This window comes from Rubripirellula lacrimiformis (assembly GCF_007741535.1).
In the GTDB taxonomy this organism is placed as follows: domain Bacteria; phylum Planctomycetota; class Planctomycetia; order Pirellulales; family Pirellulaceae; genus Rubripirellula; species Rubripirellula lacrimiformis.
Genome location: NZ_CP036525.1, coordinates 6689879 through 6747549 on the forward strand (window position 1 = coordinate 6689879; position 57671 = coordinate 6747549).

The 57671-nt window shown below is 57.9% G+C and carries 44 protein-coding genes (2 of these 44 running past the window's edge); 19 read left to right on the plus strand and 25 right to left on the minus strand.

Translation table 11 applies throughout. The annotated features are described in order from the left end of the window. On the minus strand, window positions 1–983 hold the 5' portion of the coding sequence (locus K227x_RS23435) for a TolC family protein (protein WP_145173590.1). 895 nt of this gene lie to the left of the window's left edge; 983 of the gene's 1878 nt are visible here — the first part of the coding sequence; the start codon lies at window positions 981–983; its stop codon lies off the left edge, out of view. 259 nt (window positions 984–1242) lie between these two features. Between K227x_RS23435 and K227x_RS23440 the strand changes: the two genes are divergently transcribed. Then, window positions 1243–2592, plus strand: a complete 1350-nt coding sequence (locus K227x_RS23440; RefSeq protein ID WP_145173592.1) for an efflux RND transporter periplasmic adaptor subunit — start codon at window positions 1243–1245, stop codon at window positions 2590–2592. Next, window positions 2592–5723: an efflux RND transporter permease subunit gene (locus K227x_RS23445; RefSeq protein WP_145173595.1), complete on the plus strand. Its 3132-nt coding sequence runs from the start codon at window positions 2592–2594 to the stop codon at window positions 5721–5723. The genes K227x_RS23440 and K227x_RS23445 overlap by 1 nt, the downstream gene beginning before the upstream one ends. Window positions 5724–5863: 140 nt before the next feature. On the opposite strand, the gene K227x_RS23450 is transcribed toward K227x_RS23445, so the two are convergent. Continuing rightward, window positions 5864–6922, minus strand: a complete 1059-nt coding sequence (locus K227x_RS23450; protein WP_145173598.1) for a transaldolase family protein — start codon at window positions 6920–6922, stop codon at window positions 5864–5866. A gap of 333 nt (window positions 6923–7255) precedes the next feature. Between K227x_RS23450 and K227x_RS23455 the strand changes: the two genes are divergently transcribed. Then, the gene (locus tag K227x_RS23455) at window positions 7256–7450 is read left to right on the plus strand and encodes a hypothetical protein (protein WP_145173602.1); all 195 of its coding nucleotides are present in this window, start codon (window positions 7256–7258) and stop codon (window positions 7448–7450) included. Here K227x_RS23455 and K227x_RS23460 read toward each other — a convergent pair. Beyond that, a complete protein-coding gene (locus K227x_RS23460) occupies window positions 7447–8268 on the minus strand; it encodes a BPL-N domain-containing protein (protein ID WP_246146140.1) in 822 nt (273 codons plus the stop codon). The genes K227x_RS23455 and K227x_RS23460 overlap by 4 nt on opposite strands. 351 nt (window positions 8269–8619) lie before the next feature. Here K227x_RS23460 and K227x_RS23465 point away from each other — a divergent pair, with 351 nt between their 5' ends. From K227x_RS23465 to K227x_RS23490, 6 genes are all read left to right on the plus strand, one after another. Continuing rightward, entirely contained in the window at window positions 8620–9075 is a 456-nt protein-coding gene (locus tag K227x_RS23465; protein WP_145173605.1) for a TadE family protein, read from the plus strand. A 28-nt stretch (window positions 9076–9103) separates the two neighbouring features. Next, window positions 9104–9547: a TadE/TadG family type IV pilus assembly protein gene (locus K227x_RS23470; protein ID WP_145173608.1), complete on the plus strand. Its 444-nt coding sequence runs from the start codon at window positions 9104–9106 to the stop codon at window positions 9545–9547. Between the two features lie 87 nt (window positions 9548–9634). Next, complete coding sequence (locus K227x_RS23475) at window positions 9635–10981, plus strand: vWA domain-containing protein (RefSeq protein WP_246146141.1); 1347 nt, start codon at window positions 9635–9637, stop codon at window positions 10979–10981. A gap of 5 nt (window positions 10982–10986) precedes the next feature. After that, the gene (locus K227x_RS23480) at window positions 10987–11496 is read left to right on the plus strand and encodes a hypothetical protein (protein WP_145173611.1); all 510 of its coding nucleotides are present in this window, start codon (window positions 10987–10989) and stop codon (window positions 11494–11496) included. A gap of 219 nt (window positions 11497–11715) precedes the next feature. Further along, window positions 11716–13788 (plus strand): HEAT repeat domain-containing protein, encoded by a 2073-nt coding sequence (locus K227x_RS23485; protein ID WP_145173614.1) that lies wholly within the window; start codon window positions 11716–11718, stop codon window positions 13786–13788. Window positions 13789–14129: 341 nt separating this feature from the next. After that, window positions 14130–15122, plus strand: a complete 993-nt coding sequence (locus K227x_RS23490; RefSeq protein WP_246146879.1) for a sigma-54 interaction domain-containing protein — start codon at window positions 14130–14132, stop codon at window positions 15120–15122. 5 nt (window positions 15123–15127) lie between these two features. Here the strand turns inward: K227x_RS23490 and K227x_RS23495 are convergent, their stop codons facing one another. Together K227x_RS23495 and K227x_RS23500 are read right to left on the minus strand one after the other, a co-directional pair. Next, complete coding sequence (locus K227x_RS23495) at window positions 15128–16510, minus strand: O-antigen ligase family protein (RefSeq protein ID WP_145173620.1); 1383 nt, start codon at window positions 16508–16510, stop codon at window positions 15128–15130. Window positions 16511–16520: 10 nt separating this feature from the next. Then, entirely contained in the window at window positions 16521–18119 is a 1599-nt protein-coding gene (locus K227x_RS23500; protein ID WP_218933484.1) for a GumC family protein, read from the minus strand. A 410-nt stretch (window positions 18120–18529) separates the two neighbouring features. On the opposite strand from K227x_RS23500, the gene K227x_RS23505 reads away from it, so the two are divergent. Further along, window positions 18530–19924 carry a sensor histidine kinase gene (locus K227x_RS23505; protein WP_145173625.1) on the plus strand — a complete coding sequence of 465 codons (1395 nt, stop codon included), beginning with the start codon at window positions 18530–18532 and terminating at the stop codon, window positions 19922–19924. Beyond that, window positions 19921–21525 carry a sigma-54-dependent transcriptional regulator gene (locus K227x_RS23510; protein ID WP_246146142.1) on the plus strand — a complete coding sequence of 535 codons (1605 nt, stop codon included), beginning with the start codon at window positions 19921–19923 and terminating at the stop codon, window positions 21523–21525. Before K227x_RS23505 ends, K227x_RS23510 begins: the two co-directional genes overlap by 4 nt. A 145-nt stretch (window positions 21526–21670) precedes the next feature. On the opposite strand, the gene K227x_RS23515 is transcribed toward K227x_RS23510, so the two are convergent. Both K227x_RS23515 and K227x_RS23520 read right to left on the minus strand, forming a co-directional pair. Beyond that, window positions 21671–22624, minus strand: coding sequence for a hypothetical protein (locus K227x_RS23515; RefSeq protein WP_145173628.1), 954 nt, complete (start codon window positions 22622–22624; stop codon window positions 21671–21673). Between the two features lie 336 nt (window positions 22625–22960). Next, entirely contained in the window at window positions 22961–23521 is a 561-nt protein-coding gene (locus tag K227x_RS23520) for an adenine phosphoribosyltransferase (protein WP_145173631.1), read from the minus strand. Between the two features lie 274 nt (window positions 23522–23795). Here K227x_RS23520 and xseA point away from each other — a divergent pair, with 274 nt between their 5' ends. After that, on the plus strand, window positions 23796–25007 hold the full coding sequence (gene xseA, locus K227x_RS23525) for an exodeoxyribonuclease VII large subunit (RefSeq protein WP_145173634.1): 1212 nt from the start codon (window positions 23796–23798) through the stop codon (window positions 25005–25007). 90 nt (window positions 25008–25097) lie between these two features. Here the strand turns inward: xseA and K227x_RS23530 are convergent, their stop codons facing one another. From K227x_RS23530 to K227x_RS23605, 16 genes are all read right to left on the minus strand, one after another. Continuing rightward, window positions 25098–25712, minus strand: a complete 615-nt coding sequence (locus tag K227x_RS23530) for a hypothetical protein (protein WP_145173637.1) — start codon at window positions 25710–25712, stop codon at window positions 25098–25100. Between the two features lie 154 nt (window positions 25713–25866). Further along, window positions 25867–28779: an SHD1 domain-containing protein gene (locus tag K227x_RS23535; protein ID WP_145173640.1), complete on the minus strand. Its 2913-nt coding sequence runs from the start codon at window positions 28777–28779 to the stop codon at window positions 25867–25869. Between the two features lie 119 nt (window positions 28780–28898). Beyond that, a complete protein-coding gene (gene fliG / locus K227x_RS23540; RefSeq protein ID WP_145173643.1) occupies window positions 28899–29921 on the minus strand; it encodes a flagellar motor switch protein FliG in 1023 nt (340 codons plus the stop codon). A gap of 215 nt (window positions 29922–30136) precedes the next feature. Next, window positions 30137–30619 carry a hypothetical protein gene (locus K227x_RS23545; RefSeq protein WP_145173646.1) on the minus strand — a complete coding sequence of 161 codons (483 nt, stop codon included), beginning with the start codon at window positions 30617–30619 and terminating at the stop codon, window positions 30137–30139. Then, complete coding sequence (locus tag K227x_RS23550) at window positions 30616–31329, minus strand: hypothetical protein (protein ID WP_145173649.1); 714 nt, start codon at window positions 31327–31329, stop codon at window positions 30616–30618. Before K227x_RS23550 ends, K227x_RS23545 begins: the two co-directional genes overlap by 4 nt. After that, the gene (locus tag K227x_RS23555) at window positions 31326–32105 is read right to left on the minus strand and encodes a hypothetical protein (RefSeq protein WP_145173653.1); all 780 of its coding nucleotides are present in this window, start codon (window positions 32103–32105) and stop codon (window positions 31326–31328) included. The genes K227x_RS23550 and K227x_RS23555 overlap by 4 nt, the downstream gene beginning before the upstream one ends. Continuing rightward, entirely contained in the window at window positions 32105–32959 is an 855-nt protein-coding gene (locus K227x_RS23560; RefSeq protein ID WP_145173656.1) for a hypothetical protein, read from the minus strand. Before K227x_RS23560 ends, K227x_RS23555 begins: the two co-directional genes overlap by 1 nt. Before the next feature lie 564 nt (window positions 32960–33523). Continuing rightward, entirely contained in the window at window positions 33524–35890 is a 2367-nt protein-coding gene (locus tag K227x_RS23565) for an FdhF/YdeP family oxidoreductase (protein WP_145173659.1), read from the minus strand. Between the two features lie 80 nt (window positions 35891–35970). Beyond that, window positions 35971–36816, minus strand: coding sequence for a formate dehydrogenase accessory sulfurtransferase FdhD (fdhD, locus tag K227x_RS23570; RefSeq protein ID WP_145173662.1), 846 nt, complete (start codon window positions 36814–36816; stop codon window positions 35971–35973). Window positions 36817–37071: 255 nt separating this feature from the next. Next, complete coding sequence (locus K227x_RS23575) at window positions 37072–38802, minus strand: hypothetical protein (RefSeq protein ID WP_145173665.1); 1731 nt, start codon at window positions 38800–38802, stop codon at window positions 37072–37074. A 114-nt stretch (window positions 38803–38916) separates the two neighbouring features. Beyond that, a complete protein-coding gene (locus K227x_RS23580; protein WP_145173668.1) occupies window positions 38917–40212 on the minus strand; it encodes a type II secretion system F family protein in 1296 nt (431 codons plus the stop codon). A 75-nt stretch (window positions 40213–40287) separates the two neighbouring features. Continuing rightward, window positions 40288–42114, minus strand: coding sequence for a GspE/PulE family protein (locus K227x_RS23585; protein ID WP_145173671.1), 1827 nt, complete (start codon window positions 42112–42114; stop codon window positions 40288–40290). Further along, on the minus strand, window positions 42114–42446 hold the full coding sequence (locus tag K227x_RS23590; protein WP_145173675.1) for an STAS domain-containing protein: 333 nt from the start codon (window positions 42444–42446) through the stop codon (window positions 42114–42116). The genes K227x_RS23585 and K227x_RS23590 overlap by 1 nt, the downstream gene beginning before the upstream one ends. A 187-nt stretch (window positions 42447–42633) precedes the next feature. Continuing rightward, window positions 42634–44226, minus strand: coding sequence for a sensor histidine kinase (locus tag K227x_RS23595; RefSeq protein WP_145173678.1), 1593 nt, complete (start codon window positions 44224–44226; stop codon window positions 42634–42636). Continuing rightward, complete coding sequence (locus tag K227x_RS23600) at window positions 44219–44683, minus strand: response regulator (RefSeq protein ID WP_145173682.1); 465 nt, start codon at window positions 44681–44683, stop codon at window positions 44219–44221. Before K227x_RS23600 ends, K227x_RS23595 begins: the two co-directional genes overlap by 8 nt. A gap of 83 nt (window positions 44684–44766) precedes the next feature. After that, window positions 44767–45183 carry a type II secretion system protein gene (locus K227x_RS23605; RefSeq protein WP_218933485.1) on the minus strand — a complete coding sequence of 139 codons (417 nt, stop codon included), beginning with the start codon at window positions 45181–45183 and terminating at the stop codon, window positions 44767–44769. Window positions 45184–45488: 305 nt separating this feature from the next. Here K227x_RS23605 and K227x_RS23610 point away from each other — a divergent pair, with 305 nt between their 5' ends. The 7 genes from K227x_RS23610 to K227x_RS23640 all read left to right on the plus strand — a co-directional run bounded on the left by K227x_RS23610 (window position 45489) and on the right by K227x_RS23640 (window position 54751). Continuing rightward, window positions 45489–45812, plus strand: coding sequence for a hypothetical protein (locus K227x_RS23610; RefSeq protein WP_145173687.1), 324 nt, complete (start codon window positions 45489–45491; stop codon window positions 45810–45812). Between the two features lie 86 nt (window positions 45813–45898). Next, window positions 45899–46816: a hypothetical protein gene (locus tag K227x_RS23615; protein ID WP_145173690.1), complete on the plus strand. Its 918-nt coding sequence runs from the start codon at window positions 45899–45901 to the stop codon at window positions 46814–46816. Between the two features lie 111 nt (window positions 46817–46927). Beyond that, window positions 46928–48448 (plus strand): transcription termination factor NusA, encoded by a 1521-nt coding sequence (gene nusA / locus K227x_RS23620; protein ID WP_145173694.1) that lies wholly within the window; start codon window positions 46928–46930, stop codon window positions 48446–48448. Window positions 48449–48837: 389 nt separating this feature from the next. Then, the gene (gene infB / locus K227x_RS23625; RefSeq protein ID WP_145173696.1) at window positions 48838–51879 is read left to right on the plus strand and encodes a translation initiation factor IF-2; all 3042 of its coding nucleotides are present in this window, start codon (window positions 48838–48840) and stop codon (window positions 51877–51879) included. Window positions 51880–52124: 245 nt separating this feature from the next. Then, complete coding sequence (rbfA, locus tag K227x_RS23630) at window positions 52125–52568, plus strand: 30S ribosome-binding factor RbfA (protein ID WP_145173699.1); 444 nt, start codon at window positions 52125–52127, stop codon at window positions 52566–52568. A 173-nt stretch (window positions 52569–52741) separates the two neighbouring features. Further along, complete coding sequence (locus K227x_RS23635) at window positions 52742–53857, plus strand: hypothetical protein (protein ID WP_145173702.1); 1116 nt, start codon at window positions 52742–52744, stop codon at window positions 53855–53857. A gap of 147 nt (window positions 53858–54004) precedes the next feature. Then, window positions 54005–54751: a YebC/PmpR family DNA-binding transcriptional regulator gene (locus K227x_RS23640; protein WP_145173706.1), complete on the plus strand. Its 747-nt coding sequence runs from the start codon at window positions 54005–54007 to the stop codon at window positions 54749–54751. Window positions 54752–54830: 79 nt separating this feature from the next. On the opposite strand, the gene K227x_RS23645 is transcribed toward K227x_RS23640, so the two are convergent. Both K227x_RS23645 and K227x_RS23650 read right to left on the minus strand, forming a co-directional pair. Continuing rightward, on the minus strand, window positions 54831–55679 hold the full coding sequence (locus K227x_RS23645; RefSeq protein ID WP_246146143.1) for a PIG-L family deacetylase: 849 nt from the start codon (window positions 55677–55679) through the stop codon (window positions 54831–54833). Between the two features lie 249 nt (window positions 55680–55928). Beyond that, window positions 55929–57671: the 3' portion of a multiheme c-type cytochrome gene (locus K227x_RS23650; protein WP_246146144.1), read on the minus strand. 342 nt of this gene lie beyond the right edge of the window; 1743 of the gene's 2085 nt are visible here — the last part of the coding sequence; its start codon lies beyond the right edge, outside the window — the gene reads right to left on this strand; it ends in the stop codon at window positions 55929–55931.

The window sequence follows — 57671 nt, forward strand, 5'->3', positions numbered from 1 at the left end:
TAGGCGAGCGATGCGGTCAACATTTGTTGGTTTAGGACAGCGGTGGCGGCATGCCCACGAGCCCAAGCCGTCTTCTCTGCGATTTCCGGTTGGAAGATTGCGTCGGCCAGATGGAACTGAGCGACCAGACCCGGACGCGGTGTGGTCCCCGCCCCCACAGCCCCGTTGCCCAATCCGTACTGGAACGAATTGCGGTTTACATCGACGATCGTCCCATCGCTGGCCTGGTAGTTGCCGTCGTGGCGATGAAAATTCAACCCGCCTTGGATCGATGGCAGCCACAGGACTTCGGCTTGGGCCAATTCGGCGTAGGCCTGCTGGACTCGCCACTGTGCGAAACCAACCGCGGGGTGCTGTCCACCGACGTGCGCCAGCGCCGATGGCAAATTCAATTCGATCACGCCATTCGGCATCGCTGACGACCCATCGACGATGGTGGATTCCATCGCGATCCCGTTGGCATCTTCGAAGGGGATCACCACGGGCGTGATGGACGGCGTCTGATCGTGTCCCATCGCAGGGTGGATGACCGGAACGTCATCGGCGTCGACGACGCTTTCAAACGCGGCCTGGGAAAACGTGCTGGCGGGCGAACTGGGTGTCGTTGTGACCAGGTGTGCCGGTTCAGCCGATACGACCGGTTCCAGCCGGTACTTGCGTCCGTCGATCGTCAACGTTCCGCGTGCACCACTGGTCTCTGGCACCGCGTCGTTGTGCACAACCGCCTGTACAGCCGCCTGCACAGCGGACTCTTCGACGGGTTTCGCAGTGGAATGGAGGTCGGCGGCCAGGAGATCCCGGTTTGTCTTGGGCGAACGCTGCGAGATGGCCGGCAGAGGGGGCTGGGTTTGCGAGGGTGGCGTTGCCGCCACCTGGGCCGCGGCAGGCACGTCTGCGGGCTGAAATGCCAGCCGCTGATTGCTGGCACAACCTGTTAAGCCGGCTAATCCCGTCAAACCCAAGGTGACTAATAGGCGGGGCATCCCGTCCTCCGTTTTTTCCGTGGCGTTCATTTCCATTGCACGCGTTACTCCGAACGCGATGATCACACGGAAAACTCTTCGGCAAACGAAGGCGACGATGGTAACGACTGTTCCCACCAGATTCGTGACTTCTGGACTCTGGAATCTCGAATGATCTCGTTACGCCAATTACACTGTTTGATCCTACCGGCCAGAGATTTTCGCCGCTGATGATTGTGCCGGCTGTAGGGATTAGACCGCCGCCGCAAGTATTCCATTCATGACAACGGTAGACATGCAAATTCACCGATCCGCCCGATATCACGCCTTGATCATCGGAAACATGATCATCCTAGCCGGGTGTTCGCCCAAGCAAACGGCGTTGAAGCCACAGCAGGATGTCCGGGACATCCCCGTCAAAACGGTTGCCCTAGCGACCACCGAAGTCCAGCGAACCACGCTCCAACCGGCATCGATTCACGCGTTCTATCGAGCCGAGATTCGTGCCAGGGCGACGGGCTTTGTCAGTGAATTGAAAGTCGATATCGGCGATTACGTCGAAACCGGGGCCGAACTAGCGGTCATCCATGTTCCGGAGATTCGAAAACAGCGAGAGATCACCGAAGCCAGAATTCAACGATACGAGGCCGAGGAACAACGAGCCCAAGCAGGCATCCAACTTGCCGACGCCCGCGTCCGGTCATCCCAAGCCATGCTGGCCGAAGCCCGATCCCAGATGGCTGGCGTCGAAGCGTCGCTGGCAGGATCAGAATCCGAATTCAATCGCACCCAGGATTTGGTCGATCGCGGATCGCTACAGAATCGCATGTTGGACGAAGTCCGCATGAAACGTGATTCGGAAGCCGCTCGCAAAGACGCCATGGCATCTTCGATCCAGTCGGCCCAAGCCGAGGTCGCGGTCGCCGAGGCCCAAGCCGCTGCCGCTAAGGCGGACCTGGTAGCCGCCAAAGCCGAGACCCAGGTCGCTCGCCGTCAACTGGACGAAATCGATGTGATGATCCAGTTCGCTACCCTGCGGGCTCCGTTCACCGGAATCGTTACCGAACGAAACATCGAACCGGGCGACCTGGTTCGCCAATCCAACGAAGTTGGAAACGGTCGACCGTTGTTCGTCGTTAGTCAAGTCGACAAAGTCCGCGTCCGCATCCCGGTCCCCGAGTCCGATGCACCATTGGTTCGACCGGGTGACGAAGTTCGATTGACGTTCCCATCGTTTGCATCGGAGGCACCGATCGTCGGCAATGTCACCCGTCGCAGCGGCGACCTCGACCCCAGCACACGAACGATGATGGTCGAGGTCGAACTGGACAACGCCGACGGCAAACTTTTGCCCGGCATGTTCGGCCAAGCTTCGATCAATCTATCGACCAAGATCGCTGCCAACATGCTGCCATCCCAAGCGATCCGTATCGGCGAAAACGGAAACGCCTATGTCTACGTCGTCGGTGACGACGAGACCGTTTCAATCGCGGAGGTCACGATGGGCATGGACGATGGAAATTCGATCGAAGTCTTAGCGGGAATCCAACCGGGCCAACGGGTGATCGGTTCGCACCTGAAGCGATTTGTTGACGGCCAAAAGGTCGTTGTGTTGGGGGACCGGAATTAATGTCCTTGATCAACTTCTCTCTTAAAAATCGCTTCGCCGTATTGGCCGGCGCGATCGCACTTTGCGTGCTTGGTGCCTCCGTCATTCCTGGCATCACGATTGACATCCTGCCGGATTTCAAAAAGCCGGTCGTCGTCAGCTTTTTTTCCTATCCGGGACTTCCCACCCTGGACATGGAAAAGTCGGTTTCGTCACGTGTGGAACGCGCGTTGACTCTAGCCGGAAAGATCGAACACCAAGAATCCAGAACGGTTCCTGGCGCCGCGGTCATCAAAGTATTCTTCCAACCCGGTGCGGACCCCAGCTCGGCGATGAACGACATCGTCAATCTGGAGGCCAGCGATATGTTTCACCTGCCACCGGGGATCGAGTGGCCTTTCACGCTGCGGAGCGAGCCGTCGAATCTGCCGGTCGTGCTAGCAGCGATCTCGGGCGAAGGACTGAGCGAATCCGAACTCTATTCCATTGGCTACTACGCCGTGCGAAACAAGATGGGCGGCTTGAAGGGCGTCCAGATTCCGCACCCATTTGGCGGAAAGTTCCGACAGATGATGGTTTACGTCAATCCCGACAAACTGCGTGCCTATCACGTTAGCGCCACCGATGTTGTCGACGCGATGCAGAAAGCCAACCTGGTTTTGGCAGGCGGAACCGCCACGATGGGCGGAACCGATTACCAGGTGCACCCACGCAACACGCTGCCCAACATCGAAGACATCGAAGCGATTCCGGTCGCGGTCCGTGACGATCGCCCGATCTTCATTCGCGATGTCGCGCGCGTCGTCGATGACGCCGCACTGCAATACAACATCGTCCGCGTCAACGGAACTCGCAGTGTCTATTGTCCATTGCTACGCGAACCGGGCGAAAACACCATCGCGGTGGTCGATCGCATCTATGAAGGGATCGCACGTGAAATCCCCAAGATGAAGGAACGCGGGGATATCCCCGAAGCCACGCAGGTCACACTGGTATCGGACCAATCCAGTTACATTCGCAATGCGATGTCCAACCTGCTGACCCAAGTCGGACTCGGCGCGTTGCTGGTCGCGATCGTTGTCTTTGTCTTCCTTCGCCGCGTGCTGCCAACGATCATCATCGTGTCCACGATCGTATTGGCGATCTTGATCGGAGCGATCGGGTTTGCGTTTTCGGGACAAACGATCAACGTGATGACCCTGGGCGGGATCGCGTTGGCGATCGGGACAGTCGTCGACGCGGGCATCGTTGTGGTGGAAAACATCATTCGTCACTTGCGGATGGGCAAATCCCCGTTGGAAGCCGCTCGCCAGGGAACTCAGGAAGTCTCGGGCGCCATCCTGGCGGGTACCGCGACGACCTTGGCTGTGTTCTTGCCAGCGTTGTTTTTGACCGGCATGATCAAGTACCTGTTCACCCCATTATCGCTGGCTGCGACGTTGACGATCGGTGCGTCCTATCTGTTGGCCCTGACCGTCGTCCCCGCCTACTGTGCGACATTCGTCCGCGAGCGGGTGCAATCCAAGAATGCCGATTCATCGGATCGCGAATCGGATCCGCGAGGCCTGTACGGTCGACTGTTAAGCACAGCGATGAAGACCCCGGCGATCAGCGCATTGGTGATCATCGTCGGTGTCGGTGCATCCTTTGCTCTCTTGCCACGGATTGGTACCGAGTTGTTTCCGGAGGTGGATTCGGGATCATTCGAACTGCGACTCAAAACGCTGCCCGGAACGTCGCTGTTGGAAACCGAAAAGTTGGTCGCTCGGATCGAAGACTCGATCAAGGGCATCATCCCGGAAGAACAAATCGAAACGATCATTTCCAACATCGGGTTGCCCGTCGGTAAGGGAGCCGGTTTTTCGACCGTCCTAAGCTCGAACTCTGGGCCCGACACGGCTTATGTGATTGTCAACCTGAGACAACAGGGCCGATCCACTAGCACGCGTTCGTATATCGAGACGCTGCGGAGCACGTTGGCCGACCAGTACCCGCTAGAAGAGTTTCTGTTCGTATCCGGTGGCATCGTGAACATGGCACTGAACGAGGGTGTGCCGACGCCAATCAGTGTGCAGGTTTCGGCCGGAACGTTGCAGCAATGCCGGGATGCCGCTGAACGCATCGTCAAAGCGGTGCGTCCGATCTTGGGAACCCGCGATGTTCAGATCGCCCAATCCCTGGACTATCCGCAATTCGATGTTCAGGTGGACCGGACACGTGCCAAGTATTTGGGTGTCGACCAGGAACAAGTCGCCAAGACGGTCTTAACCGCATTGGGGTCCAGCGTTGGATACGATCCAACGATCTGGATCGATCCCAAATCGGGGACCGACTTTTTCATGGGGGTTCAATACGAATCGAACCAGTTCGAATCGCTGGACGAGGTCCGCAACATTCCTCTGTCGTTGGATACCGCGGACGGCCCGATCACGATTCCCCTATCCAACGTGGCGACTGTTAGCCGCGTGACGATCCCTGCGGAAATCGCTCACTACAACATCTCCCGCGTCAACGATGTGCACGTCAACATTTCGGGACGTGACTTGGGAAGTGTGGCGGCCGATATCGATACCACCTTATCGGAAATGGAATTCGACAACGGTGTCACGGTGACGCTGCGAGGCCCGGTGGAAAAGATGCGTTCGGGCATGAGCATGCTGGGCGTGGGGTTGGCCGTAGCGACGCTATTGGTCTATCTGGTCCTGATGGCTCAGTTCCGATCCTTTGTCGATCCGCTGATCATCATGTTGGCGGTTCCGCTGGGGATTGGCGGCGTACTGATCGTTCTGTACTTCACCGACACCTACATCAACATCCAATCGTTGATGGGGACATTGATGATGATCGGCGTGGTGGTGAACAATTCGATTTTGTTGGTCGAATTTGCGAACCAGCGTCGCAGCGAAGGTTTGTCGGCCAGCGAAGCGGCGCTATCGGCCGCTCAAATCCGACTGCGTCCGATCCTGATGACATCGCTGACCCTGGTCGCGTCGATGTTGCCATTGTCGTTCCAGTTGGCTCCGGGCAACGAGGCGATGATCCCGCTTGCCCGCGCCTTGCTGGGCGGCATGGTCGTTTCGACGGTGCTGACCCTGGTGCTGGTTCCGTGCGTCTATTCGCTGGTGCACCGCAAGTCGTCGCTCGCCGCATGATCGCGGCGAGGTAGGTCCGGCCGAAGTCTTGACGGATTTCGCGACCGGATTTGGACCGCCCATCGGCCGAAAGTCTTGGCGACTTGCGCTACGTTTTCGGCCGATTGGATTCCCCCCATTGTTCGCTCGGGGGGCGTGCGTTACGAGGATGGCGACAGTTCTTTTCGCTTCTCGGCGATCAAAGCCAGCAGAGCACGCTGTGGCTTGACGAACTTGTCGACGCCTTCGGTCATCAAGGCCTTGTGCATGTCGTCCAGGTCCAACTTCGAATCGATTTCGTCTTGAACACTTTGCGGCGGCATCTGGTCGACCGTACGGGTGAACTCGATCCCGCTGTCGGCAACCGCTTGGTTGGTTTCCGGCGGATTGGTTTGGATATCGCTGCCGGCCAGTGCCTGCACGTACTTGTACGGCGGGTCGTTCGGGTTCTTGGTACCGGTGCTGGCGAAGATCAGTTCCTGGGATAGCGGCAGATTCTTGTCAGCCCAGAAATTTTGGTTGTCCTGCCAAACTCGTTTTGCATTCAAGATGCCGACCATTCCCTGGGCATCGTCGGACAGATCGGGAAGTTGCTGTTGGGTGTAAACATCGATCCGCGAGATGAAGATGCTGTAGACCGATTTGAATTGGTCGCGATTGGCAAGTTGCTTGGCCCCGGCCCAAACGGCGTCGCGTGCTGCGCGGTACTGATCCAAAGTAAAGATCAGGGTCACGTTCAAGGTCACGCCGGCGGCGGCCAATGGCGTCAGTGCTTGCAGCCCGGCTGACGTGGCTGGCACTTTGATCATTCGGTTGGTGTGCCCGGCGGCCCACTTCTTTCCAAGTTCAACGTACTTCGCGACCACATCGCTTTCGTCGAGGCCCAAGCTAGGATCTTCCAGCAACGGGTCCAATTCGAAACTGACCCAGCCAGCGTCCCCATTGGATTGCTCGCGAATCGCAGCAAACTTGGACTGGGCATCTTGGACCAACGAATCGGTGATCGCCCAAGCAATCGCGTCGTCGTCATGGCCTTCGCCCAACAGGGATTCGATCTGAGCGTCAAATCCGCCTGCCTTCACGATTCCAGAGATGATCGCCGGGTTGCTGGTGGCCCCAACGGCGCCCCAGGCAAGATTCTGGTCCACTTCGGCTGGTTCGACGGAATCGAGATACAGCTTGGTTCCGGTATCGATCAATGATTGGATGGAGTTGGCCAACGTTTTAGTTCCGTAGTGACGAGGGTGTTGGGGGACTTTCAGCTGACAGTCTATCGGCTCTCGCAAGGCTCACCCACCAGTGCAGAGGGGGACAAAGGCCACGCTGGGGCATCTGGTCGCACCGAGTCATCTCGTCGCACCAGCCCATCTGGACGATCTCGGCCTGGGCAATATCCGCTGCGGCGATCACAATAAGTCGAGCCCAGCAATGAAGTTGGGTACATTGATGGGGACCTGACCCTGGTTGCGGAAAACGGCGGACGATCCTCAACCGCGGTCATTTCCCCCCCGGTTAACCTCGCGACAATTCGTTTCCCCCCGAAGAGAAAACTGATGAAGCAACTGATTGGACTTGGACGCGACACATGGTGGCTGTGGCTGGGATTTTTTGTGTTGACGATCGCATTCTCGTTGGTCGTCGGCAAATTTTTCTTGCTGCTGTTACCTTGCCTGCCGATCCCATTCATCTATTTCGCGTTCAACCGATACGACGAAGACGGAAACGAAAAAGCCGATTTGGGCGATTAAGGTTCGAATCGCAGTGCCGCTCGCCCGTCGGTCGACCGGTTCGGAAACGACCGACCACCGACGGATTCGGCCAGCCACTGAACAGCCAACCCGATCATGGGGTGTCGACCATCGGTCAATTCGGGATGGACACTAAAACACAGCACGCGGCCGTCCCCGAATTGGCCGCGAACTGCCGCCGAAGTCCCCGCCATCACTCCCCGTGGCGATCCGTTCTTGGAAATTTCCGAGTCATAGATGGCTAGGCTCTCGTAGTCCGGGACCTCGGGATCGTCCCATTCCCGCCGCGCCAGCAGCGGCCCTTGCGCGTAATAGATCGACATGTCGCGGCGATCGTGCCCGAACAAGGCAGCCCCATCGGGTGATAGCCGGATCGACACCGTGCCATTTCCGCGATTCCAATGCCGTCGATCAACGACCTTGGCATCGATCAAATTCAGCGACCAGGAATAGTCATTGGTTGCTAGATAGGCGCCGGCGCAAACGCCAAGGTACCCGCCCCCACCGCGGACGAATTCTCGCACTGCCTGTGATCCTTCGGGACCAAGCGTCTTGCCCTGCTTGCTACCGCTGCCGCCCGGGTGCACCAAGACATCGACCTGCATCAGTCCGCCGCTGCGAATCTGTTCAGCCGCAATCCGAGTGACCTGAAACCTGTCGTCCTTGGCGGACTGCAAAGCAGCGATCAACTTCTCGCTGCTCTTGCCCACCCCGGGTCCCTCGAAAACGGCAACCCGAACCGGCGGTTCTTCTGCCCATCCCTCCGGCCACCCCAAGACGGGGAAGAGCAACCACAAAACCAGGGCTCGCAAAATCATCAACATCTCGCTCACGTTGGATCGAATCGGCCGCTAGCAGAAGCCCCGCTAACAAAAGCCCGCGACTGAAACATCGTGTTTGCCAGCGCCACGTCGACGTCCCAGTTCATGATGCCCGACCATTCTAGTCCGCCACTCCCCACCCAGCACAACCGCGGGGGGGGCAGTCGCTGCCGGACGCCGAATCGCGAAACACGGGGAATTCGCCGCGAATTGTCGGGTCTGTAGCCCGCGTTTCGGCGTCGGGAGAGCAGGGCGGGCCCGGATCTTGGAAAATTTCCGCACCAAGGACTTTTGTGACCTAGGTTTCTAATAGACCAGAAAGTCCCCTCTGTCCCGAACCCAAAATCCATGACTCCTTCGCCAGCCTCGAACCGACGACGCTTCCGTCGCGACTCCAATCGCAGCGGCATTGCGACGGTTGAATTCGCCATCGTGTTGCCCGTTCTGTTCGTGCTGACCCTCGGCACCATCGACGTCTGTTCGGTGATGTTCTTGAAAGAGTCGGCCGTGCTAGCAGCCTACGAAGGTGCTCGCCAGGGCGTCGCCCGCGGCCGAACCAACGCCAACGTCACCACACGAGTTCGCGAGTTCTTGGATGAACGGAACATCCAATACCAATCGGGCAGTGTCTGCACCTTCAGTTCGCCGGGATTCGAGTCCGCCGAAACGTTGGAAAACGTCACGGTCACGGTCAACATCCCCGCGGCCGGGAACCTACTGATTCCCACCGAGCGATTCGCTGAACTGATTGTCACCGCAAGCGTCACGATGCGAAAAGAGTACGAGAACTTAACCAACAACTAGTCGTTGTCGTCACGCCCTTAAATTCACTATGAAAAGACACAACCAATCACGACCGATTCGCCGACGACGCCGATGTGGGCAGTCACGTCTAGGCGCATCAGCCGTTGAATTCGCAATCATCGCCAACATTCTGTTGTTGATCATCCTGACGTGCATGGAATTTGCGCGGATGAACATGGTCCGCAACTTGGCACAGGATGCGGCTTACTATGCCGCTCGCCATGCGATTGTTCCGGGAGCAACTTCGGCCGAAGCCGAAGGCGAAGCCAACCGCATCATGGGGTCGCTGTTAACGAACGGTTACAGCGTGGCGGTATCCGAGCTGGATTCCGAATCGACCAACGTGACGGTCACCGTCACGGTCGACTTGGGCGAAGTTGCAATGTTCGCACCGTTCTTCCTGCCAGAGTCGGACATTTCATCCACCGTACGGATGCGAACCGAACGTTACGACGGATTCTACGAACAGTGATCCCCGGTCAGACCGTGCAGCGTCCGCGCATTTGTGCGCAGCGGGCGTTTGGCATCGCCTGATTGCCCCCATCGATTGAAAAACACCATGTCCGGAAACAAGATCATGAACACCGACCGAAAGTCCGTCGCATCGACAGTGACCAACCGTTGTGCAGACCACGCGGCAACGAATCCATTGACAACGCGTTCCGCCATCGCTGGACGGAACCGCCGAGGCGCGGTCTTGGGCTTGTTGGCGGTACTGCTTCCGGTGCTGGCAATCCTATCGGCGTTCTGTATCAACACCGCGCAAATGCAATTGACGCGTACCGAGCTGATGGTAGCGACCGACGCTGCTGCCCGTGCCGGCGGACGCGCACTGAGCGAAACGCAAGAAGTGTCGGCGGCCAAAACCGCTGCTGCGACCACAGCCGCCATGAACTTGGTCAACGGCGAACCGCTGCAACTTCGGACCGATGATGCTGCGAACGAAATCGAATTCGGTATCACCACCCAACCCAACGGTTTGAATGGACGATACGTCTTCCAGAAGATCCCCACCGCGCAAGTGGCCAGCGGCAACGAAGTGGCTAGCGCGATGCGAGTCCTAGGCCGGCGTGACAGCGGGTCATTGTCGGGACGCGTCCCCTTGGTCATTCCGGGCGTGTTGAACGCCAGCGACTTTGAATCCACCCAGGACGCGGTCGCGATGCAAGTCGACCGTGACATCTCGATCGTGTTGGACCGATCCGGTTCCATGAGCTGGATCACCTTCGATTGGCCAAACGGAACATCGCCTTGGAACAATACCGTTCGCAACGCAGCGATTGACGCCGGAGTGATGTACTACCATTGGCGGTACGGCTACCAATACACCTACGGCAACGATAGCGACAGCTACCAGCAATGGGCTTGGGAAAACTACTTCAATCTGGGGCCGGCGCCCCAACGTCCTTGGGACGACTTGGTTGCCGCCGTGAACGCTTTTCTGAATGTGTTGGACAACACCAGCCAGGAAGAACAGGTATCCGTTGCTAGTTATTCGTCCAATTCGACCTTGGACACATGGCTAGAGAAAGACTTTCAGGTGGTTCGCGATACCGTCGACGACCTGTATGTCGGCGGTAACACGGCGATCGGAAAGGGAATGGAATCCGGCATCACCGCTCTGTTGGCAAGTGCCGCGCGACCTTACGCATCCAAAACGATGGTGGTCATGACCGACGGCATGCATAACAGCGGCATCGATCCCGAAACCGTTACCACCAATCTGGTCGGTCAGTACAACCTTACGATCCATACCGTCACGTTTGGCTCGGGTGCCGATCAAGCCAAGATGAAGCGTGTCGCCAATAAAGGCGGTGGCAAGCACTACCACGCTTCGTCAGGTGCCGAGCTAGTCGCAATCTTTGAAGAGATTGCCAACAACCTACCAACCATCATTACTGAATAATCGAAATGTCAACCGCCATCGACCTTGCCGATCAACAATCGGTTTCTGCACCGTCGCCACGGCAGCACGAAAAACACGCTCCACGCGATGTCCCTCGCGCAGCCCCGAAGAAGGCAAACGCGCTGAAGATCCTTTCCATCGTTTGCTCGATCGGAATGCTCGTTTGGACGTTCGCGTCTGTATTGTCCGGCGGCGTGACATCGAAACCTGTGGAAATCGAAACCGCTGCGCCGATCGATCCCGTGACGCAGGTGACCCATCAACAATCCAACTCGTCCGCTTTCTATAGCGCCGCAGTTGCTTTGGATGCTGAATTCATGCGAAACCTGCGAACCGGCCAGGAAGATTACGACTCCGCAGTGATGCCCGGGATTGAACAGTCTCGCCAACACTGGGAACAGTACCGCAATCATATCCAACGGGAAATCGATGCTCTTGCAGAGGCTCCCGTCGGATCGCTGGAATGGCAATATCGCGAGCAACTGATCGCCAACAGCAGCGATGGCCCGCTGTAGAATCAAACGACCAGCGGTTAAGCGGCTGCCGAAGAATCGGGGAAAGAACGTTGTAAAAAAACGTTGGCGACTAGGTTTTCTGGCAAAATCCTCGACACCACCCCCGGAAATTCGAACCGAGCCGGAGCACTCGGAAGAGGGTGCGCTTTCAAGACAGGTGCCGTCAATTATGATAGGTCCAACCTTGTCCTCCACCCCATTTCCATCAAGTGCGTGCGAATGTCGATCAAGATCCTGGATCGCCGAAATCTTCCTGTGCATCGCACCGCCCGCGTGAACAGTTTGTGGTCACGTCCCGGCTTGGCTCGCACGGTGTGCTTGCTGGCAATCGGGATCGGATGCGTCGGTGGAATCGGAGCCACCCCAGGCGTCGCCCAGCAGGATCCGTTTGGTTCACCGGCGATGGATGGTGGCGGGCTGTTTGCGGATCCTGGCAACGCGGCCAAGCCTAGCGACGACGACGACATCCTGGCCGAGGATCCCGTTAAGAAACAGCTGCTGGAACAGGCTCGGCGGGGGGACGAACAGCTTGCCGCGTCGATCGCCAGCCTTGCCAGAACCGGCCGCTGGGCCGAGGTCGACGAACTGCTGAAGAGCATTTCCAATCGCAAGTACTCGCAGGCCGCAGCAGCATCCATGGCCACCCAAATTGGACCGGCCGTCTTCTTCCAAATCAAACAGCAGGCGGATGTTAGCGACGAAGCCAAGGCCAGCCTGGATCGGTTGGGGGCGGCACTGATCGCCCAAAATACCGGGGCGGACCGGCTGGTGCAGGCAATCAAGCGTCTGGATAGCCCGTCGAAAGATCAGCGTCTGGCCGCTGCCCGCGTCTTGCTTCATGGTGGCGAAGCGGCCATCGGACAGTTAGCCGCCGCCGCGGTTGCCGAACGATCCGCTGAATCACGCAGCCGAATTTTGCAAACGATGTCGCGGTTGGGCGACGGCGGAATGGATGCGTTGCAGCAGTTGGCAGCCTACGGGACCGCGGACGTACGATCCCGAGCGATCGAATCGCTAAGCCAGTGGGATGCCGACGCAAACATTGTGTTCTTTGCCGTCGCGCTGCACGCGATCGATTCCACCGATCAGGAACGACAGGCTGCGACCGCGGCTTTCGCGAAACTGAATTCGGGAATCCCCAGCGTCGACCTGGCGATCCAGATCGCTTATCGCGACTTGCAGGACCAAGCAGCCTCCGCAACCGCCACCGACAATGACGATGCAACGACGACCATCTGGACGATCAAACCGGAACGCACCGGCGTAACCGCTCAAACCTCTCGCACCATGCTGGCGGCCTACCGCGACGCCGCCGACGCGGCTCTGCGACTGCGTCGAATGGACATTGCCAGTGCTGCAAACGCACCCTGGATCCAAGCTGACATACTATCTAGCAGTTTGGCCTATCGGGTTTTGATCGACCCGGATTGGGGTGACCCTGAACAGATCGAAGAGGTCCTGCAGTTGGTCGGCGGGGTCGACGAATCCATCATCCTGACCGCGATTCAGCGTGCCGCCGGTCAGGAATTGGCGGCGACCGGTGGCACCGATCCGCACGCCCCCAACGCTAGAAAGGGCATTGAAACCGCAGCCATGATCGGACTGATCCGGTTGGCCGGATCGCCGCATTCGCAACTGCAGCCCGACCGTCTGCTTCGATCCAACGGCGGGCGACCAAGCATTTTGGTCCAGCAGGCTTCGTCATCGACGCCTCTGATTCGTTACGAAGCGGCTCAATTGGTCTCTGAATTGGCCGACGGATCAGCCTATCCAGGCAGCAGCCGCGTCCAACGCACCTTGGTCGAAATGACTCGCTTGGGCGACCGCCCCTCGGCAATCATCGTCGAAACTCGGCCGAACTATATCGCTCACTTCGAGCGGCTAATCGACAGCATGGGTTGGACACCGGTCACGGTCGGCAGTGTCGGCGCCCTCCAGCGCGCGATCGATCAGGGCGGCGACCTGCGAATGATTTTGTCGAAAACGCTCTTGTCGGACATGTCGCCGATCGAAATGGTCGACGTCGTCCGCCGCGCCAGCAATGGCGGCGAAGTGCCTTTGCTGTTCTTTGACGATCAAGGGTCCTCGGTTCAAGACATGGGTGTGACGCTGGGCCAATCCCGATGGTCAGCCCCTATGGCGTTGATCGACGCACCAGTATCGGTTCAGGCGTTCGATGGCATCCTTACCGACGTCCAAATGAAGCGGCGATTGCCGGCTTTGTCCGTGCTGGACCGCCAACGATTTCGCGTGGTCGCACAGAAACGACTGGCCAGCGGCGAGAACGAATGAGCCCCTGATCGACCCTGCGATCGACGAATCGAGTTCCCTACCGCAGCGACGCTGATACCGCTATCGTTTAACGATAACTTGATGTTGAAAAAGCGTCGGCCGGGGGATGGAAACCAAGCGAAGCCAGGTGGTGATTCGTCTGACACCGTTTGCCTGCCCCGATCAACGCCTATCATCGATCCGAACGGATCACCCAAACCTCGGCGTGATCCAAGACAAGCTCCCCATCGATACCAATTCCCGCAATCTTCATGGCGATCCTTGGCATTTCCTCCGGCGGTTCGGGATCAGGCAAATCCCAGAGCCCTCCGATTTCTGGAATCATCGGCACATCGCCGGCGATGCAGGAGGTGTACCGAATCACTCGTCGGGTGGCGGCCAGCAATGCGTCGGTATTGATTCTGGGCGAAACCGGCGTGGGCAAGGAACTGATCGCCAGCGCGGTCCATCGACTTAGCCGCCGCAGCGGCGGCCCATTCGTCCGCGTGAATTGTGGTGCCCTGAGCGAAAGTTTGCTGGAAAGCGAACTGTTCGGGCACGTTCGCGGTGCGTTCACCGGCGCCGTTGCCAACCGAACCGGCCGATTCGAAGCCGCCCACGGCGGCACCGTGTTCCTGGACGAAATCAACAGCACGTCGCTGACCCTGCAAGTCAAACTGTTAAGGGTTCTGCAAGAAAAAGAATTCGAACGCGTAGGTGACACCAGCACCCTTAGCACCGATGCGAGGATCGTCGCGGCCAGCAACCGTAACCTGATGACCGAGGTTCGTGCGGAACGTTTTCGCGAAGACTTGTATTGGCGTCTGAACGTGGTGCCGATCGAGATCCCCTCGCTGCGTCAACGCCGCGAGGATATTCCCGCGCTGGTATCGTTTTTCTTAGAACACTACAACGAGGTCAACGACCGTTACGTCGTCCACATGGGGCCCGGCGTGATCGAAGCGATGCAAAGCTATCACTGGCCCGGCAACGTGCGCGAGTTACAAAACTACATCGAACGCGCCGTCGTGATGGCCGAGACCGACGAACTGACGTTGGATGTGTTGCCCGCCTGCGTCCGCGGCGAAACTGAATCCGAAGCGGGAGGCCCCGAAGTCGCCGAGGATTTTGATTCGCTGGCCAAAGCACTAGTCACTCGCGGCCTGACCGAAGTCGGGCCGGCTGCCGGTGAAGTTCACGTCACCATCGTCGAACACATCGAAAGAGAACTGATCGCGCAAGTGTTGACGCAGTGCGCCGGCGTGCAAACCAAAGCGGCAACCCGATTGGGGATCAACCGCAACACGTTGCATAAAAAGATCAAAGACTACGGACTTGGCGACGACGCTGGCTAGACCTGCTAGACCGCGATCGCGGCGCCCCGATCGGAACGATTCAGTAACCGCCGATTCAACTGGCCGATCCCGATCCCAGCCAATGTGAAAAACACGACCGATTCAGGCCGAATCGGCCCCATGAACGATACGCCCAACTGGGCCCAGCCCAGAAACCAGACGGCGACGACCGCCACGATCGCAAAGATGCGGCGCTGGAACGTGGATCCGGATCGCAGCGGCAGCATCGCGAAAAACAGATGGCAAAGGGCGAATAGGAAAATCATCAGCCCGATCGCACCGGTCGACACCAAGATCTGCAACAACAAATTGTGCGCCGTGTAGTTGTGGGTTTGATGCCAAACGTACAGCGAACCGGTTTCGCTGGTCACAAAGTACCCGTGACCAACCAACATCGCTTTTTCGTATTCTTGCCAAATCGCGGTCCACAGTTCGGCGCGTCCCGACATCCCTCGGATCTGATCGCCCGACTGGCCCCGCGATACATATTGGGTTCCCACATCGGCGGTTGCTGAAATCAGTTTGAACCCTGGATCCATCGCCAACATCAACACCGCGATCATCGCTGCGGCCAATAGCGTCATCGCTCGACCACGATTGCTGCTGTACCAAAACAACACTGCACCGATGGTCACAATCGCCATACCGATCGCAGTCCGGCTGTTGGAAAGCAGCAACACGCTGCCATGCACTACGAGGCTTGGCAGGATCAACCGGGAAGCCCAGGGAATACGTCCGATCCGTTGGCACAAGACCGGCAGCAGCAACCCCAACGATGCGGTCGCACCGGCCGCCGTCGGGTGAATCAGACCATCGCCCCCGGTATGAATCCGACCGCGGTCCAAACCGGACACCTCGGGGCTGATCGCATAAGCGACCAACACCACAGCGTTGGAAATCAACAGCACCCAGTTCAGGTGTTTCAAAATCGAAAGCGCGCGTTTGTTGTCTGCCGAAACGATAGCGACCAAGGTGGCATAGAACAGCATCGCGACCAGACTTCCCGATTGCGCAATCGTGACCGATCGAAGCGGCGACCAAATCACACTGACCAACGTCCAAACCAAAAAGGCGTAGAACGGCATCAACGGATCGATTGACCGACGCAGGGCAGTCCAGGAACCGGCAGAGATGATCAGCCAAGCACCGCCAAAACAAGCCCAGGCCAGAATCAGCAGTTTTGCGCTGTCCAACGGTTCCCAGTGCGTCGCCTGAGACGTGGTCGGCATGGTGAATGCCATGGCCGCCAGCAGCCACATCGAAATCTTGATGAAGCCAAAGATTCGCCGCTGCAACGTCGGGTCATCGATCCCGTTGTCGACAATCAAAGCGGATCGCATGTGCGGTGGCGTCGCCGCGGCGTTGCCGGAAAACCAACGAGAGGACATGAGTGGTCGCCTACGAATCCGACGACGTCATCGACGCGACGGTCGCGATGTCATCGGGTTCATAATGCGGCGATACCGGGGCACCCACGTCAGGGCCGTCGCTGCGTTTTTCGAACTTCCAGTCTCGATGGGTCCGTCGTGCAGACCGGGTATCCCGATGACCAGAGGAACGCACCTCTGCCAGCACAGGCAGGCTAATCGCTGCGGCACAGGCTGCGAACAGTCCAGCAATCGCACACAATGCCTTGTTCGGCGTGACCGGTCGGTGTTCCAGCGAAGCCGGTTGGACCACATTGACGCTGGTCAGTTTCTGATCCGATAGGACTTCGTCCAACCGAGCCTGTTCTAGTTTCTCGGCATGTCGGAGATAGCGTTCTTCTAGAATCTGGACATCGTTGGACACCGCTAAAATGGATTGTTCGTTGCGATTCAGTTCGATCGCTTCCTGCTGCAATGCGTCACGCTTTTGCTGCAGTGCTTTTTGTTTTTCCTGCAGACCACTCAGCGTCGCAATGTCCAGCATCTTGTATTCCACCAATTGCTGATGCGCGGGGTTCACCGACCGCGTGACTTCTTTGCGTTCGCCGGTCAATTCAGCCACGATTTTGGCGGCGTCGGCCAACTGCCCTTCGATGGCAACCAACTTGGGATGCCCCGGTCGATATTTGCTTCGCAGATCCTTTTCCAAGACTTCCAATTCGAACAACTGTGTCCGCATCTGATCACGGCCCTCGTTGGCGATCCCGGTGACCTCTTCGGTGATCGTTTCGTCAAAGTTGCGAAGCAGATCGTCGTAGGAACCCAAGCGAGACTTGGTCGATGCGATTTCACCCTCGGTATCAATCAGATTGTCGCGGACTTTGGAAAGTTGAGCCTCCAACAATTTCTGTTGCCCTTCGATCGTGACCAGGTTCGAATCGTTTTTCGCGTCCAACAATTCGACGCGAGCGAGATCCAACTGATCACGCAGCATTTCGCCCTGTTGTTCAAAGAAGGCATAGGTGCCGGCCGAGTGATTCACTTTGGCGTGGTGGGCGACATAGCTGTCGACCCATGCTGCGACGACCTGTTGTGCCACATCGGGCGAATCGGTTTCGTAGTGGACCGAAACCACACTGGATTCAGTGGCCGAACCGATTTCGACACCACGTTGCAGTTTGGTCAACGCAGCCTCGCGTGCCGGCACAGGATCGATCGATGCAATGCGTCCGCGAATTTGTTCGGCAGAACCACGGACCCATTGGGGCATCCAGGACGGTGGTGCCGCGTCGACTTCATCGCCGCTTTCACCGCTTAGGACAGTGTCCACGCCGACTTTGTCGATCACATGTTCCAGGACCTCGCGACTATGCATCACGCCGATCGCCGACTGAATTTCGTTCGCTCGCGTGTGGTGCAAACTGATCGTTTCACCAACGGCGCCGGCGGTAGGATCCAACGACACGCTTTCGCGCCCGATGCGTAGCATCAATTTGGATTCCGACCGGTAGGCTCGCGGAGCAAACAGAATCACCAACACGGTCAGTCCCATGACCGATGCGAATGCAGCTAGCGACAGAAACCAGTGGCGTTTGATCGCATAGGTCCACTGATCAAGAGAATTTGGCATCGAGGCAACTGGCTTATGGGGGGAAATCGTTGTGCCGACCGAATTTCGGTGGCGCCAATGCATCCCACTTTAACAAGCCTCCCAATAGATAAAACCTTTCAATTCGTCATTCTCCGCCGCGGAATCGTGACGGGCCACCCTTTCAACCCCCAAAATCGCTACCACCCGGATGATCGGAATGGGCTTCGTCCGGGCACCGGCGGCCCTACAAAACCCGCCATCCAGCGGTGCCAAAACCGGCAAGACGACGAATTTTCCGCCCCTGGCGTGACGAGCCATACCGGTTCAGTAGATGATGGTGGACAGTGCCTGGTCGGAGACTTATTTTCTGCTCAGTCATAAATCGTCGTTCCCGTTGATTGAGGTGTCGAAAAGCTGTGCCGGCTTGGTTCCAATCCCTCCGATTCCGATTGCTGTTGCCAATCGTCGTGGTCTCGCTGATTGCGTCCATCGCCGTGGCTGCCGCCTCGTACGCATTGGGGGATCGCTGGACCGCGGACCAATTGGATTCGCGTTACGAAGCGATCGAAGCCACGTTGTCCGAAGGCAGCTTCCCGGTGAATCGGCAAATCCTGCGTTCACTGGCTCAACTGACCGATACCGACTTGATCGCCGCGCGCAACGACGGCCAGGTGGTCCAGTCATCGCTGGATGATTCGGCATCGCTGAGTGCCAGCCATCTGGCCGACATCATGGACCAGGGACCTCAACCACCCACCCGGCGAGTGATCACGATCGGCGACCATCGATTTCGATACGGATGGTTCCGGCGAAAATCCAACGTCAGCCGTTACGGCGATGATGGCCCCGTGGTGGTCGTGCTGTTTAACGACGAAAAAGTTCGCTCGGCTAGCCTGCGTGCCGCTGGACTTCCCTTGGCGACCGGGCTGTCGACGGTCGTCCTATTGGGGTCGATCATGCTAGGACTGACCGGTCGGTTGGTGCGACGACTTTCGATGTTACGCCGACAGGTGGACCGCGTCGCCGAAGGGCACTTTGACGCCAAAGTCCCGTTGGGCGAACAGGACGAAATTGCGATGCTGGGGATCGCGGTTTCGCGAATGGCCCATCAGTTGTCACAGATGTGGCAATCCATCCATCGACAACAGGGACAAAAACTGCTGCACCAAGTCGCCGGAGGATTGGCCCACCAACTGCGCAACAGTTTGACGGGAGCGACGATGGCCATACAAATCCACCAACGCGAATGCCCGGCTGCTAAAAACGCAGCGCCCGACGAAAGTTTGAACGTGGCGTTGAATCAGTTGGCCCAGACCGAAGCTCACGTGCGACGACTGTTGCAAGTCGCCTCCGGAAAACAAGAAGCCGACCAACGGCAAAGCGTCGCAGACTGCTTGGACGATATCCGTCCCACGTTGGACGCCACGGCTAGCCACTGGCGAAAAAAACTAGACTGGCAAATCACCGGTGATGTTGCCGGGTCTTGGGTGGCGGACGGACCATCCCTAGCATCCGCGATCGCCAACCTAGTACTCAACGCCATCGAAGCCGCCGAGTCGGTCCAGGTTCGTGTGACCTGCGGGGACACCATCCAAGTGGATGTGATCGACGACGGACCGGGGCCAACCCCACAGGTCGCCGACAACGTATTCGAACCTTTCGTGACATCCAAACCAGAAGGCTTGGGACTCGGTCTGCCACTGGTCGCCCGGTCCGCTCGTCGATTGGGCGGCAGCGTAGAATGGACGCGAGAAAACGATCGCACTCGATTCACCCTGGTCGCCGAGATAACACCCCCATCCGAATCTGCCCCGCCCTCTTCTAGCTCGACCCCATCGCCGTGAATTCCAAACGTGATTCTGCCGTACCCGTGATTCTGGTCGTTGATGATGAACCATCGATTTGCTGGGGACTGGAAAAACTGCTGACCGGATCGGCAATGCCGACGAAGACCAAGTTTGATGTGGTTACAGCATCGTCGGCCGAAGAAGGTTTGGCCAAGGCGGCCGAGCGGAACGTGGCATTGGTCGTATTGGACGTTCGTTTGCCGGGCGAAGATGGAATTTCGGCGCTGCCGAAGTTTCGCGCCGCGACCGATGATGCCCCAATCATCGTGATGACCGCATTCGGTGATCTGCAAACAGCGGTGTCCGCGATCCAGGGCGGTGCGACGGACTATCTGACCAAACCGTTCTCGCTGGACGCCGCACTGGTAGCCTGCAAACAAGCACTGCGTCGACACTTTCGTGACGATGCCGATGATTCGTCCACGTCGGACGATGCCAGCGGTACAGAGTCGCAGGTGTCGGCGGAAGATGACCAAGCACTGCAAACCGCCGCCGCGATGCTGGTCGGCCGATCACCGGCGATGCAGCAGGTTTTTCGGCAAATCGCGTTGGTAGCCGACAGCGATCTTTCGGTGCTGATCACCGGCGAAACCGGCACAGGAAAGGAACTGGTGGCCGCCGCCATCCATCGCCACAGCCGACGTTGCGATCGCCCCTACCTAGCGGTGGCGCCCGCAACGTTCAGCGAAACCGTCGTGGAAAGCGAACTGTTCGGGCACGTCAAAGGGGCCTTCACCGGTGCCAATGAAGACCGCAAAGGATTGTTCGAATTGGCCGATGGTGGCACCGTGCTATTGGACGAAATCGGCGACCTGAATCGATCCACCCAAGTCAAACTGCTGCGAGTGATCGAACAGGGGGAATTCACGGCAGTGGGCGATGTCCGACCTCGCCGCTGCGATGTCCGGATCATCGCAGCAACCAACCGTGACCTGCAGACGGCGATCGACGATGGATCGTTTCGCGAAGATTTGATGTATCGGTTGGCTGCGGTTTCCATTCGCCTGCCCCCGCTGCGACAACGTCACGGCGACCTGCCACTGCTATGCGAATACTTCCTTCGGCGACTGGGGTATCCGGATGCCGGCAAAGCGATCGATGCAGGCCTGCAACGTCAACTCGAGCTCCGCCCCTGGGATGGCAACGTACGCGAACTTCGCAATGCGGTCGAACATGCTTCGGTGATCGCCCGCGGACGACCGTTGACGTTGGACGATTTTCCTCCGCCGCAAACAGCGCGAAACGCACCCTGGGCAGTGCAATCCGATCCCTATGGATCCGGCGGCCCGGGCTATGACGTAGCCGATGGGACGCATGAATCTTCTCCACTGGATTCGCCACTAGCGCAAGCGGCCGAAACCTGGACTCGCCAACAACTGGACAGTTCCGGACAGGACAACATCGACGATCTACACGAACGACTGTTGGCTGCCACCGAACCGGCCGTCCTGAAGGTCGTGCTAGAACACACCGACGGGAATCGTGCTGCGGCCGCCAAGATTCTGGGAATCCATCGCGGCACACTGCGGGATCGGATCAAACGCTATGGCGAAGACACCGCCGATGACGATGGGAACGAACCAGGTCGACAGGAATGATGGGGGATCGACCGATTAGCCGTTTAGCATTTCGTAGCGGAAGTCGTCAAGACTTTCGGCGTCCCCACCTGCTAGGCCGAAAGTCTTGACGACTTCCGCTACGAAAAACGGCCCCAAGCGGCGAACATGAAAATTTGCTACTGGGTTACAGCGAAGTGGTGGGGCGTGGCAGCGGCACTTCTTCGATCCCTGCTTCCTCGGTTTGGGTGTCTGCTTCATCCGTCGCCGCTTCAACAGCCACCGGTTCAACGGGCGGTGCGACCGCTGGATCGTCGGTCATCACCGCACTTTCGACCCATTGGCGAAGCAATGAATGGGTCTGGCGGAATCCGTCAGTCAACCACATCCCCGAAAGCTGGGCGTTGCCCGAGAGGCCTTCGTAGTTCATCAACAGCTTTTCCAGGTCTTGCGGATTTCCATCACGATCGATCGTTTCGATGATCACGTCGGGACCGAGAAAGTTCATCCAAATGTCGGCGTCGTCACTGCGCCGTGAAATCGCCAGAGACAACCGCTCGGCCGCCGACCGCAGCTGACGTGTCAAAACAGCTGGATCCATCGGCAAGTTTTCGTACTCCGGTACCGCTTGCCGTGCGCTCCAATAGTCTCGCGCGTCCGTCGCTGTTCCACCGTAGACCGGATCCGCCCCCACCCCGCGGTTTGCGTAGACACCGGGATCGCCATCGATGGGATCCGCATACGGTTCGACGTAAACGTAATCGGGCGCCGCCAGCACCGGACGACCGTAAATCGGCACCGGATAGAACGGGTCACCATAGACGGGTACCGGCACAGGAATGGGAACCGGGATCACCGCGGCAGGCCCGTAGACGTAGGGCGATGGACCGTAATATCCGCGATCTGCGTATCGATAGTTCCGCTGGATTCCGCGAGCCCCGACGGCGTAGGCTCGTGTGTCCACAGCGGTGAAGGGTGCGCGCACGCGAGTCCCGCCTCCAAAGGGCAACACATCAACGGCTACAAACGGCGCCCGAATGTTCACACCGCCCCAAGGGCCGATGCGAATTTGTGCTTCGGCCTGGCCCACGAATCCCAGCGCACCGGCCAATGCCGTTGCGGCCAGAAATAATCGATTCATCTTTTTGCTCGCGAAAATGAAGGAACGTCGCCCAACGCATCGTCCATTGTAACTGCGAGTCTCTCCCAATCACCAAAATCGTCTTGCCGGCGGCCGATTCCCGCGGAATGCCAATCTGGCCCGACAACCTGTCCCAGAATGGGGGGACGGATCCCCAGCAGCCTAGTATCCCATGTCAGCTGGACGCTGGGGGGCAAAAACATCGTAGCGGAAGTCGTCAAGACTTTCGTAAATCATGGCGAGGTCGAAACTCTTGACGAGTTCCGCTACCTGAAAACCAAGGTGCAGCGATGTACTAGGCAGCGATGTACTCGCCAGCGATTCGGACCGAGTCGCTTAGCTGCGGCCGGACGGGCTGAGTTCGTTTTCGAGGTCGTCCTGGTCATAGGTCAAAACCGAATGACACTTGTACGGATTCAACCGGTCCTCGCCACCGAGTTGGGCAAGATGGATCAAGAACGAACAACCCACGATTTCGGCATCGCATCTTTCCAGCAGCCGACAACAGGCTTCCATCGTGCCGCCGGTGGCCAACAGATCGTCGATCAACAACACCCGCTGGCCTGGCTTGACCCCATCGACGTGGATCTGCAGTTCGTCGGTCCCGTATTCCAATTCGTAGGCAAAGGAATGCAGGTCGAAGGGCAGTTTGCCAGGTTTGCGAATCGGAACAAACCCGGCGCCCAACTGGATCGCCAATGGCGCTGCGAAAATAAACCCGCGTGCTTCGGCAGCCGCCACGATGTCGATCTTTTCGCCCACGTACGGTTCCGCCATCGCCTTGGCGGCGGCGGCCAGCGCTTCGGGGTCCGCCAACATGGGCGTGATGTCACGAAACAAAATTCCGGGCTTGGGATAGTCAGGGATTTCGCGAATGAATTTGGAGAGATCAACCATATCGAATTTGTCGCTTACAAAGTGGTCAGAAAAAGCACAGCGGGCCGAGCCCGATTTTAGCCTACCGCAGACCACCCGAAGGCGGAATGCCGAGACCGTCCCCGCAATTGCATCCGCACACTCGATCGGCCGACCATGGCCGGGGCGGCACGCCTGAATCGGCGGGGCTTCGAATCAGCCGCCTTCGCCCCCCATCCCCGTACCGCTAGGATTGCACCGCGAAGCCACCATGCCCGCCGCGTTTCGTCGCTACCCGTTTGAAGGATTCCCACCGATGAATGCGACCGCAGAAAATGCTGTTTCGGTCAGTGAACTGACTCACCACATCAAAGCGATCTTAGAGGGAACCTTTCCTTCGATTTGGGTTTCCGGAGAAGTATCCGACCTGTCGCGTCCACGAAGTGGGCACCTCTACTTCACCCTGAAAGACGACAACGCACACATCCGCGGTGTGATTTGGCGTGGCACCGCCGCTCGGCTGGGCGTCGACATTGCCGACGGACAATCGGTGTTCTGCTTTGGCGATGTCGAAGTCTATGCGGCTCGCGGCACCTACCAATTGGTCATCCGCAAGGTCCAAAACCAGGGCGTCGGAGCACTGCAGCAGGCCTTTGAAAAGCTGCAAGCGAAACTGCATGCCGAAGGACTGTTTGCGGCCGAGCGGAAGCGACCGCTGCCGCGGCATCCGCGCCGAATCGGCGTGATCACCAGCCCCAGCGGCGCCGCGATCCGCGACTTCCTAGAAGCCGCCTCCGCTCGCTTCAAAGGCGTGGAACTGTTCATCATCCCAGCCATCGTGCAAGGGCCCACCGCTGCCAAGTCGATCGTCAGCGCGATCGCCAAAGCCCATCGATACCGCCCCACCCTGGACGCGTTGATCCTGACCCGCGGGGGCGGCAGTCTGGAAGACCTATGGTGCTTTAACGAGGAACCCGTGGTTCGATCGGTCGCCGCCGCAACCATCCCCACCGTGTCGGCGGTGGGTCACGAGATCGACATCACGCTGTGCGATCTCGCCGCCGATGTCCGCGCCCTGACACCGACCGACGCCGCGACGCGCATTCTGCCGGACGCCAAGATGTTTGACCGATCCGTCTTGGAACTGCAGCGACGGCTACAACGCAGTGCCCAGCACATGATCCAGTCGCGCCGCGAACGATTGGAATACTTGGCCGAACGTCCCGCCATCCGCAAACCGCATCAGATCGTCCACCTGCGTTCGCGATCCCTGGACGAATGGGACGCCCGAGCAAGACGGGTCATGTTTTCCAAAATCAAACTGGGGCAGGCAAAACTTGCCGCCCAAGCCGCAGCGCTGTCGGCACTGTCGCCGCTAAACGTGCTGACACGCGGTTACAGCGTCACCCTGGATGAGCAAGGCAACGCGGTCGAAAACGCCAACCAAGTCCAGCCCGGCGACGTTTTGCGAACCAGGGTCCATCAAGGCCAAATCGAATCGGTCGTTCGCACCGTCCACCCCGATTGATCGGCCCGATCAACGCGGCCCGATCAACGCGGCCCGATCAACGCGGCCCGATCAACGCGGGGTGCAACCTGTGGGCATCGATCGTCCGAACTAGCCGCCGACCACAGCGAAGCCCACCCCCAGAATGATCAACAGCAAAACCAACCCTAGCAAAACCCACACCACGATGGATGTCTTGTATTTGATGTGTGGGGTTTGCTGGATCACATCCTGGTAGTACGGCGAAAAAACCACTTTGCCTTTCTCGCTAAGCAACAAATACAGGATGTATGCCGAGATCAATGTTCCAATCGGAAATCCGATCAAACCAATCGCAGAAAAGATAATGGCGGCAATCCGTGTCCAGGGCCGAAGCTTGCGCAACCCCCAACCGATGAACCCATTCAGGACTCCGAATCCTAGGTAGATCGCTCCGATCCCGCCCTGCACGGCGGAATCTTGGGGTGGCTGATCACCCACGAACACTCCGAGCATCACAATCGCTCCGATCGGCACCATCACGCAGGCACCCAACATGTACAACAATCCGACAGATCGAACCGATGCTTCGTGGTTGAGATGCTTCTTGCGAAACCCTTCGACATCATCCGTCGCCAACATCTCGTCGGAGACGTGTGTCGTCGGTGCGTACGGGTTGTCAGCAACGGGTTGACCAGCAACCGGCGCCGGCGAATGGACTTCGAATGGATCGGGCGATGACGACATCAACGGAACCTTGGCAACGCGAAACAGGAAATAGGTGCCCGCTAAGATAACGCACTTCGATCACGGGGTGGAAAACGATGGTCGCAGATCGGCGAAGTGACGCCGGGTTGGGTCGGCCGAACGATCCACGCCAAACGGATGGAACCGCCGTCGCTTAGTCGTCCAAGCGGATGACTTCCAAATCGCTACCGATGGTGCCGACCGCTGCGATGTCCTGACCGTCGGGTGATACATCCAGCACTTGCACATACCCGCTGCCGATCGCGTACTGGAACAATCGAGACTGTCGCTGGAAATCCCACAGTTCCACTTTGGCACGGCCGCCGCTGAGCAGGTACTTTCCATCGGGCGAAAATTGCATCGTCCAGCTGATCTCTTTGCCGATCAGTGGAGGCAGTTCACGGAACGTTTCCAGGTCCCAAATTCGGATGTTGTACGTGTCGCCAACCGCCAACCATGATCCATCCTTCGAAAACGCGGCCGCCTGACCAGACGCCCAGGAACGAGTCAGCGGCCGCTGGCTGTTCACCTTGCCGCTGCGGATGTCGTATTCAATCAACACACCGCCGTCCGTCGCCAACAGCGTCCTGCCGTCGCGGGAAATGTGGACCGCTTTGACGGCGCCTTCAAAACCGGTCACCAATCCAATTTCCTGGCCGGTTCTGATTTCCCAGTAGCGACTCTTTTTCTCGCTACCGCCGGTCATCGCATGCCGTCCGTCGGACGAAATGGCCATGCATTTGATTTCTTTGGAATGCCCGGCGAACTGCCCGCTCGGTTCCAACCGCCCATCGCGAGCAACCGAAAAGATTGCAATGTGTCCGGTGTTCCCGCCAGCCAGCATCTGGGATCCGTCCGGCGAATAGGCGCAACAGGTAACCGACTGCAGCAGTTCCAACTTTTCAAACTCCTGGACCACGCTGCCATTGGCGAAATCAAACAGCGTGATCTTTCGATCGGGCCGACCGGCGACCACAAACGAGTGCCGCGGATCGAATGCCAAAGATTTGACGCCCCAGCTGAGATCCGAAAACCGAGCCGTTTGCCTCAGTTTGGGAACCGATTGCCGTCCTGGTGAACTGGTGCGACTGCGTGTCCGATTCAACGTCGCACGCCCGCGGTCGGCCGCAGGCATGCTGTCCGGGCGGAGACTGCGTCTTGCCGTCTCCGGTCGGTTCAGGTACTGCCGCGACGCAGTCAGGTTGTCATCATCGCTTAATCGCAGATCGATACAGGCCTCGGCAAACATGTCCTTGAAAACATCCCGTTTGATCGTGCCACCGGCGACCTGCAGCGGACTGAAGATGCGAGCCACGCGCGTCGCATTTTCCAACCGCTTCAAAAAATCATCCGGTTGCAGCCCAAACTCACAGGCCACTTGCTGTAGATCAATGTCCTGGACGAAGCGGACGGACATCGCCGAGATCGATTCGCCGCTACGGCTTAGACTGGTGATTCCCAACCGGTCCAAAACGGCTGAAAACCGGCGTCCGTCCCGCTGGATGATTCGGTCCAATTCATCCGATTCACGATACAACGCCAAGATGTCGTCCGCGTCCTGAAAGGCCGATCGATTGCCCCGCACGGCCGTTCCAATTTCATCCTTTTTCGGGATCACGCCGGCGTAGTGACAGGACATACAGGACACACCATTGGTGACCGTTCGATCGGCACGTTTCGGATCGCTGACGATCTGGGTGGGCCCCTGATCGATCCGGTTCCCATTCGCATCGGTCAACAGATACCCCTGCAGACCATTGGGCAGCGTAAAGATAATTTCGCCCCCATCGTGGCGAAAAGAATCCGCACCGTTGTCTGGTCCAAGCGGATACTGAAACAGATTCTGATGTCCTGTGTTGCCGCCGAAATCATAGCTTTTCCAGTACGACCCGTAGGGCGACTTATGCCATTCGATCAGCCGATTGTTCTGCGACACGCCGGACCGATTGAAGGCGGCACGTATCGCAGTCTCTTGCTCGATATTCGATTGCACGTTGACGCGCAGCATGTCTTCCAAATCGGCATCCGTCGTCGGCATGGCCAACACGCTGTGATACAGCGGCGGCTTGGATGCGGCATGGACGAACCAGTCGATGCGCACGTACGGCATCTCGGTTTCGGCGCGTTCAAAGCAGGACTTCGCGTTGGCTGACGAGAGTCGTAAAAAGTAGGGATTGGCTTGTTCAATCGTCTCCCAAATCGATTGATCCCAATGCACCTCTCGCATGTCTAGCCGAAAGATCGTTCGGGCGGGATCGATCGCCTTCGGCATGATCAGATCGGCATTCCATGACAAACTATTCAGAAGCTTTGCAAACGCGTTTCGATAGGTTTGCAGTTCGTCTTCGCTGACGCCCGCGTTGTACAGATGCGTCAGAGTAAAGTACCGGATGAATCGCTGTGAACGTTCATGCTGCTTTTGAATGTCAGCATCGATGAACGCCACCACCTGTTCGTTGGTCAGGAAAGCCCGTTCGGACTCGGTCACGACGGCAGGCGACCCGGCGGCGAACCATTTCTGAATCGTCGTCATCTCCGCAGCGGTCAAACGCGGATCCTCGCCCACCGGTGGCATCACGCTATCGTCATCGGCGGTGATGCGTTCGATCAACAGCGAGTCTTCGCCCGGCTTGGCGATCGTCTTGGCAAGTTTCCCAAGATTGACGACGAAGTTGAAACCGCCTTCGCTGGTTCCGTCTTCACCGTGGCAACGGTAGCAGGCTTTGCGAAGGATGCGTTCGGTATCGCTGGCCAACGCGATTTCGTCGTGTCCCACCGATAGCGCCGGGGAAGGTCCAAGGGCCGTGTTGCCACCGCCGGCGGTCGGCGCTGCAGTGCCGACCGCCTTCGGCCTGGTTTTCAGGAACGCTTGATCCGACTGGCTAAGCTTTGCGACGGGGATGCTGATAATCGAACCGTCGATTTTCTCCAGAACGACCTTGGCCCCGTGCAGGACCACCAACTTGGCTTCGATCCGAAACTGTCCCGTCGCATCAACCCATTCCCGTGCATTGGCCGCCGAACAGGGCCACATCGCTGCGAACAAAAGTAGCAGTACAGTTCGCATGACAGACGATGACCGGGTCAAAGGGCGACGAGAAGTAGCACCTTAGTGTATCGCATGCCGAGCCCCCCATCGAGCGAATCCTGAGAGCCGCGACTCGCGGAATCCGCCGCAGTGGAACACTAGGAAACGTATTCCTCTTCTTCTTCGCCGGTTGGACGTGAAATTTCCCCGGTGTCTTCCAGATGCCGGACGATGTCGACGATCTTTTGTTGGACCCCTTCGACTTCGCTGACACGGACACTGCCCAGGTATTCCATTTCCTCCTTCAGATTCTCCGCCGCCCGCGTGCTCATGTTGCGCATCACCTTCTCTTGCAACTGCTGGCTGGCTCCCTTCAGCGACATGGCCCACTGCGCCGTTTCGACGTTCTTCAGCAGCGCCTGGATGTCGCGATCGGCCAACTTGCTAATGTCTTCGAAGACGAACATCAAGCGGCGAATTTCGTCCGACAGTTCGGGATCTTCGCGCCCTAGCGATTCCATGATCGTGCGTTCGATCGACCGCTCACACACGTTCAAGATCTCGGCGACGCTTTCCACGCCACCGGTATTGCTTTGGCTTTGATTGACCATGCTGGACAATCGCATTTCCAAACCAAGTTCCAACTCGGCAACGGCTTCCGGACTGGTTCGACCAATCGATGCGATGCGGCGGATGACTTCCAATTGCTTGTCCGGTTCCAGACCAGCCAGAACTTCGGCGGCGTAGTTGCCCGGACAATGACTCAGCAGCAGCGCAATGGTTTGCGGATGTTCATCCCCGATAAATTGCAGCAGCGTTTGCGAATCGACCTTTTTGATAAAGCCGAACGGCATCGCCTCGATTGTCTGCTGCAAGTTGCCGATCATCTCGATCGAATCGCGACCGAGCGCTTCGCGGATCAGTTCCTTGGCACGTTCCAGGCCGCCTGGACTGGCATACAGCGAACTCGCTTTGCAGGTCAAAAACTCGGCAATCACGATTTCCTGATCGTCACCGCCGACCGATTCGGTCTGCGCGATCATGATGCTGATCGCTTCGATGTATCGTGGCGGCAATTGACCCAGGATCTTGGCGGCCGCTTTGACCGGCATGCTCATCAACAGGATCGCTGCTTTCCGCAGCCCTGTTTCGTCGAACACCCCGATGTTGTTTCCTGCCATCTCCATCGCACCTGTTGCTTTTTTCTGCACCACTAGCTTTACCCCATTACCAATATTGCATTCGTCGTATCAGGCGTTATCGGCATGACCGGGGCACGAATCCTCGTGTCGCTCGGAAAGTTCCGGTGGTAACGATCATGCCTGCGGATCAAATGTTTCACAGCCTGCGATTGTGAAACTGGCAGACCCACCGGAGGAAAAACGGCAGTGTGGTTTTACGGCTGTAACCCAGAGACGTGCACACCGCTTGGGCTGACGCCCATGACGGTACGACCATCGCGGATCGTCGCTCCACTTCGAATGATGCCTTGATCGACCAGCGCGGAATGACCAGCGGAGCTTCCGTAGACCGCTTGAACCGCTTGGGTGACGGCGACCGAGGATTGCTGGACCGTGGCTGGCGAAAACAATGGCTGCTGCTGGATCGTTTCGATGTCGATTCTTGGCAGCACCCGCGTCTCGCTAAATTGATTGACCAGCGAAGTCGCCGGTTCCACCTTGGTCTGGGCGACCACAGCCATCGGCTTGGGCGATGGGGCCACCACCGCGACGGGTGGTGCAACCGGAGGCGGCGTGCCGGGTTGAGTCACCAACGCGATCACCAAACCGATCGACAGCACGGCGACCAGTGCGATCTGTTTTTGTTGACGTTTTTTCGTCAGCTCGGCTTTCGTCAAATCATTGGATCCGGTGCTCATATCTGACTCCCACCGATAGCCGGCTGATTGGTCGACGCGGATTTTGTCTTCGTTGATCGGCCTAGCTTTTCTGCTGACGTTCCTGCCGCGGCATAAGGGACGCGGATTTTCAGGAGCGCCGTGCACTCGTGTCGTCCTTGATCGTCAACCGAATGAATATCGCGAGTGATGTCGATCTCGCTGGCACCGATCATCAGCGGGGGACCTGTCGGCGACGCTTCAGAAAGCTGGGACAGAAAGCGACACAAATCGGCATAGACGCCGCGGACTTCACACCGGCCAGTGATCACTCCCACTCGTCCACCGACATGCGTTTCACCCTTGATCGCATGGACGAGGAACAACGAATTTTCCTGGGACAGGCGAACCAGCCGTGTTTGAACGTCTTGCCAACCCACCGATTCGGGGACTTGCAGAATCAAGCTGCTGGCCGCGGACCTGACCTGACGGTGCTGGCCGGCGATCGCTGCGTGACGCTGACGCAACTGGTCGGCGGATCGGACCACTTCGGCAGCTTCGATAAGATCAATCTCGGATTGCCCTATCTGTGTCGTAGTCGTCGATCGAAGATCCATTTTGGCCATCCACCAAGTCATGACCACAAGCACCATGACGATGACGGAGCCCAACAGATGGCATCGCATATTGGTTTGAATCGGAACGGTAATCCAATGGGGGATCGCCGAACGATTTTCGTGTTGATCGTTCATGGCAACATCCTTTCGGCGATCGGTGTCGCATGCACCACCACCATCACAGGCGTATCGGCGACCACATCCGCAGTTCGACTTGATTGCCCCGCCGGGCGTTGGTTGGGATCGGTGTTTCGGAATTGCCGGGACTCCACACCCAGTTGCACAGGCAGGGACGAGGCACGCAAATCGCTATCGGTCGATGCACCGTCGATTCGTGGATTCAGGTTAATGTTTTGAACCCAGTTCGAAACGGAACTGGGATTTGCACGAGCCGTGATCTTGATCGTTGGCTTGGCCCAATCAGGCGGCGACAAGGGACCGCTGGGAACCGTACCATCGGCAGCCGGATCGACCGAGTACTCCACCGGCACCCGAACGTGAAGCGATTCCATCCGGATCGTCGATTGCAACGGATAGGTTGCCTCGGCCACGGCGGCCATTGCCTGCAACAGATCGTCATTGGGCAACGCAGACTGAACGTGATCGCACCATTGCTGAAGCTGGTCATGTTCGGCGCTCAATACCCTGACATCATCGCGCAGTCGGAACAGTGGCATCGATTCAGCAGCCAATTGCTGGTGGCGTCCAAACTGTTGCTGACGACGTACGAAGGTTGTGATTGTGACAGCCACAAAGATCACTGCCATCGCCAAGATGACCGTCATCCAACCGTACTGGACGCTTTGCAATCTGCGTTGTTGCCGATAGGCGGGCGGCAACAATTCGAACCCGCGCAGCGGCGACGCAGAATGCGAAGCTCGAAGACCGGCGTGGCCAATTTGGATCGACATCACTTGCCTCCATTCTTATCGGATGCCAATCCGACACTGCAGAATGCTAACGACACGGAAAGAGCCTCGGTCGTATCGGCGTCCCATTGCTGACGCGTAAAGTTTCCGTTGGCGTTTCGCCGATCGATTTCTTCGCTACCCATTCCGGGTCGAATGCGTCCGGCATAACGCCAAACAGCAACCGGACGTTCAATCAAGCTAGCCAACAATCGGTCCACACCTTCCACCGCGGCAAGTTGGCCGCAGATCAATACAGGCAGCGATGCATCACAAGGGTCGCCCATGCGGCCCGCGTATCGACAGGTGGCGGCGTATTCAGCGGCCACACTGACCAGCCACGATTCCAATTGCCCGACGTGCAGCGATGAACCGGATTCCAATTCACAAGCTGGCAGTGGCCGACAGAGTCCGCACAACACGGACCCCATTGTTTGCCGGGCATCTTCGTTCACCGCCGAAATCAAACCGCCGACGGGGTCCAAAGTCAGGATGGATGATATTTTGATGGCGGTCATCGTGGACGCATGCAGCAGAGCAGCGCCGGGCGGCAAAATGGATTCGACTTCGTAGCCAACATCGGCCACTGCCTTGGCGATCGCCATCGCAGCGGAGATCGGTGTCGCAGCCACTTGGTGCGTGTCGCCACCCTGCACCACAGGCCAATGAACCAGGTGCGCGGGGCTACGAAAAATGGACGCGTCGAACATGGCGTCGCACTGCGACTGCGTTGCCGCGATCTCGCCGACACCCGTTGTCTGGTAATGGACCCAGGTCGACGGCAACGATAGCGTCGCCACCACAGGACTATCCTCGACACAGCGGGGAAGCTGATCGCGAAGTGTATTGGCGACCACGTCCACCCAATCGGGGCAGGGCCCACTACTGGGGTCGATGGGAATGGGAAAACTACTTTGAGTGAACCAGCGCAATGTGGGTCCGACGGAGGTGTCGGATCGTCGCCGTGGCGCCCATCCCATCGATGCCACCGAAACGCGATCCAAACCAACATCAATGCCGACATATCGCGTGCGCTGCTGACGAGTCGTCAACGAGCCAGCCCACGAAGTTGTCGTCGACGTGTATGAATCAGTGCGGTGCATCAAAATGCCGATCGAAGTTGAATACGAAACAGGATGAATTCATCCCGAACTCCGACAGGATTTACGTTACACCGAGCGCAGCGGCCAACGATTTGGCTGCGCGAAGCAGCAATTGCAGCGGCACCAGGATTGCCGAGACGGCACAACCGAGCGAACCGTCATGACCGATCGGCGCGGGATGCCGAATGGTTCCCGAGCGTTTGCATGATGACGAATGTCGCCCGCCATGATCGCGACCACTTGTGGCAACGACGATGTCACCAAGAAACCGGCGAATCGAAGGCAGGGCCTCTCTCCCCCAAAAAACGCTGGATCCCCCTAAGACGTTGGCGACTTCACAATCGAAACCGCGGTGTGCTTGAACGAGGGGCAGTTGCTAGATGCGTCGGTGGCGGCCATCGGAATCAAGGGGTTCGCCTCGGGATAGTACATCGCGACGCACTGTCGGGGGATCGGATACTCGACCGCTTGGAAGTCATGAAGCGTACGAACTTCGCCCTGGTGGTGGCTGGTGACCGTGATTCGGTCGCGTGACACCAAACTTAGTTCTCGCATGTCCTGGGCATTCATCATCACGACTCGCCGGGCGTTCAGGATGCCACGATAGCGGTCATGATTGCCGTAGATGGTGGTGTTGAATTGATCGTGACTGCGTACGGTTGTCATGGCAAATTGCCCCGGCAAAATCGACTGCTCGGCAACCGGGTTGACGGTAAAGTTCGCCTTGCCCGTATTGGTTCGAAAGTCTCGGTTGCGAGCCGGGTTGGGCAAATAGAATCCGCCGGGGCGACGTACTTTTTCGTTGTACCCGTCGCAACCGTAGATAGTGCTGGCGATGCCGTCCCGGATCAGATCGTAATCGTCAGCCCACGCCTGCCAATCATTCTTGGCGCGCTCGCCGACGGTGGCGGCCGCCATTTCGCAGACGATGGCGACCTCGTTGCGCAGCCCATCGGCCGCAGGCTTCAGTTTGCCCTGCGACGATTGAATGACCCCCATCGAATTTTCGGTGCTGGTGAACTGAGCCCGCGGGCCATCCGAGCCAGCGCTGTTCCGCATGTCCATTTCGGTCCGGCCTAGACAAGGCAAAATCAAAGACTGTTTGCCGGCAACCAGGTCCGCGCGATTCAGTTTGGTTCCGATGCGGACGTTCAAACGCGTCTTCGCCAGCGCCTCGGCAGCGAACCGGGTATCGGGAAGGGCCATCAAGAAGTTGCCTCCTAACGAAACGAACACATCGATGTCGCCCCGATGCAGCGCCAAAGCAGTCCGCTGGGAATCGAATCCCGGCTGCCGTGGCGGGTCAAAATCGTAGACCGCTTGAATCTGATTGAGCAACGCTTCGGTCGGCTGTTCCCAAACGCCCATCGTGCGATCGCCTTGCACATTGCTGTGACCGCGAACGCAACAGGGCCCAGCACCAGGTTTACCAATCGCCCCACGCAGCAACAACAGATTCAGCAGCTCGCAAACGTTCTGTGTCCCGTTGGTATGCTGAGTCACGCCAAGACACCAGCAAATGATGATCTTGGTGCTGGACCGGGTCCAATCCGCGGCGGTACGAATCGATTCACGATCAATGCCGCTGCGGTCAACCAAGGTGTCCCAGTCAGCACTGCGCAGATCGGCAAGCAGTGCTTCGGCACCGGCCGTATGCTGGTGAATGAACTCGTGATCAACCGCGGAACCTGGGTCTGCGTCATCCCATTCCAGCAACTGTTTCATGATGCCTTTCAACAGCGGGATGTCGCCGTTGATTTTCACCTGCAGGAACAGATCACTTAGCTGAGTCGAAAAACCCAACATGCCGCTGACTTCTTGCGGGTTCATGAACCCCATCAACCCGGCTTCGGGCAGCGGATTGACCGCAATGATCTTGGCTCCATTGCGTTTGGATGCTTGCAGCGCCGTCAATTGACGCGGGTGATTGGTACCGGGGTTTTGGCCAATCACGAACACCAATTCCGCTTCGGCAAAGTCATCCAACTTGACGGTCCCCTTGCCGATTCCGATCATCTTTGTCATCGCACGACCACTTGATTCGTGGCACATGTTCGAGCAATCGGGCAGGTTATTGGTCCCCAATTGGCGTGCAAACAACTGATACGCAAACGCGGCTTCGTTGGTTGCTTTCCCCGAAGTATAGAAAGCTGCCCGATCAGGCGTGGAGATGGAATGCAGTTCGGATGCAATCAAGGCATACGCGTCTGCCCACGAAATTGGTTCGTAGTGCGTCGCGCCATCACGCAGCACCACCGGCTCGATCAATCGCCCCTGTTGTTCAAGCCAATAGTCGGTGTGCGTGGACAGTTGGGCGACCGAATGCTGACGAAAGAAGTCGGCAGTCACGGTGCGAGTGTCAGCTTCATGCGCTACGGCCTTCGCGCCGTTTTCACAGAAGTCAAAAGAGGACCGTTTGCCATCGTGATCAGGCCAGGCACAACCGGGGCAATCGGTGCCGGATTTCTGATTCAATTGCAACAGCGGCAACGTCCCACGAACCACCCCCGCTTCGCCCCAGGCGTACCGAACACTGTTGAGGACGGCCGGCAAACCCGCGGATTTCTGCTTCGGCGACTTCAGTGTCAGATCGTCCCCCGAATTCTCGGGCAGCAGCCAGATGTCACCGTGATCCGTGACGATGGGTGTTGCGACAACATTCTTGGTGACGGATGCGTTAGCCATTCGAGTTCGCTCGTAGACGCGAAAATTGGAAACAAGATTTTGGAAAGCCAGCGATGGGACCAAACGAATCGGTTGGCGTCCTAAACGATTCGCCCACAGTCATGATAGACGTTGAATCCATCCGGCTTTGCGAACCCGACCAACGTCATGTCATGCCGCTGTGCCAATTCGATTGCCAAACTGGATGGGGCACCGACGGCGATCACCACTGGGATGCCAACGACAAGTGCTTTTTGAACCAGTTCAAAACTGATCCGCCCGCTTAGCACCAGCACAGAATCGGCGACCACCGAGATATCGTCCAACCATTGCCCGCCAATCAATTTGTCGAGCGCGTTGTGTCGACCAACGTCTTCCTCCACAGCCAGCAGACGACCGGTGCGGTCGAACAATCCGCTGGCGTGCAGACCGCCGGTCCGGTCGAACAACGATTGCGAATCTCGCAGACGCTGCGGAAGTTGACCAATCAGGTCGGCCGGAATGGTCGGGACGCCGTCGTGCAGCGGTGTTTGGATTTGCACGCTGACAGCTTCGATCGACGCTTTGCCACAAACGCCACAACTGCTGGTCGTATAGAAATGTCGCTGCAGCCGATCCAGGTCAATCTGCAACCCAGGCCTTAACTTCACTCGGACAACCGAGCCGCTGCGGCAAACCCGGGTGGCAACCACGTCATCGCGGTCGCGAATGATCCCCTCGGTGACCAGGAAACCCACCGCCAACTTGGAATCATCGCCGGGAGTTCGCATGGTGATCGAAATCGAATGATCGACCAGCTTGCCATCGACGCTGATGATGATGCGAATTTCCAACGGTTGTTCGATGGCGACGTCGTCCGGCTTGGCCGTGATCGTCGTACCGCGAAATCGCCGAACCGTGAATTCGCGGATGCCGGGCGATGCTTCCGGTTTCGTATTGGTAGTCATCAGATCCTGGTTCTGGTTAGCCATTTTCGCAGAGATAGCCGTTCCACTCTGACGAAACTGACTGCCAGTTTCAATATCACGTGTCCTCTTCGCCATGGTGCACCGCTTTGAATCCCACCGCTCGCCCGCTGGTTCTGGGGTGCGTAAAGACGGTGTTTTATCCCCGCATGCAACGGAAACCCGCAATCACGCAGATTAGCAGGATCATGCACCGAACCGCCCAGACCGCTCTGCAAGCGTGGGTGTTTCAGCAAATTACCGAATCGGCGTGACGCTGACGCGGTGAAATCGGTACCGACAGTCGTAGGCGCCGAGGAACAGCTTGGTTTTGTCGGGCGTCGCCCAATAGTCGCCCAGCGACAATCGACTCGATTCGCCTGTCCAATCGATGACCCGTTGGCCGTCCACATCGATCTGCACATGCCGATCACGCACCGTGACCACAATCTGTGACAACCGCCCCTGCCGGAAAAGTTGACCACCCAAAGTCGTTTCATTGCCAACATTTTGGCCGTCAACATTCTCCAGTGCACTTTGCGCTGCCTCACCCGCACCGTAGCCCAAAAGTGCGGCAAACCGGTGGTCACCCATTTTCTGACCCAGCAACAGTCCGGTGGGTGGATCCAGCGGCTCGACGATCACGCACAATCGATAGTGGCGAGGCGGGCTAGCGGGAAGCTGGATCCTAGCACCGTAGGCTTTCGGACTGATCAAGCGGCCCTCGGCCATCGTCCATTTCCCATTCTGCCAGGCGGAATCGAGATCCATGGTCGACAGCAAATCGGTTTCGTCACTCAGCTTCGACACCGATGGCACAACACCATCCCCGGTCGCATCGGTGCGATCTCTGGACGGGTTCAGATCCATCGACAACTGGGTGGGTTGCGGCGGAACATCGGGATCCGATCGCACTTGGAAATACCCCCACAGCTCTGCCTGTTCACCGGAATCCAGTTCGGCATCGATGCGATAGCTGACCGGGGTGGCACGGTCGAAGCTCCCCAGGTCGGCTGTTGCGGGTGCCGATACCGATTCACTCTGTGGGATTTCGATCCAGGCGGCATCGATCGCGGTTTGAACTCGGACGCGCAGCGATTTCACCTTGGCGTGCTGTGGCCAAGTCAATTTCAACTGGACCGACTGTCCCGGAACGGGCACCATCGGTTCGGGGATGGCGGTGAATTTCGTAAACAGTTCTAGCTGTGGATTGGAAGGTGGTTCCTGCGGCTGCCACTGCAACCGAGACTTCTGTTCCTTGTCCAACCACGACTCGTTGATCCATCCGCGGTACTGTCCCATGCTCATCACCGACCCATTGCCGGGCTCGGGATGTGGCAACCCCACAGTATGCCCGCATCCTTCGTGGTACACGACACAGTCGCTGCCACGACAGGGAACCCGCCACCCATCGCCGCTTACCAATCCCCAACCGATTCCACGATCGGCAAGGTAAACCGCGCGGGATCCACCGGCGGCTGCCCCTGGGAAATGCTGGCCACCATTGAGGTTCCCATCAAATACGAATTGTCCGCTGGCATCCGGTTTGAGCCGAAAGAAATCGTCCAGTGGTTGCCAATTGATATCGCTAAGCACCAACAGAATCCGAAAGCGGTCGCTTTCTTTCTGAGCGAACTGCAAGCGGCGGTCGACTTGGCCCAAGGTGCGAAAGAAGATCGCATTGGCATCACCTTGACGCAGCTTTGCGGTCGCATCTTCGGAAACAAACGGCTGGGAAAGGACCTCCGTTTTCAGCGTCGACTGGACACCGAATTCTCGCTGATGAAACCATTCGATCCGGCGACAGAAATAGTCCACTCGCTGGCGCCAATCGGGAAGCGGCGTGCGATCCTGAGGAACAAAGTACACCACCGTGACGTCCACATTGGCCGTTTTGTGCTGGCCGTCCCAGGTGGTGGTCTGTGCGATCGCCAATGGCGAAAGCAACCAAAACGCGACCAAATAGAGATTGGAAATCACATACTTCACGGCACACACCCATCTGCGGATCTAGAAATACAATCGGCGCGATGGGGTCCATCGCGGTCCGATCTCAGATTCTAGTCAGCGATGTTCCAAGACGTCGACCGACGGCTTCGTACCTTATTGCTTGCTGATCGTCGAAATGTCCAGCATGGGAAGCATGATCGACATCACGATCCCAGCGACGACGACCCCCATGACCAAGATCACGACCGGTTCCAAAGCAACGACCAAACGCTTGATTTTCCGTTCGGCTTCTTCTTCGTAGAACATTCCGATGTCTTCCAGGACTTCGGCGACTCGCCCCGTCCGCTCGGCCGTCGCCATCATTTGGCCGGCTTCCGGCGGCACGAAGTCACATTCCGATAGCGCGGTACTGGCCGGCAAACCGTCGATCAGGTTGCGTTCGACCTGCCGCAACAGAGCCTGCCAATAGGGGTCCATCGTGGTCTGCTGAGACAACTGGACCGACTGCAACATCGGCACACCACCGTGCACCATCCCGGCAATCGTCCGCAAAGTGCGTCCGGCCTGCAGCGGGCGATAGGCATCACGAATCAGGGGACCGTACATCAGAAACCGTCCTAGCGGTCGCACCACGATGGGATGCGTCCGCAACATCCACATCGTCACCAGCGTGCCGATGACCGATGGGATGATCAGCAACCACCATTGACGACAAAAGACGCCGAACGACAACAACACTTCGGTGTAGATCGGGACCGGTTTCCCCATCGATTCGAAAACTTTGCTGAACTGCGGTAAGACCCCCAGGATCAACGCCGCCAAAACCACGACCGACGCGAACACCAAGATAGCGGGATAGACAAGCGATCCGACAATCGTCCCCCGCATCTGCAATTCACCACGCATCCGGGCGCATACTCTGCCCAGGGTTCGGGGAACTTCGCCGGAACGTTCCGCTGCGGCCAACATCGGCGGCAGCGTCGTTGGAAAACAATGACCATGAATGGCCATCGCTTCCGAAAATGCGTGCCCCGAATTGACGCTCTCGTGAATATCCTGCAAAGCCTTGGCAAGCTTGACGTCGGTACAGTTCTTTGCGACGGCATCGATCGCGTCTGCGATTTCGATCCCGTTCTGGCTCATCACGGCCAACTGATTGACGACCAGCAGCACACGACCGGCGGGCACCTTCGCACCACGGCGTTTCGCCAAGACAGGCGTATGGGCATCCGAATCGCGATCGATGGTTTCGATCGACGTGGCGGATGATGGCTGGTTCGATCGTCCGCCGGACGTACCCTTGGCACCGCCGGACTGGCCGACGGGGCTGGGGCTTGTCGGTTTCTGCCGACCGGCGTTTTGGTTAACCGCCGGCTGTCCACTCGTCCCCTGCCGCTGGTTTCCCGATGGCGGTGGAGTGAATTGAAACGGGGCGAAGGCGGAAGACATCGAAAGCCTAGCAGCAATGCGTTGGGAATGATTAGCGGTGTTGTAAGGTCGTGTTGGTCAAGCGAAGGCGAGACATCAATCCACCAGAGCGACACGAGTGACTTCATCCAACGAAGTCACTGAATCGACCGCCAAACGCAACCCTTCGCTCAACAGCGTCGGGCCTCGGTGGGCGGCTCGGATATCGTCCAAATTCGCATCGTCGTTGATCATCGTTCGCAGCGAAGAATTGCATTCCAACATTTCATAGATCCCGGTCCGGCCTCGGTACCCAGATTCAAAACACTGGGAACAACCGCGACTTTGGGCAAAGGGATGTCGCGTGTCACCTTGGAACTGCAGATCCGACAAGATCCGAGCCGACGGATAATAGGTTTCGCGACAGGACGGGCAAAGATTGCGAACCAATCGCTGTGCGATCACACCGACCAATGCAGCGGAGATTTTGAATCGCTCGATCCCCATATCGACCAACCGGGTGATGGCCGATGCGCTATCGTTGGTGTGCAAAGTACTCAGCACCAAGTGACCTGTCAGTGCAGCCTGGATCGCGGTCTCGGCCGTTTCGCGGTCACGAATTTCACCGACCATGATCACGTCAGGGTCCTGTCGCAAAATACTGCGCAGCGCCTTGGCAAAAGACATCCCGGTATCGGACTGAACCTGTACTTGGTTGATCAATTCCAACTGATATTCGACAGGGTTTTCCACCGTGATGATATTCCGCTGGACCCCTTTGATCATTTCGATTGCCGAATACAGCGTGGTGGTTTTCCCGCTGCCCGTCGGACCGGTCACCAAGACCAAACCGTGCGGACGGCGAAGCATCCGGTTGGCAATTGCCAACGATTCGTCGGCCATCCCCAATCGGTTCAAATCGAACGTCACACTTTGGCGATCCAGTACCCGCATCACGACTTTCTCGCCCAGCACCGTTGGCAGCGTCGAAACACGAAGATCGACCTCGCGTCGATTCATACGGACATGCAAACGTCCGTCCTGGGGCTGGCGATGCTCGGCGATGTCAAGCTTTGCCATCACCTTGATCCGAGAGACGATCGCAGAGTGCAGATCTTTGCGTGGCTTCATCACTTCGCGCAGGGCACCATCGATCCGAAAACGCACCGACGTGCACTTGGCACCCGGTTCGATGTGAATATCGCTGGCGCCCTGGCCGATCGCCTGCACGATCGCATAGTTGACCAGGTTGATGACGGGGCTGCCCTCGGCCAACTGAATCGACCCCGACAGGTCCAGGTCGATGGTTTCCGCATCAAAGTCAAGTTGTTCGACATCCAGGTCGGCTGTCACCGAGTCAACGGCAAAGTCATCCTCGTAACAACGAGGTAACAATCGGTCGATGCTGGCGGCTAATGTAAAAACGGGCCGGATTCGACATCCACTGATTCGGGCTAGCGAATCGATCGCCGACAAATCATGCGGGTCCGCCATGGCGACGGTCAGTTCGTCGCGGACTCGCATCAGCGGCAGTGCACGCAGACGTTCGGCTTCGTCACGAGGCACTAGACCGACCGCCAACGGGTCGATCAAACCTTCGCGCAGCCGCACACCTTCCACACCCAACTGTTCGCCAAGGTGCGGAATCAAGTCGCCTTCGTCGACCAACCCTAGTTCGGTAATGACTTCGCCAAGACGTTTGAAACGACCGCGTTTGGATCGCTGGGTCCCGTCGGCTTCAGCCTGCAGTCGCATGCGTTCGGTTTCGACCTTTTGGTGTTCCAAGGCCGATTCCAATTGATCGGGCCGCAGTAGACCGGCTTCGATCAACCGTTCCCCTAACAAGGCTCCCTGTTTGCGAATGCGCAGGTGGGAACGGGACGCGGGAAGCGCGATCGCGGCGGCGAAGTCATCCGCGGTTTCGATGGCTGGCTGGCAAAGCATCAGGCAAAGCTCCCAAGAGCAGCGGTTAAATCAGAGAATCGCTGGACCGTCGAACCCACACTGGTGATCCGCAGAATGTCGTTGCTAAGTTCGTTCGCCGAACACAATCGAACGCAACCGCCACGCCGGCAACAGTCTTCGTCAAGCGAAAGAATCCATTCCAATCCGGCACCATCGATCAACGGCGTTTCCGACAGGTCAATGATGACATCGGGAACACCACCGACCAGCAACGGACGCACCATTTCATTCAAACTGGCGATCGATTCAGCGCGGACCGGGTCCGTCGGGCGAATTGCGATGACCGCGCCATGTCTTTCGATTCGAGCCATCGTTTCCACCTCCTGCACTGGGTGACTGATTTGAATTGCGTGAAGTTCGCGACGACGTGTCGCTATCCAAGGTTAGCATGCGTTTCGCGAACCCGACCGGGTTCTTCGAGAGAGCACGTGGGGCAGCCTCGGCCCAGGACGATTCCGTGCAGAACCGCGATCAAAGATGCCGCTGAACACGATCCAACTAGATCGTGATGGCGGACCGATTCATGACGGGCAAACGCAGCGTGAACACACAGCCTTCGCCAACGGAGCTGCGAAGTTCAAGATCGCCGCCGTGCAGTCGCGCGATTTCACGTGCAAATGCCAATCCCAATCCGTTGCCTTGCTCGACCGCTTCGCGTGTACCGACACATCGATAGAACTTCTCGAACACTTTCTCTTGTTCGTCTTCGGGAATTCCAGGTCCGTTGTCCTCGACATCAATTCGAATCCAACGATCATCGGCAGCCAGTCGCAGCACCACTTCGCCACCTTCGGGGGTGTACTTCACAGCGTTGCCGACCAGGTTGACCAAGGCCGCTTGCAGTTTGTCGCGATCGGCAAGGCAGATCGGTGACTTGGCAAGGATTCGGGTCGAGATCGCGATGGACTTCTTGACCGCATGGGCTTCGACTTGTTCGGCTGCCAAATGGATCAGCGGCAACAATTCCAACTCATGACGATTGGCAACCATCGAACCGGCTTCCATCTGGCTGACCGTCAACAATTGATCAACCAGTCGGCCCAATCGGTTGGCTTCGCTGTTGATGATATTGCAAAAATCTTTTTGTTGGTCGACTTCCATTTCCTCAGCGGCCACCAGCATCTCGGCATAGGCCTGCAGATTGCTAAGGGGTGTTCGCAGTTCGTGCGTCGCTGTCATCAGGAACTGGTCCCGCGCTTCGGTCGCCAGCGACTGCTGGGTGACGTCCGCCAGCACCCAGGCCAGCCCATCGACGTCACCGCTTCGTCCGGTCAAACGCGATCGCGTGATCCGCAACTGGATAGGTTCGGCAGCCCGTTTTAGCACACGACGACAATGCACCATTCGAATCGGACCAAGCAACCGTTCGATATCGACTTGGTCGGCGGCCGCATCTTCGGCACTCTGATCACTGGACGTTTCCGGCTCGGATGGGTCATCGGTTCCCGAGGGCCCGCCGCGCAAGGCTAACAAGCCCAGCAAATCGACGTCAGTATGATCTTTGCTTTCGTCAAGCTGCAGCAGCCCGCATGCAACGGGCCCCACAAATCGGATCAGACCGTTGATGTCGGTAACCACCCACGCGGTCGGCAATCCACGCATGGCGCGGGCCAACGTTATCGCTTCGCGGTCAAGCGTCGCAGGTGGACGCGACGATCGATCATCGACCGCAGCCGCATTGGATTTCAAGGAATCAAGCAATCCGTTCCAACCGTCGGCGATCGGGTCGCTGCCGATCACGGGACGGACCAAACGCACATCCGTCGACCCCACATCGTTTTGACAGCGGCGCAGTTCCGTTTCGATCGTCCGCAAAGTCCGAATCGATCCCATGGCGACCAAGCCGCCAACGCAGCACGCTGCCAGCGCGGTGATCCACAGCATCGAATGGACCGATGTCTGAACCGGAAAGACGCTTGCCGCAAACGTGCAGACCAGCACGCAAATCGAAACAGCCAAAGATGCCAAACCGACTCGCGTCGTCGACAACGGATAAGATCCGGCGCGGCGTTTTTTGGATGACACCGCTTGTTCGCCACCGATACTCGTTTCCCCCGATCGCCCCGCGATCATCTGAATCGCATCAGGCATTCGTGTGAACTCCGGAGTTGCCGTGCACCGATGCGATGCCCAGCGGGATGTGGGACGATTCTTTCACGTCCTGGCGAATGGCTTCCACCGCAGAGGTGATCAGATCGCTGAGACGTCGTGGACTGAACGGTTTGTGCATGACTTCGACCAAGTCGAATTTCTTTTTCAGCCCCTGGGTATCCAGTTCCAAACCCTTGGCTGTGCATAAGACGGTCGGGATTTTGCCGATCGATTTGTCATCGACAATTCGCTGCAACAGTTCCAGTCCGCTGCAAATGGGCATCTGGTGATCGGTGATCAGGAAATCGATGCCTCCCTTTTTCAGTCGATCAAACGCCGCAGCGCCATCACAGACGGCCTCGACAGCCAGTCCGGTGCGCGCGATCGTAAAGGTCAAAACTCGTCGAAAGACGGGATCGTCTTCAGCAATCAGTACGGTCGTTGCAGAGACGTTCATAATCTTTAACGTTGGAAGGCGTTGGAAACAGAAATCGTCATCAAGAGATAGAGAAGCAAGCAGTCGTCAAAGCGTTGGTTGGTCTACCAGTCGGAACCCAACGTGGCGTCGGCGACGTTCAGACGCAGCGATCCGTTGTGTGCCTTGTAGGCCCAACCGGCATCGACACCGACGTCCACCGCAGCATCGACGTCCGTCGTTGTCGCATCGTAGTGAACCCCTGGTTTGTTTCGAGCGGTGCCGACCATGGGTACCGGGAACGAACCGTTTAGCATTTCGCTCATGGCAACCGTCAAGTCAGTTGGATACGCTGCATTTCGAGCGCGATACATTTCGATCGCATTGCGCATCACAGCCAGCTGTTGGCGAGTGGTGTTTTCTTCGGCGGTCGAAGCGGTATCAAACATTCGAGGCGCGGCAACGGCAGCAATGATTCCCAGAATCAGAACTACGATCACCAGCTCAATAAGCGAAAAGCCTTTGCGGGATTTACGATTCATAACGGATCTATCAGTCTTGTTGGTTAGTGCTACACACCGCCGCCGGCGGATACCCAGCGGCATCACGAACAACGATGAGGAGGACGAAGGAATGCCCCTGACGAAGCCTTGCAGTTGCTTGGCTCAGCCTTCTCTACGGAACCCTACGATGCGACTTCTTGCGCACGGCTGCCTAAACGGCTTTTTCCGATACTTTTCCCCACACCATTGGGGGCCCCCTGTCGTGAGATTCAACACAACCGGAACTTCCGTTGAGGTTTGCAGCGAGTTGTCGACGTAGTTCGCAACTGACGGCGTCACTTTCGATGGCAGTCAGACCAATCGATGTTGCTCGGACGCATCAAGCGATGCCCTACCGAATCGGTCATGTGGCGTGGTTGCGACACGCCGCTGCAAAGGCGATAGCCGGTTCACGAAATTCAAAGCGTGGCCCAGACCGGCCAGTCGGCGGCAAACATCGACGGTCGATCATTCGATTCGCCGGCCGCCAACCTCACGATATGCCCTGGATCGCGGCAATCCATCGCCGACTGGCCGCGGACCGCCGCGACATCGTGGCTGATTCGCACAGCAATCCTCGCGATGGCAAACCGAGGAACCAGCAACTTCCCCGGCCGCCACTGGCCTGACCTTTGCGTAGTTCGACAGGCTGGGTGTCGTCGCCAACGGCACCTGGAATGTCGCCATGCCAGCCAGCCTGAGACCGAGGAATCTGATGCCAAACGAACAACACCCCCATCGGGACAGCAATCCATCCACCGCCCCGACGTCTTCAGCCCGCGCAAGCGGATCGTCATCACAGCCTGGCAAACGTTCCGAACATCGCCCCGTTCTGATCGTTATCTTTACCGTCGCCATCATCTGGTTCGCCGATCGCGCGTCGGCCGACCATCCGATTGCCGGTTGCAACGAATGCGACGCGTCGACTTTGGCCACCACGGTCGCAGGTCCGCAGGCGCCACACGTTCCAATCCAATTGGACGGTGAAACCTATTTTGTGCCCGCAGCCAGATTGCCCCACACCCTGCCGATCCCCAACGACGTTTACCGTCCGCAGTACGCAGAATTGTCTGGGGACTTGGCCAACTTCGATGCCGACGCGGGTCCCGACGGTTGGCGAGTTCGCGTTGTGCTGCGAAACCGATTCGATGAAGTCGTGGTTGCCGAAGCACGAGCCCAGTTTGAACTGGTCACTCGCGAGACGACATTGAAATGGACAGTGCCACTTCAATTTGATGCCACCGGCGTTGCCAGTGCTCGCCTGCCAACCAAGAACAGTGAAGAGAATCGTTTGGGATGGCATGCCCCCCAACGGGTCCGAAGATCCGCCTTGACGACGCGATCGGCATTGCAAGGTTTCGTCACCCCAGCGACGGCTGTTTTCGCATCACCGGCGGCGGTCAGTTTTGTTTCCCCCGCATCGCGATGGTCTGGCTATGGCCGATTCGATTCATTCACCAACAGCCGCGACCGGACGATCCCGGTCGATGCGTTGGCCAGCCGATTGGCAGGCCCCAACCTGGCTCGACTCAGCGTTCGCGTGTCTGTTCCTACCGTCGGAGTGCTGTCTGCGGAAACGTTTGTTCGTGCCCGACCGTCGTTCTTAGTTGACACTTGGGACACCGATCGATAGTCTTGGGTGAACGACGAGCAAACGATTGCCCGGGCCCAAAAGGTTCGGGCCGTTTTTTTGTAGGGTCGCTATTCGAAGACTTTTTTACACCGATTTTCAGCAGCTTCGGCCATGAATCCACAAGACATCCTCCGCTACGTCGACTCGCTCCATCGCGAGAAAAACATTGACAAAGAGTTGGTGTTTTTGGCGATCGAATCGGCACTGCAAACGGCTGCGAAGCGTCAGTACGGCGAAGAAGCGGACATCATTGTTCAGCTGGATCGCGAGAACGGAAAAATCAACGCGACCTTGGAAGGCGAGACGCTGGGCGATGACCAAATCGGTCGAATCGGTGCCCAGACCGCTAAACAAGTCATCATCCAAAAGGTCAAAGAAGCCGAACGCGACTCGTTGATGATCGAGTATCGCGAGCAGATCGGTGAAATTGTCAGCGGCATTATCGGCCGCGCCGACGGCGGCGTCGCGACGGTCAATCTGGGCAACGTCGAAGCCATCCTGCCACGCAGCGAACAGATCCCTGGCGAAACCCTGCATGCCGGCGAACGCGTCCGAGCCGTCGTGTTCGAAGTCCGGGCAACCGGCAACCGCGTCCGCGTGGTGCTTAGCCGAACCCGCCCCCAACTCGTCCAACGTTTGTTCGAACAGGAAATCCCCGAGCTGGGCGAAGAGATCATCGCGATCCGATCCATCAGCCGCGAACCTGGATATCGAAGCAAGGTTGCCGTCAGCAGCGTCGACACCCAAGTCGACCCCATCGCCGTTTGCGTTGGTTACCGCGGCAGCCGAATCAAGGCCGTTCGCGAAGAACTTGCGGGCGAACACATCGACGTGGTGCGGTACAGCGACGATCCGGAAATCCTGATTCCCAACGCCCTGCAACCCGCCGAAGTCGAACAGGTGTTGCTGTGCGACATGATCGGCCGCGCGATCGTGCTGGTCCAAGAAGACCAACTTTCGCTCGCCATCGGCCGCCGTGGCCAGAACGTCCGCCTGGGCAGCAAGCTTTGCGGGTGGGATATCGAAATCATGACCGGCGGCGAACTGGAAGAACAGATCGAACGCGCCGTTGCCGGATTCAGCCAAATCGACGGTGTCACCGAAGAAATCGCACAAGCATTGGTCGAACAAGGATACCTATCCTATGACGACTTGTCGGTGATCGAACCGGACCAGTTCATGGAAATGAGCGGGCTGACTGCCGAACAGGTTGACCATATCGTCGAAGTCGCCGAACAAATGGGGCAGGAAGCCGAACAGGCTGCTGCGGACGAACGACGCAACCGACGCGAACGAGAACAACTGCAGAAAGAAGCCGAGGCTGCCGGAATCGCGGAACCGAAAACACCTGCACCGGAAACACCTGCACCGGAAGCAGCGGCGACTGAAGAAGCGGCTCCGGAAGCCGAAGCGGCGGAAGCGGCAGCTGACCCTGAGGCCGAATCTGCAACCGATGCGGTCGCCGAAGCGGCTGAATCAGATCCCGTAGCGGAATCGGCCGAAGCAGCCACCCCCTCCACCGAGGGCACAGATTCCTCGGAAACCGAACCTCCAACCGCCGACAACCAAGACGCATCAGCAGCCGATTCATCGGACGCTGAAACCGAGTCCGCGTCGTCCGAAAAGAGCTAACGTTCTGCTCAGGCAACCCTCTGGCGATCCCGTCCGAGCGGAAAAGTTGCTACGTTCCGACACAAAGTTGGTTTCTAGACCTCTTCGTGGACGCACTTTTTCGCTATTGTACTGAGACGTTGAACCCGGCGCGGTTCCGGAGTGTCGTTGTAGGATTCCCGCTGAGGCTGGTTTTCAAGGCAGATTTGCCTGTAGACTAGTCACTGGCGATGGAGGAATAGGTTTATGTGACCCACCCAAATTTTCTGAACCCGGCCCCGCGCAGCCCGGCCCGACCCGATACCACGTGATGGTATGGGGAAGCACGGTCGAGCACCCCCCGCACTCACGCAACAAAACACAACGCAAGCGTGGCGGGTTCCCAATCGAATCGACAGGATTTTCACCCCGTGCCCGCACGCATTTACGCGCTCGCAAAAGAACTGAACCTCGACAGCAAAGAGCTGGTTGACATCGTTAAGAAGGTTGGGATTACCGGAAAGGGTTCCGCCTTGGCCAGTTTGACCGACGACGAAACAACCCGAGTCCGAGAACACCTCGCAGGTGCCGCTGCCAAGCCGGCTGCGCCGAGAGCTTCTGCTGCACCGGCACCCATGGGCGCCGTCCGCGACTCTGTTGTCCCAGCGGAACGCAAGCCGGTTGCGATCAACGTCGGACGATCGCGATCGCGGCCCACCAGCGCTAAAAGCGACTCGGGGCCCAAGAGCGATCCTGCTCCTGCACCGACCAAGCCAGCGGTCGAAGAAACGCCCCAGGTTCAGCCTGAACCGGTTGCCAAAGCGCCGGAAGCACCAGCCGCCAAGGCTGACGCTGAACCACCGGTCGCCGAAACTCCGACCGTGGCGAAAACCGAATCCAAACCTGCGCCGCTTGCCAAGCCTGCGGCACCCCAGCGGCCGGCTCAGCCCATGTCTGCCGAACGTACCGCAGCGGCCATGGCCAAGAAGCCCGATTCGCCGACCCCACAGCGGCCTGCACCTACCGCGCCGAAAGCTCCTGAAGCACCGGCTGGTAAGAAACCAGGTTTCGCTAGCCGGATCGCAAGTCGCATGGCGGCTCGCAAGGGAACATCGTCACCCACCGAAGCGGTAGCACCGATTCGGCGCGACCCGACCGTCGGATCCAATAAGGTCCGCTCGTTGGACCGGCCTGCTGCCAGTGGCGATAAAAAGCCCAACGACGCGGCCAAAGCCAAGCGACGCGAACCACGCATCAACGTCAAGATGGCCTCGCTGCCCGAAGTCAGCGAACAGGCCGTGCCGAAAGCCGCCAGCGGCGAACCCAAGGCACAAAAGCCGGACGTCAAACTTAGCCCGGACGCGATCGCTGGTCACCGCCAAGGGATGCGTGCCCCGCTAGAACAACTGGCCAAAGAAGACGACGAAAAGAAGCGAGCAGCCAAACGCGGCAGCGGACTCGCTGGCTTCACCGGCGAAAAGAAACGCGGCACGGTCAAAGAAGAAGAAGAGAAGCCTCGCAAGAAGGGATTGGCCGGAATGGCCAGCCCGCGAGCCGAACGGGGACGTGGCAAATCACGCGGCCGCGTTTCGATGGACGGTTCTTTTGACCGCTCGCGACAATACCGATCCAACCGTGGGTCACGCCGCAAAAACATCAACACCGCGGCACCACGTAAAGATGCCGTCGTGCTGGAACTGCCATGCACCATCCGATCGTTCTCCGAAGCAGCCGGCGTTTCCGTCGGTAAAGTCCTCGGCACAATGATGCAGATGGGATTGCAAGGTGGTGTGAACATCAACTCGCAGTTGGATCTGGAGTCGGCCGAAGCGGTCGCCGCCGAGATGGAACTGACGATCGAGCTGAAGGCGACCGAAACGCTTGAAGATTCGCTGATCTCCGAACTCGAAGATCGCGAAGACGGTGCCGAAACTCTGGTCCCACGTGCCCCGATCGTGACCTTCCTCGGTCACGTCGATCACGGCAAAACAAGTTTGTTGGATTACCTGATCGGCATCAACGTCGTCAAAGGCGAAGCCGGCGGGATCACCCAACACATTCGTGCCTACGAAATCGACAAAGACGGTCGAAAGATCACCTTCGTCGATACACCTGGTCACGAAGCATTTACCGAAATGCGTGCTCGTGGTGCAAACGTCACCGACATCGCCGTTTTGGTGGTCGCTGCCGACGACGGCATCATGCCGCAAACTGCCGAAGCGATCAGCCATGCCAAGGCGGCCGGAGTGCCGATCGTCGTTGCACTGAACAAGATTGACTTGGAAGGCGTCGACGAGAACCGCATCCTGACTCAATTGACCGAACATCAATTGACGCCTAGCGAATGGGGCGGTGACGTCGAAGTTGTCCGAACCAGTGCCACCAAGGGCACCGGGATGGACGAACTGCTGGAAACCCTGCTGACGGTTGCCGAGCTGAATGAATACTCGGCCAACCCCAATCGCGAAGCGATGGGCGTCTGTATCGAATCGGAACAACAAGGCGACCGCGGTGTGGTTGCCAAGTTGGTTGTCCAAAACGGCACACTGCGTGTCGGCGACGTGCTGGTTTGCGGATCGGCCCACGGACGCGTCCGAGCGATGAACAGCACATTGAACAACGAACCGATGACCGAAGCGGGCCCCAGCACGCCAGTCAGCGTGATGGGCTTCGACGAAGCACCGGGTGCCGGCGAACGGTTCCACGTTCTTGATGACATCACCAAGGCTCGTGAAATCGCCCAAACGCGGGCACACGCCAGCAGCCAAGAATCGCTCTCTGGCATCAGCACGAAGGTTTCGTTCGAAAACTTCCAAGAGATGCTTCAGGACGGAACCATCGGTGTTCAAGCCGACAAGGTTCGCTTGAACATGATCATCCGTGCCGATGTGAAGGGTTCGCTCGAAGCGATCGAAAAAGAACTGACCAAGCTGGACCACCCCGAGGTCGAGATCCGAGTGCTGCAGAAGAGCGTCGGTGGCGTTTCGCTAGCCGACGTTACTCTGGCTTCGGCTTCCGATGCTGTGATCGCCGCCTTCAACGTCGTCCCCGACGAACAAGCACGTGCGATGGCAGACGAACGCGGTGTCGAAATTCGGCGTTACAGCGTGATCTATAAGTTGACCGACGAGATTCGGGAAATGATCGAAGGTCGCCTGAAACCGGAAGAACGTGTCGTCGAACTCGGACGTGCGGTCGTCAAACAGGTCTTCAGCATCAGCCGTGTCGGCACGATCGCCGGTTGCTATGTGGTCCAAGGTTTGATCCAACGCGGTTGCCGTATTCGCGTCACCCGTGACGGTCGAGTCATCGGCGACTATCCACTCGATTCGCTGAAACGGATCAAGGACGACGCCAAGGAAGTTCCTCGCGGCATGGAGTGCGGTATTCGTTTGCAAGGTTTCAACGACATCAAACAAGACGATGTTCTGGAAGCTTATCGAATCGAAGAAGTTGCCCGAACATTGGATTGATCCAGTTGTCGGCTTGAATCGAGTGCCGAAGCGGCACGAAAGCCGAATCCACCCGCATCGGGTTGATTCGGCCATTTCGTCACCAACGGCACTTCGATCACCCCTGCGGTGTCTGCGTGGATGCCCGATGATGGATCGATCGGCGTTTCCGCGAGCCCCAAAATCACTGGCGTGACCCTGCTTGGATCGTTGGTGAATTGTTTGTCCAGATAGCAGTTTCCTGATAACCCCGAGTCAACCCTTCTGTGTCCAGTCGCCGTTTGTTGAAAGCCGCCGAGGCGATTCGTGAGGTCGTTGCGTCATCCATCTTGACCGAGATGCGAGACCCACGTGTCCGTGACGTTACCGTGGTCGGTGTGAAAGTCACTCCGGACATGCGGGAAGCCGTTGTGATGGTCAGCATCATGGGCGACGAAGCGGCCCAGCAGCTGAGTTTGCGCGGACTGCAGAATGCAGCCGGATTTTTGCAGAGTAAGATCGCCAATCGGATCGATACTCGATACACGCCACGTTTGCAGTTCAAAGTCGACAAGGGCGTCCAACAGTCGATGGCCGTCGTCGAGATCTTGGAAAAGATCAAACGCGAACGCGATGGGATCGAGGAAGACGAATCGGCGCCGGAGACGGACACCGAAATGGATGTCGAATCCAACGACGATGACGCCTCGTCCAACGAAGACGAATCCTGAACATTGGCCAAGCACGGACGTTGCGGCAAATCGATACGAAACTTGATGGACCGAACCAACGAACCTTTCCTGGTCCTACCAGAAGAGCTGCCCCCGCGGCGCGCTGACCTAGCCGCACCGCGCAACGCAGCCGCTTCACTAACAGCCACCCTCACTCAACGACCTGCACCAAGATGTCTGCAAGCAACCGTGCCAGCCTGATCGGCAAATTGCAAACCGCCCTCAAAAAGCATTACACAGCGTTGCCGGCTCAGCCGACGCGACCGCTGTTGGAACACTTGCTGTACGCATCACTGCTGCAAGATGCCCCCGCCGACCTGGCCGACGAAGGCATGGCGAAGTGCGAACAAGAGTTCTTTGATTGGAATGAAGTCCGCGTCACCTCGGTGACCGAACTGACACAGGTGCTTTCGCGTTTGCCCGACGCCCCCAAGGCTGCCGGTCGGCTGAAAAGCAACCTGCAATCGATCTTCGAAGAGTTCTATACCTTCGACCTGGATCACCTGAAAAAAGAAAACCTGGGCAAAGCCGTTGGCAAATTCGAAAAGATGCCAGGCATGACCCCGTTCGTGCTGAACTACACCGTCCAACATGGTTTGGCCGGGCATGCGATCCCCATCGATTATTCGGCAATGGTGATCATGCTGGCGACCGAAATCGCATCCCAACCCGAAGCGATGTCCGGCAAAGTGCCCGGTCTGGAACGCGCCATTCCCAAAAGCAAGGGCATCGAATTCGCTGGACTGCTGCACCAGTGTGCGGTGGCTCTGAACAAGAACCTGAAAGATAAGACTGCCCGCACCGTGCTGGAATCGGTGTCCAAGGGATCCGGCGATCGGCTGGACGAATGGATGGCAAGCAAGAAGGCGGCAAAGAAACGGGTTGTCAAACGAAAGACCCAAGAAAAGGCCGAAGCCGTCGAAGCCGCGAAGGTCGCCGAACAAGAAGCACTGACGTCGCCGAAAAAAAAGCCCGCCAAGAAAGCGGCTGCTAAGAAACCCGTCGCGCCGCCAACCCCTGCCCCGGCGGAACCCGAAGACGCACAAAAATCGGCTTCGTCGAAAAAGTCGGTAGCCCCCAAGGCGGCAAAAGAATCGGCCAAACCGGCAAAAAAACCGGTTAGCAAAAAGTCGACGCCCGCCAAGGCCGAGGCCCCCAAGGACGCGGCAAAAAAAGAAACCAAGAAACCTTCGACCAAAAAGTCGGCCAGCAAGGCGGAACCCGCCAAGGGCAAGACCTCGTCGAAGAAATCTGACAATCGCAAGCTGACCAAAAGCAAACCTCGATAACCCGGTTGGGCCCGACGTTGCAAATCCGAACAAGATTCGCACACGATCCGGCGCGGAACCCCATCGACGTCTGCGGCAACGTCAGCCATCCATCATCGATCGATATCTTCATCAGTCACCCCCGTTACCCGTTTAGCGGCAAGCGTCATGGCAGGACATTCAAAGTGGGCCAACATCCAACACCGAAAAGGTCGTGTGGATGCTGCTCGAGGTAAGTTGTGGAGCAAACTAAGCAAGGCCATCATCGTTGCAGCCAAGAGCGGCGGCGGTGACCCGGATGCCAATTTGCGACTTCGCAAGGCGATCGACGACGCCAAAGCGGTCAGCATGCCCAAAGACAATATCGAACGGGCCATCAAACGCGGTACCGGCGAATTGGCTGGCAACGAAGTCGAAGAACTGACCTACGAAGGCTACGGCCCCGGCGGTGTCGCCGTGATGTGCGAAGTCATGACCGACAACCGCAATCGCACCGGCCCCGAACTGAAAACGATCTTCTCCAAACTCGGTGGCGACCTAGGAAAGACCGGATGCGTGGCCTACCTGTTTGAACGCAAAGGCCTGTTCGTGCTGCCCGCCGAAGCCGGCGAAGAAAAGGTCACTGAGATTGCCTTGGAAAACGGCGGCGAAGATGTCGAGCCGATCGACGACGGCAAGTTTCAAGTCACCTGCCCGCCTGAAAACTATCAAGGCTTGGCCGACGCTTTCGAGGCCGCTGAACTGACTCCCGAAATCAGCGAAATCACTCGACTGCCACAGACGAACATCGACCTGGACGCTGCCGATGGCCGCAAGGTTCTGCGGTTGCTGGAACAGCTTGACGATCACGATGACATCCAGAATGTCAGCACGAATCTGAACATCACTGACGAAATGATGGCCGACGAGGAGTGATCCAAAAGACGGTGTCCCCGTCCGTGATCTCTACCACGCTGAAATTGAACGTCATTCTCTTCAGCGACGCTGCAGGGGTCTATTTCCCACCAACGGTCGCCATCAGATCGTTGACCGCGTAGGGCTTGGCCGCCGCAAAGGACTCCCCGGCGGCAACCCCGGCCGAAGCCCCCGTCACCGTAGCGGCCGCACGGACCCGGTCAAAGATCGCCGGTTTGTGATCGAACTGGCTGGCATAGCAACGGATCGATTCGATCTTTCGTTCGATCGTGTCACTGACGTCAACGACAACGTGATGCGACAACCCTGGGATCAGGTCCGATTCGACCGCCAACCGAAAGTACATGTGCCGCGAAACGCTGTGCACCGGCAGCTGATCAAAATAGTCATCCCATTTGGTCAACCGACTATAGAAGATCGCGCCATCGGTAATCTGCATCGCTTGCCAGTGATCGGGGGATGCCATCGGCGTCTTGTCGCCAAACCCGATCACCATCGTTGGACGCCAACGACGAAATTCGCGTGCTAGTGCAACCCGTTGGTCAAAACCGTCAAACAGACGGCGATTGGTCAATTGCAATTGAATCCGCTGGTGAACTCCCAAGGCGGCCGCCGCGGACTCTGCTTCTTGCAGCCGTGCCTGTGGCCCTGGACTATTGGGTGTGGGCTCTCCGTCGGTCAGATCGATGATGCCAACCCGGTAACCCTGATCGACCAATTTGGCCAATGTGCCGCCGCAAGCAATTTCGACATCGTCGGGATGAGCCCCGACCGCGATCACGTCCAGCGGCTCGGGCAAACTGATGGTTGAATTCATGGATCCGTGCGGGCTACGGGAATCGGGAAAGGAGAAACCAAGGTTCAGTGACGCCACCAAGCGACGCCACCAAGCGACGCCACCGAGTGCCGTCAACCAGCACCGTTTCATCACAACCCGTACGACCGTTACTAGTTAACCGGACGGGGCATTGGTTCGGCCAAAGCGGTCAATACGAGCCAAGAAGGACGTCCTGGGGACCAACGTCGGACTAGTCTTGTGTGTGTCAGGGAGACGCAAACGACAGCTTGAACAACACCCAGATATAAAGCGTCCCCCCGTGCGAGGCGTGGTCGGTCCTTCGGGATCGGCCTCGCCTTTTTTTATGCGCCAACATCACTGGCCGTTTGCACGCGGTCCTCAATCGACACCGTAGTGCTCGACCTCGGGCCAATAGATGTCTTCGAACGCATCGGGTTGGTGAAAGTCGGGGCTGTTGTCCAAATCGTGACAGGACATGCATTTTTCACGAGCCTTTTCCAAAGGCAATTGCATCGACCGTCGCAGTTCGTCACGCAGCGTCGCCGCCGCGGTCGAACCATCCGCTTCGGCCGCAGCGTGTGCGGCACCCGGACCGTGACAGTTCTCGCAACCGTTGCCAGTCAGATGCGGTGTTTGGGCCAGCGACAGATACCCCGATTCGTAGGGATAGTATTCTTGGGGATTCCACCCGGTCACGTGACAACTGATGCATTCCGGGTCGAAGTGCCTGGAAATATCACTACGTTCGGCAGGCGGATGCACCAAGTGTTCGGTCGCTTCGGCATGGGCCGAACTTTCCCAAATTTCGTAAGCCGTCGTGTGGCATTTGCCACACGCTTCGCTGCCCACGAACTGTTGATTGGATGAATGTTTGATCGGCGGCAGCAGCCCCAATTCGCCCAACCCCAAATCACGCAGTTGGTCTTGATAGTCCTTCATCACCGCACGCATCTCGGGTGCGTCGCCGAATTCATGAGTCAAAGGGACGCGAGCGTACTTCATGGGCTTGTCGGCGTACAAACCGATTAGCCCGGCGTACATCCCTTTGTCTCCGGTAACAATGATTCGCGTTTTGGAACCATCAATCGACTCGGCCTGATAGGTCGGTTCACCGTAACCGCCGGCCACGACAATCAGATCGAACCCGCCAACTTTCCGGACCAGTTCTTTCGCGGATTCTTCTTTGCCAAAGTACAACAGCACGCTGAAATCAGGCGACTTGCCGGCTAGCTCGCTGGCCGCTTCCTTCGCCGATTTTTCGGGATCATTGACCAACAAGGAATCGTCGGGCGGAACCTCTAACGATTCGGGATCCAGAATACTGGTCACACCGATTTTCCAACCGTTCTTTTCGATCAGCTTGGTCTTGGGCACATATTCGGGGTCGAACAGAACGACATTGGCCGACACAAAGATTTCTTGTTCGGCCGCCAAAACCAACAGATCCCCCACGCCCAATCGAACGTCATCGGGGCCGAAACCGACCGCTTCGTATCCCATTTCGTTCAAGGCACGAACGGATTGCTGCAGCTTGATCGCAGCCTGACGTCCATAGCGGCGGACTTGATTGCCGGCATCCATCGGCAGCAACGGCCAACCCTTCTTGGCAAGTGAATCGATGAAGGTATAGCGTCGGGCGACGCCGCCTTTTTGACGATCCAATCCGGTACATCCACACGGTTCGATGTAACCATGCTGTTGCCCGCTGAAGACCAGCGTTAGCCCGGGCGTGTCCCAGGTGCGGTAATCTTCCGGGCCACCCGCCATGCCAGGAAATGCGGGGTCCAAGTCGACACCCGTGGGCTGCGAATCACCGGCGTCGGAAGCCGATCCCGCATCCGGTCCCGCCAAACTTGGCGAACCGTTTTCCATTCTTGGTGGACTGTTCTGATCTTCCGTCGAAGGGTCCTGCGGCGAAGGCGAATCCTTGGGATTGGGTTTGCTGGGGTCCAGACTTGGCGGCGTCGATGGATCGGCCGGCTTTTTGTCTTTCGAATCCAGCTCTCCCTTGGGCGTTGGAATCAACTCGGGCTGACGCGGTGGTTGCTGAATGACAGTCGCCTGCGCGATCCGAAAGGAATCGACAGCGGGCGCCGACGATTGGTCGCTCCACTGTACCCG

Coding starts and splice junctions, on each gene's coding strand:
- K227x_RS23440 (WP_145173592.1), top strand. CDS start 1,243: ATGACAACGGTAGACATGCAAATTCACCGATCCGCCCGATATCACGCC.
- K227x_RS23445 (WP_145173595.1), top strand. CDS start 2,592: ATGTCCTTGATCAACTTCTCTCTTAAAAATCGCTTCGCCGTATTGGCC.
- K227x_RS23455 (WP_145173602.1), top strand. CDS start 7,256: ATGAAGCAACTGATTGGACTTGGACGCGACACATGGTGGCTGTGGCTG.
- K227x_RS23460 (WP_246146140.1), bottom strand. CDS start 8,268: ATGATTTTGCGAGCCCTGGTTTTGTGGTTGCTCTTCCCCGTCTTGGGG.
- K227x_RS23465 (WP_145173605.1), top strand. CDS start 8,620: ATGACTCCTTCGCCAGCCTCGAACCGACGACGCTTCCGTCGCGACTCC.
- K227x_RS23470 (WP_145173608.1), top strand. CDS start 9,104: ATGAAAAGACACAACCAATCACGACCGATTCGCCGACGACGCCGATGT.
- K227x_RS23475 (WP_246146141.1), top strand. CDS start 9,635: ATGTCCGGAAACAAGATCATGAACACCGACCGAAAGTCCGTCGCATCG.
- K227x_RS23480 (WP_145173611.1), top strand. CDS start 10,987: ATGTCAACCGCCATCGACCTTGCCGATCAACAATCGGTTTCTGCACCG.
- K227x_RS23485 (WP_145173614.1), top strand. CDS start 11,716: ATGTCGATCAAGATCCTGGATCGCCGAAATCTTCCTGTGCATCGCACC.
- K227x_RS23490 (WP_246146879.1), top strand. CDS start 14,130: ATGCAGGAGGTGTACCGAATCACTCGTCGGGTGGCGGCCAGCAATGCG.
- K227x_RS23495 (WP_145173620.1), bottom strand. CDS start 16,510: ATGTCCTCTCGTTGGTTTTCCGGCAACGCCGCGGCGACGCCACCGCAC.
- K227x_RS23500 (WP_218933484.1), bottom strand. CDS start 18,119: ATGCCAAATTCTCTTGATCAGTGGACCTATGCGATCAAACGCCACTGG.
- K227x_RS23515 (WP_145173628.1), bottom strand. CDS start 22,624: ATGAATCGATTATTTCTGGCCGCAACGGCATTGGCCGGTGCGCTGGGA.
- K227x_RS23520 (WP_145173631.1), bottom strand. CDS start 23,521: ATGGTTGATCTCTCCAAATTCATTCGCGAAATCCCTGACTATCCCAAG.
- xseA (WP_145173634.1), top strand. CDS start 23,796: ATGAATGCGACCGCAGAAAATGCTGTTTCGGTCAGTGAACTGACTCAC.
- K227x_RS23530 (WP_145173637.1), bottom strand. CDS start 25,712: ATGTCGTCATCGCCCGATCCATTCGAAGTCCATTCGCCGGCGCCGGTT.
- K227x_RS23535 (WP_145173640.1), bottom strand. CDS start 28,779: ATGCGAACTGTACTGCTACTTTTGTTCGCAGCGATGTGGCCCTGTTCG.
- fliG (WP_145173643.1), bottom strand. CDS start 29,921: ATGGCAGGAAACAACATCGGGGTGTTCGACGAAACAGGGCTGCGGAAA.
- K227x_RS23545 (WP_145173646.1), bottom strand. CDS start 30,619: ATGAGCACCGGATCCAATGATTTGACGAAAGCCGAGCTGACGAAAAAA.
- K227x_RS23550 (WP_145173649.1), bottom strand. CDS start 31,329: ATGAACGATCAACACGAAAATCGTTCGGCGATCCCCCATTGGATTACC.
- K227x_RS23555 (WP_145173653.1), bottom strand. CDS start 32,105: ATGTCGATCCAAATTGGCCACGCCGGTCTTCGAGCTTCGCATTCTGCG.
- K227x_RS23565 (WP_145173659.1), bottom strand. CDS start 35,890: ATGGCTAACGCATCCGTCACCAAGAATGTTGTCGCAACACCCATCGTC.
- fdhD (WP_145173662.1), bottom strand. CDS start 36,816: ATGACTACCAATACGAAACCGGAAGCATCGCCCGGCATCCGCGAATTC.
- K227x_RS23580 (WP_145173668.1), bottom strand. CDS start 40,212: ATGTCTTCCGCCTTCGCCCCGTTTCAATTCACTCCACCGCCATCGGGA.
- K227x_RS23585 (WP_145173671.1), bottom strand. CDS start 42,114: ATGCTTTGCCAGCCAGCCATCGAAACCGCGGATGACTTCGCCGCCGCG.
- K227x_RS23590 (WP_145173675.1), bottom strand. CDS start 42,446: ATGGCTCGAATCGAAAGACATGGCGCGGTCATCGCAATTCGCCCGACG.
- K227x_RS23595 (WP_145173678.1), bottom strand. CDS start 44,226: ATGCCTGATGCGATTCAGATGATCGCGGGGCGATCGGGGGAAACGAGT.
- K227x_RS23600 (WP_145173682.1), bottom strand. CDS start 44,683: ATGAACGTCTCTGCAACGACCGTACTGATTGCTGAAGACGATCCCGTC.
- K227x_RS23605 (WP_218933485.1), bottom strand. CDS start 45,183: ATGAATCGTAAATCCCGCAAAGGCTTTTCGCTTATTGAGCTGGTGATC.
- K227x_RS23610 (WP_145173687.1), top strand. CDS start 45,489: ATGGCAGTCAGACCAATCGATGTTGCTCGGACGCATCAAGCGATGCCC.
- K227x_RS23615 (WP_145173690.1), top strand. CDS start 45,899: ATGCCAAACGAACAACACCCCCATCGGGACAGCAATCCATCCACCGCC.
- nusA (WP_145173694.1), top strand. CDS start 46,928: ATGAATCCACAAGACATCCTCCGCTACGTCGACTCGCTCCATCGCGAG.
- K227x_RS23635 (WP_145173702.1), top strand. CDS start 52,742: ATGTCTGCAAGCAACCGTGCCAGCCTGATCGGCAAATTGCAAACCGCC.
- K227x_RS23640 (WP_145173706.1), top strand. CDS start 54,005: ATGGCAGGACATTCAAAGTGGGCCAACATCCAACACCGAAAAGGTCGT.
- K227x_RS23645 (WP_246146143.1), bottom strand. CDS start 55,679: ATGAAACGGTGCTGGTTGACGGCACTCGGTGGCGTCGCTTGGTGGCGT.